The sequence below is a fragment of the Larkinella rosea genome (assembly GCF_003858635.1).
GTDB lineage: Bacteria > Bacteroidota > Bacteroidia > Cytophagales > Spirosomataceae > Larkinella > Larkinella rosea.
The window spans coordinates 461,372-519,042 of record NZ_RQJO01000010.1 but is presented as its reverse complement, the minus strand read 5'-3'; the positions used below and the strand labels follow the sequence as shown (position 1 = coordinate 519,042).

The 57,671-nt window shown below is 51.4% G+C and carries 47 protein-coding genes (2 of these 47 running past the window's edge); 26 read left to right on the top strand and 21 right to left on the bottom strand.

Annotation, left to right across the window (positions count from 1 at the left end; all coding sequences use genetic code 11):
* Together EHT25_RS23015 and EHT25_RS23010 are read left to right on the top strand one after the other, a co-directional pair.
* On the top strand, nt 1-2,737 hold the 3' portion of the coding sequence (locus EHT25_RS23015) for a PVC-type heme-binding CxxCH protein (protein WP_124877510.1). Its footprint begins 374 nt before the window's first position; only the last 2,737 of its 3,111 coding nucleotides appear in the window; the start codon falls outside the window, past its left edge; the stop codon is at nt 2,735-2,737.
* A 17-nt stretch (nt 2,738-2,754) separates the two neighbouring features.
* Complete coding sequence (locus EHT25_RS23010; protein WP_124877745.1) at nt 2,755-3,690, top strand: hydroxypyruvate isomerase family protein; 936 nt, start codon at nt 2,755-2,757, stop codon at nt 3,688-3,690.
* 100 nt (nt 3,691-3,790) lie between these two features.
* On the opposite strand, the gene EHT25_RS23005 is transcribed toward EHT25_RS23010, so the two are convergent.
* The 4 genes from EHT25_RS23005 to EHT25_RS22990 all read right to left on the bottom strand — a co-directional run bounded on the left by EHT25_RS23005 (nt 3,791) and on the right by EHT25_RS22990 (nt 8,748).
* Entirely contained in the window at nt 3,791-5,083 is a 1,293-nt protein-coding gene (locus EHT25_RS23005) for a porin family protein (RefSeq protein WP_124877509.1), read from the bottom strand.
* A gap of 312 nt (nt 5,084-5,395) precedes the next feature.
* Nucleotides 5,396-5,707 (bottom strand): isoamylase early set domain-containing protein, encoded by a 312-nt coding sequence (locus EHT25_RS23000; protein ID WP_124877508.1) that lies wholly within the window; start codon nt 5,705-5,707, stop codon nt 5,396-5,398.
* A 253-nt stretch (nt 5,708-5,960) separates the two neighbouring features.
* Complete coding sequence (locus EHT25_RS22995; RefSeq protein ID WP_185731459.1) at nt 5,961-8,255, bottom strand: TonB-dependent receptor; 2,295 nt, start codon at nt 8,253-8,255, stop codon at nt 5,961-5,963.
* A gap of 127 nt (nt 8,256-8,382) precedes the next feature.
* Nucleotides 8,383-8,748: a DUF8478 family putative metalloprotein gene (locus tag EHT25_RS22990; protein ID WP_124877507.1), complete on the bottom strand. Its 366-nt coding sequence runs from the start codon at nt 8,746-8,748 to the stop codon at nt 8,383-8,385.
* 195 nt (nt 8,749-8,943) lie between these two features.
* On the opposite strand from EHT25_RS22990, the gene EHT25_RS22985 reads away from it, so the two are divergent.
* Nucleotides 8,944-10,137: a Gfo/Idh/MocA family protein gene (locus tag EHT25_RS22985; RefSeq protein WP_124877506.1), complete on the top strand. Its 1,194-nt coding sequence runs from the start codon at nt 8,944-8,946 to the stop codon at nt 10,135-10,137.
* A gap of 27 nt (nt 10,138-10,164) precedes the next feature.
* The gene (locus tag EHT25_RS22980) at nt 10,165-11,820 is read left to right on the top strand and encodes a sensor histidine kinase (RefSeq protein ID WP_124877505.1); all 1,656 of its coding nucleotides are present in this window, start codon (nt 10,165-10,167) and stop codon (nt 11,818-11,820) included.
* 2 nt (nt 11,821-11,822) lie between these two features.
* Here EHT25_RS22980 and EHT25_RS22975 read toward each other — a convergent pair whose 3' ends face one another.
* On the bottom strand, nt 11,823-12,554 hold the full coding sequence (locus tag EHT25_RS22975; RefSeq protein ID WP_124877504.1) for a GntR family transcriptional regulator: 732 nt from the start codon (nt 12,552-12,554) through the stop codon (nt 11,823-11,825).
* A 130-nt stretch (nt 12,555-12,684) separates the two neighbouring features.
* Here EHT25_RS22975 and EHT25_RS22970 point away from each other — a divergent pair, with 130 nt between their 5' ends.
* From EHT25_RS22970 to EHT25_RS22930, 9 genes are all read left to right on the top strand, one after another.
* A complete protein-coding gene (locus EHT25_RS22970; RefSeq protein WP_124877503.1) occupies nt 12,685-13,476 on the top strand; it encodes an SDR family NAD(P)-dependent oxidoreductase in 792 nt (263 codons plus the stop codon).
* Nucleotides 13,477-13,560: 84 nt separating this feature from the next.
* Nucleotides 13,561-14,451 carry an ROK family protein gene (locus tag EHT25_RS22965; RefSeq protein WP_124877502.1) on the top strand — a complete coding sequence of 297 codons (891 nt, stop codon included), beginning with the start codon at nt 13,561-13,563 and terminating at the stop codon, nt 14,449-14,451.
* Between the two features lie 9 nt (nt 14,452-14,460).
* A complete protein-coding gene (locus EHT25_RS22960; protein WP_124877501.1) occupies nt 14,461-15,252 on the top strand; it encodes a sugar isomerase domain-containing protein in 792 nt (263 codons plus the stop codon).
* 3 nt (nt 15,253-15,255) lie between these two features.
* Nucleotides 15,256-16,605 (top strand): FAD-dependent oxidoreductase, encoded by a 1,350-nt coding sequence (locus EHT25_RS22955; RefSeq protein WP_124877500.1) that lies wholly within the window; start codon nt 15,256-15,258, stop codon nt 16,603-16,605.
* Nucleotides 16,606-16,735: 130 nt separating this feature from the next.
* A complete protein-coding gene (locus tag EHT25_RS22950; protein WP_124877499.1) occupies nt 16,736-17,734 on the top strand; it encodes a phosphotriesterase family protein in 999 nt (332 codons plus the stop codon).
* Nucleotides 17,674-18,699 carry a methionine synthase gene (locus EHT25_RS22945; RefSeq protein ID WP_124877498.1) on the top strand — a complete coding sequence of 342 codons (1,026 nt, stop codon included), beginning with the start codon at nt 17,674-17,676 and terminating at the stop codon, nt 18,697-18,699. Before EHT25_RS22950 ends, EHT25_RS22945 begins: the two co-directional genes overlap by 61 nt.
* Nucleotides 18,700-18,715: 16 nt before the next feature.
* On the top strand, nt 18,716-19,591 hold the full coding sequence (locus EHT25_RS22940) for an MBL fold metallo-hydrolase (protein WP_124877497.1): 876 nt from the start codon (nt 18,716-18,718) through the stop codon (nt 19,589-19,591).
* A 57-nt stretch (nt 19,592-19,648) separates the two neighbouring features.
* The gene (locus EHT25_RS22935; protein WP_124877496.1) at nt 19,649-20,833 is read left to right on the top strand and encodes an FG-GAP repeat domain-containing protein; all 1,185 of its coding nucleotides are present in this window, start codon (nt 19,649-19,651) and stop codon (nt 20,831-20,833) included.
* A 169-nt stretch (nt 20,834-21,002) separates the two neighbouring features.
* A complete protein-coding gene (locus EHT25_RS22930; protein ID WP_124877495.1) occupies nt 21,003-21,947 on the top strand; it encodes a bifunctional helix-turn-helix transcriptional regulator/GNAT family N-acetyltransferase in 945 nt (314 codons plus the stop codon).
* A gap of 7 nt (nt 21,948-21,954) precedes the next feature.
* Here EHT25_RS22930 and EHT25_RS22925 read toward each other — a convergent pair whose 3' ends face one another.
* Nucleotides 21,955-22,320: a hypothetical protein gene (locus EHT25_RS22925; RefSeq protein ID WP_124877494.1), complete on the bottom strand. Its 366-nt coding sequence runs from the start codon at nt 22,318-22,320 to the stop codon at nt 21,955-21,957.
* An 86-nt stretch (nt 22,321-22,406) separates the two neighbouring features.
* On the opposite strand from EHT25_RS22925, the gene arfB reads away from it, so the two are divergent.
* The 4 genes from arfB to EHT25_RS22905 all read left to right on the top strand — a co-directional run bounded on the left by arfB (nt 22,407) and on the right by EHT25_RS22905 (nt 24,805).
* Nucleotides 22,407-22,811 carry an alternative ribosome rescue aminoacyl-tRNA hydrolase ArfB gene (gene arfB / locus EHT25_RS22920; RefSeq protein ID WP_124877493.1) on the top strand — a complete coding sequence of 135 codons (405 nt, stop codon included), beginning with the start codon at nt 22,407-22,409 and terminating at the stop codon, nt 22,809-22,811.
* A gap of 6 nt (nt 22,812-22,817) precedes the next feature.
* Nucleotides 22,818-24,209, top strand: coding sequence for an FAD-binding oxidoreductase (locus tag EHT25_RS22915; RefSeq protein ID WP_124877492.1), 1,392 nt, complete (start codon nt 22,818-22,820; stop codon nt 24,207-24,209).
* A gap of 72 nt (nt 24,210-24,281) precedes the next feature.
* On the top strand, nt 24,282-24,494 hold the full coding sequence (locus EHT25_RS22910; protein ID WP_124877491.1) for a type II toxin-antitoxin system HicB family antitoxin: 213 nt from the start codon (nt 24,282-24,284) through the stop codon (nt 24,492-24,494).
* A 68-nt stretch (nt 24,495-24,562) separates the two neighbouring features.
* On the top strand, nt 24,563-24,805 hold the full coding sequence (locus tag EHT25_RS22905; RefSeq protein WP_124877490.1) for a type II toxin-antitoxin system HicA family toxin: 243 nt from the start codon (nt 24,563-24,565) through the stop codon (nt 24,803-24,805).
* A 10-nt stretch (nt 24,806-24,815) separates the two neighbouring features.
* Here the strand turns inward: EHT25_RS22905 and EHT25_RS22900 are convergent, their stop codons facing one another.
* The 3 genes from EHT25_RS22900 to EHT25_RS22890 form a co-directional block, all read right to left on the bottom strand.
* The gene (locus tag EHT25_RS22900) at nt 24,816-25,847 is read right to left on the bottom strand and encodes a DUF3500 domain-containing protein (protein ID WP_229311753.1); all 1,032 of its coding nucleotides are present in this window, start codon (nt 25,845-25,847) and stop codon (nt 24,816-24,818) included.
* Nucleotides 25,848-26,060: 213 nt separating this feature from the next.
* On the bottom strand, nt 26,061-26,759 hold the full coding sequence (locus EHT25_RS22895; protein WP_124877489.1) for a 3-keto-disaccharide hydrolase: 699 nt from the start codon (nt 26,757-26,759) through the stop codon (nt 26,061-26,063).
* 147 nt (nt 26,760-26,906) lie between these two features.
* The gene (locus EHT25_RS22890; protein ID WP_124877488.1) at nt 26,907-28,310 is read right to left on the bottom strand and encodes a Gfo/Idh/MocA family protein; all 1,404 of its coding nucleotides are present in this window, start codon (nt 28,308-28,310) and stop codon (nt 26,907-26,909) included.
* A 251-nt stretch (nt 28,311-28,561) separates the two neighbouring features.
* Here EHT25_RS22890 and EHT25_RS22885 point away from each other — a divergent pair, with 251 nt between their 5' ends.
* Together EHT25_RS22885 and EHT25_RS22880 are read left to right on the top strand one after the other, a co-directional pair.
* Nucleotides 28,562-29,833 carry a Gfo/Idh/MocA family oxidoreductase gene (locus tag EHT25_RS22885; protein ID WP_124877487.1) on the top strand — a complete coding sequence of 424 codons (1,272 nt, stop codon included), beginning with the start codon at nt 28,562-28,564 and terminating at the stop codon, nt 29,831-29,833.
* Nucleotides 29,834-29,870: 37 nt separating this feature from the next.
* Nucleotides 29,871-33,260: a DUF1080 domain-containing protein gene (locus tag EHT25_RS22880; protein ID WP_124877486.1), complete on the top strand. Its 3,390-nt coding sequence runs from the start codon at nt 29,871-29,873 to the stop codon at nt 33,258-33,260.
* Between the two features lie 52 nt (nt 33,261-33,312).
* On the opposite strand, the gene EHT25_RS22875 is transcribed toward EHT25_RS22880, so the two are convergent.
* The 9 genes from EHT25_RS22875 to EHT25_RS22835 all read right to left on the bottom strand — a co-directional run bounded on the left by EHT25_RS22875 (nt 33,313) and on the right by EHT25_RS22835 (nt 46,009).
* On the bottom strand, nt 33,313-33,849 hold the full coding sequence (locus tag EHT25_RS22875) for a pyridoxamine 5'-phosphate oxidase family protein (RefSeq protein WP_124877485.1): 537 nt from the start codon (nt 33,847-33,849) through the stop codon (nt 33,313-33,315).
* Nucleotides 33,850-34,051: 202 nt separating this feature from the next.
* Nucleotides 34,052-34,978, bottom strand: coding sequence for a hypothetical protein (locus EHT25_RS22870; RefSeq protein WP_124877484.1), 927 nt, complete (start codon nt 34,976-34,978; stop codon nt 34,052-34,054).
* Between the two features lie 113 nt (nt 34,979-35,091).
* A complete protein-coding gene (locus EHT25_RS22865) occupies nt 35,092-35,514 on the bottom strand; it encodes a response regulator (protein ID WP_124877483.1) in 423 nt (140 codons plus the stop codon).
* 51 nt (nt 35,515-35,565) lie between these two features.
* Nucleotides 35,566-36,039, bottom strand: a complete 474-nt coding sequence (locus tag EHT25_RS22860) for a response regulator (protein WP_124877482.1) — start codon at nt 36,037-36,039, stop codon at nt 35,566-35,568.
* 109 nt (nt 36,040-36,148) lie between these two features.
* A complete protein-coding gene (locus tag EHT25_RS22855; protein ID WP_124877481.1) occupies nt 36,149-36,718 on the bottom strand; it encodes a hypothetical protein in 570 nt (189 codons plus the stop codon).
* Nucleotides 36,719-37,026: 308 nt separating this feature from the next.
* Nucleotides 37,027-39,501, bottom strand: a complete 2,475-nt coding sequence (locus EHT25_RS22850) for a hypothetical protein (protein WP_124877480.1) — start codon at nt 39,499-39,501, stop codon at nt 37,027-37,029.
* A 120-nt stretch (nt 39,502-39,621) separates the two neighbouring features.
* Complete coding sequence (locus tag EHT25_RS22845; protein ID WP_124877479.1) at nt 39,622-41,307, bottom strand: RagB/SusD family nutrient uptake outer membrane protein; 1,686 nt, start codon at nt 41,305-41,307, stop codon at nt 39,622-39,624.
* An 11-nt stretch (nt 41,308-41,318) separates the two neighbouring features.
* Complete coding sequence (locus EHT25_RS22840; RefSeq protein WP_221622322.1) at nt 41,319-44,762, bottom strand: TonB-dependent receptor; 3,444 nt, start codon at nt 44,760-44,762, stop codon at nt 41,319-41,321.
* A gap of 179 nt (nt 44,763-44,941) precedes the next feature.
* Nucleotides 44,942-46,009, bottom strand: a complete 1,068-nt coding sequence (locus tag EHT25_RS22835) for a FecR family protein (protein WP_124877478.1) — start codon at nt 46,007-46,009, stop codon at nt 44,942-44,944.
* A gap of 227 nt (nt 46,010-46,236) precedes the next feature.
* On the opposite strand from EHT25_RS22835, the gene EHT25_RS22830 reads away from it, so the two are divergent.
* Genes EHT25_RS22830 through EHT25_RS22820 form a run of 3 tightly spaced genes read left to right on the top strand, consistent with a single transcriptional unit; the run spans nt 46,237 to nt 47,544 of the window.
* Nucleotides 46,237-46,839, top strand: a complete 603-nt coding sequence (locus EHT25_RS22830; RefSeq protein WP_124877477.1) for an RNA polymerase sigma-70 factor — start codon at nt 46,237-46,239, stop codon at nt 46,837-46,839.
* 31 nt (nt 46,840-46,870) lie between these two features.
* Entirely contained in the window at nt 46,871-47,137 is a 267-nt protein-coding gene (locus EHT25_RS22825; RefSeq protein ID WP_124877476.1) for a hypothetical protein, read from the top strand.
* Nucleotides 47,137-47,544: a putative toxin-antitoxin system toxin component, PIN family gene (locus tag EHT25_RS22820; RefSeq protein WP_124877475.1), complete on the top strand. Its 408-nt coding sequence runs from the start codon at nt 47,137-47,139 to the stop codon at nt 47,542-47,544. The genes EHT25_RS22825 and EHT25_RS22820 overlap by 1 nt, the downstream gene beginning before the upstream one ends.
* A gap of 7 nt (nt 47,545-47,551) precedes the next feature.
* Here EHT25_RS22820 and EHT25_RS22815 read toward each other — a convergent pair whose 3' ends face one another.
* Nucleotides 47,552-48,421 (bottom strand): ChaN family lipoprotein, encoded by an 870-nt coding sequence (locus EHT25_RS22815; protein ID WP_124877474.1) that lies wholly within the window; start codon nt 48,419-48,421, stop codon nt 47,552-47,554.
* 178 nt (nt 48,422-48,599) lie between these two features.
* Entirely contained in the window at nt 48,600-49,391 is a 792-nt protein-coding gene (locus EHT25_RS22810; RefSeq protein ID WP_124877473.1) for a 3-keto-disaccharide hydrolase, read from the bottom strand.
* A gap of 265 nt (nt 49,392-49,656) precedes the next feature.
* Here EHT25_RS22810 and EHT25_RS22805 point away from each other — a divergent pair, with 265 nt between their 5' ends.
* The 3 genes from EHT25_RS22805 to EHT25_RS22795 all read left to right on the top strand — a co-directional run bounded on the left by EHT25_RS22805 (nt 49,657) and on the right by EHT25_RS22795 (nt 56,178).
* On the top strand, nt 49,657-51,528 hold the full coding sequence (locus EHT25_RS22805; RefSeq protein WP_124877472.1) for a 3-keto-disaccharide hydrolase: 1,872 nt from the start codon (nt 49,657-49,659) through the stop codon (nt 51,526-51,528).
* Between the two features lie 5 nt (nt 51,529-51,533).
* Nucleotides 51,534-53,546, top strand: a complete 2,013-nt coding sequence (locus tag EHT25_RS22800) for a hypothetical protein (protein WP_124877471.1) — start codon at nt 51,534-51,536, stop codon at nt 53,544-53,546.
* Between the two features lie 220 nt (nt 53,547-53,766).
* A complete protein-coding gene (locus EHT25_RS22795; RefSeq protein WP_124877470.1) occupies nt 53,767-56,178 on the top strand; it encodes a TonB-dependent receptor domain-containing protein in 2,412 nt (803 codons plus the stop codon).
* A 64-nt stretch (nt 56,179-56,242) separates the two neighbouring features.
* Here the strand turns inward: EHT25_RS22795 and EHT25_RS22790 are convergent, their stop codons facing one another.
* A complete protein-coding gene (locus tag EHT25_RS22790; protein ID WP_124877469.1) occupies nt 56,243-56,785 on the bottom strand; it encodes a DUF2911 domain-containing protein in 543 nt (180 codons plus the stop codon).
* A gap of 242 nt (nt 56,786-57,027) precedes the next feature.
* Here EHT25_RS22790 and EHT25_RS22785 point away from each other — a divergent pair, with 242 nt between their 5' ends.
* Nucleotides 57,028-57,671, top strand: the 5' portion of a protein-coding gene (locus tag EHT25_RS22785; RefSeq protein ID WP_124877468.1) for a YheT family hydrolase. 358 nt of this gene lie beyond the right edge of the window; only the first 644 of its 1,002 coding nucleotides appear in the window; its start codon is at nt 57,028-57,030; the stop codon falls past the right edge of the window.

The following is a 57,671-nucleotide window of genomic DNA, read 5'->3' as shown; positions in this document are numbered from 1 at the left end:
GATTCTGGAAGACAACAACGGCGATGGAAAAGCCGACATCAGCAAGGTATTTTACCAGGGGCCCGAACTGGTTTCACCGCTCGGCGTCTGGGTGCAGGGCAACAAGGTGATTGTGTCGGATAGCCCGAACGTGTACGTTTTTACGGATGAAAACGGCGACGATAAAGCCGATAAAAAAGAGCTGTTATTTACGGGGATCAGCGGAGCGGACCACGATCACGGTCTCCACTCTTTTCTGTTTGGACCGGATGGAAAGTGGTATTTCAACTTTGGAAACGAAGGCAAGCAAATCAGGGACAAAGATGGCAAAGCCATTTTCGACCGCAATACCGGTAAGGAAATTGACCTGAAAAACTACCGGCAGGGCATGGTTTTTCGGTGTAATCCCGACGGCAGCGAGATGGAAGTGCTCGGTCAGAATTTCCGGAACAACTACGAAGTTGCGCTGGATTCGTACGGAACCATGTGGCAGTCGGACAACGACGATGATGGCAACAAGGGCGTGCGGATCAACTACGTGATGGAGTACGGCAACTACGGGTATACCGACGAAATGACCGGCGCGGGCTGGCGCGTCAACCGGACCAACCTGGAACCCACCATTCCGCTGCAACACTGGCACCTGAACGACCCCGGCGTGGTGCCGAATCTGTTGCAAACCGGCGCGGGTTCGCCCACGGGTATTATTCTTTACGAAGGAAAATTATTGCCGCAAGTGTTTCAGGGACAGATTATTCACTGCGATGCGGGTCCGAATATTGTTCGGTCGTATCCCGTAACGAACGACGGCGCGGGCTATAAAGCGACGATTGTGCCGCTGCTGGAAGGTGCTCGTGACCAGTGGTTCCGGCCTTCGGATGTGTGCGTCGCACCCGACGGTTCGCTCATTATTTCCGACTGGTACGATCCCGGAGTGGGTGGGCACCAGGCTGGCGATTTGAACCGGGGCCGGGTCTATCGCGTCGCTCCACCAAATACGCCGTATAAAATTCCGAAGGTCGATCTGGCAACCACCGCCGGAGCGATTGAAGCCCTGCAAAGCCCGAACATGGCGATCCGGTCGGCGGCCTGGAACAAACTGCACGATCTGGGTGCCAAAGCCGAAAAAGACCTGGCGAAATTGTATGCCACTTCCCCCGATCCGCGCATGAAAGCCCGCGCCCTCTGGCTGTTGAGCAAGCTGGACGGGAAAGGGAAAAAATACATCGAAACCGCCCTGAAAGATGCGAATCCGAATCTGCGCATCACTGGTTTGCGGGCCGCCCGCGAACTGAAAACCGACGTTATTCCGTACGTGAAGCAATTGATAAACGATACTGATCCGCAGGTGCGTCGGGAATGCGCCATTGCTCTGCGCCGGAATAAATCGCCGGAAGCACCGGATTTGTGGGCGCAACTGGCCGCCAAACACGATGGCAAAGATCGCTGGTATCTGGAGGCTCTGGGTATTGGGGCCGACGGTCAGTGGGATTCGTATTACAGCGCGTGGCTGAAACGGGCCGGAGCGAATCCGACGGCGACCGATGCCGGAAAAGACATTGTTTGGCGGGCGCGTACCAAAGAATCCGTACCGCTGCTGGCCAGTCTGGCGGGCGATTCAAAAACCGATCTGACGGGGCGTCTGCGGTATTTCCGGGCGTTCGATTTCAACCCCGGCTTGACCGAAAAATCGAGTGCGCTACTGACTTTGTTAAAAAACAACCCGAACGACGTTCAGATCACGAAACTGGCGTTGCGCCACCTCGATCAGGATTTTGTGAAGAAAACGCCGGAAGCGATGGCGGCTTTGACCAAATTACTGGACGAAACCTACGGCAAACCCGAATACATGGAAATGGTGATGCGGTATGAACCCGTTGCCGAAAACCAGCGGTTGCTCGAATTGAGTAAAAAACAACCGAACGATCTGATCGGCCGCGATGCCACCCGGCAATTGCTGAAGCAGGGTGGTGGCAAGATGGTTTGGGAAATCGTCAACGGTAGCAATCAGGATGCCGCTCTCGGAATGATCTCGGCGTTGCGTTGGGTGGGCAGTAAAGAATCGCTCGATATGCTGCAAACCGTGGCCCTCGACGAAAACCGCCCGGCCCTGCTGCGGAAAGAAGCCACCCGCGCCATTGGTGGCAGCAACGACGGCGAGACCCTGATTCTGACCTTGTTGCGGGAAGGCAAGATTAAGCCGGAATACAAAACCGCAGCCGTGCAGGGCGTTAGCACCACCTGGCGGAAAAAGGTCCGGATGGAAGCCGCCAGTTACCTCGATGGCGCGAAAGGAGCCGAAGGCAAGAAATTACCGGCCATTCCCGACCTGCTGGCCATGACCGGCGACGCCAGCCGGGGTGTGGCGCTTTTCAAAACGAACTGTTCAATTTGTCACCAGATCAACGGCGAAGGCATGGATTTTGGGCCCAAGCTTTCCGAAATTGGTAGCAAATTGCCGAAAGAAGGCCAGTATTTGTCGATTCTCTACCCGGATGCCGGGATCAGCTTCGGGTACGAAGGCTTCGAGGTGAAACTCAAGGATGGCAGCACGGTTTCGGGAATCATTTCCAGCAAAACGGAAACCGACCTGCAAATGAAGTTTCCGGGTGGCGTGGTCACGAACTACAAGATGAGCGACGTGGCCTCCATGAAGCAAATGGATGCGTCGATGATGCCTTCCGGTTTGCAGGAAAACATGTCGACGCAGGAACTGGTGGATTTAGTGGATTACTTATCAAGTTTAAAAAGAAAATAGAAACCTTCCCTATTATGATTCAACGTCGCGATTTTGTTAAATCAACGTTAGGTCTTGCCGGTGCCGCATTGACCGGTAAGGCAATGGCCGGAAACGAGTCTTCACAACCCCGGACAGTGGCTAAAAACCAGTTCAAATTGCTGTATGCGCCCCACTTCGGCATGTTTACCAACAGCGCCGGAAAAGACGTGATCGATCAGCTCAAGTTCATGGCTGACAACGGTTTTCAGGCGATCGAGGACAACGGGATGATGGGCCGACCGGTTGAGGAGCAGGAAAAAATTGCGAAGGAAATGGCGCGCCTGAATATGAAAATGGGCGTTTTTGTGGTCGATAAAGGCGGGAACGGACAAAACACCCTCGCGGCAGGTAACAAAGATTACGTCGATATTTTTCTGAACGGCTGCAAGCGGGCGGTGGATGTAGCCAAGCGTGTGAATACAAAAGTGATGACGGTCGTTCCCGGTGATTTTCAGCGCAATCTGCCCATCGGTATCCAAACCGGCCACGTCATCGACGCCTTGCGTCGGGGGGCTGATATTCTGGCTCCGCACGGATTGACGATGGTGCTGGAACCGCTGAGCGATACCCCCAACCTGTTTCTGCGTACCTCCGATCAGACGTACGAAATCTGCCGCGCGGTGAACAGTCCGGCCTGTAAAATTCTGTTTGATGTGTACCACATGCAGAAAAACGAAGGCCACGTGATTCCGCACATCGACTGGTGCTGGAGCGAAATCGGTTATTTCCAGATTGGCGACAATCCGGGCCGGAAGGAGCCAACGACGGGCGAAATCAATTACAAGAACATTTTTAAGCACTGTTACGAAAAAGCCAAAGCCGATAACAAGGAGTTTATCTGGGGCATGGAACACGGGAATTCCCAGCCGGGTAAAGAAGGAGAAATCGCGCTGATCAAAGCCTACGTCGAATCCGATAACTTTACGGTCTAGCGTACCCACGGACTTTAGTCCGTGAAATTTCCTGATTTGATTTCATAAAAGCGACCCGGTTTTAAGGCCATTTGAGGCAAAACCGGGTCGCTTTTATACTTTAGTTTTTTGAAAAACCGCCCTGGTTTAGCCGATAAGCTACCAGAAAACTTGCCGTTTTGACGCCTGAACGCAGTTCAGTGTATGCCGACATGCCATTGCTCAGTTCATAGCGTAACTCACCGGTGAAGCGTTTCCAGGCCAGGCCAAAGCCAATAGCAAGACCTTGCTCATACGCTCTGAAATCGTCAATTGCTTTAACGTGTTCAATCGTTGTCGTGCTGAAAAGACGCGATTCGACGGTTTTGTTGTTTTTTGCACGGACATTCAGTGAGTTTACGATTCCCGCATTCACGAAGGCCCGCAGCCCTGCCAGACCAAACCGATAGCGGAACATGGTAACCAGACTGACGTAATTCAAATCGAATGAGATCGAGCTTTTTGTGTATCGTTCGCTGGATTCAACTTCCTCGTAATTGGCCGTTGCCTGATATGATCTCCACCTTAATTCGTTGTAAATGGCCCATTTGTCGTGATTTCGGGGCAAATCGAGATCGAATCCGACACCAAACGTAACGTTGGTGGACTGGCTGAATTTGGGAGTAGTTAAACTAACCGGCATCTTTCCAGTGAATTTTAATCCCGTGTGGGAAACCCCCGCCAGGGCATTAAGACTAAGTCGAAACTTCTCCGGCGCAACCTGGTAAGTGATCGTTTCGTTGATCCGGCATTGGTAATACCGGCTGATTAATCGCTGCATCGATTGGGGGGTATATGCCGTTTTCTGAATGCTGGCTTTCAATTGCGGGCAATCGGCCAGATAATCTTCCAGTTGTGTTTTGTATTTTTCTTCGGTCGCCAGCACCCTGGTTCCCTGCTTTTCGACTATTGCCCGTTTTAAAATCAATTCCTGTGGCGATTGGTTACCACGTTGTACGAAAAAATGGATTTTTTCCATTTCGTCTTTTAAATAGTAAAGGCTCAAGAGTCCTTTTACATAAACGGTCAGGAAAACCGTATCTTCTACCGTGGAGTTGGCGGTAGACTCCACCATGTCGGCAATAATTGTGGGTGATTTGTCGATTAATACGGCGTGACTTTCGTACCGTTCCCCGCCGGTGATACCAAATGCTTTTAGCTGGTTGGCCGTATAGGTCTGCAACTCATCCTCCAGCCGTTTTTTAAACTGAATCTGAACAGGGTTTTTATTCCAGTTTTTATCGTCGATGAACCCCGGAATGGTATCGGTAGACTGGATTAAAATGTAACCTGGCGCTACGCTTTTTTGGGCAAAAAGTGGAAAGCTGAAAAGAAAGAAAGAGAAAATAGAAAAGACAGTTGTAGAAATTTGCATAACACTTTTTAGTACCCAATTAGCAGGTTATTGGCGTCATTACAAATAGCGCTCCGCAATTTTTTTTGCATCGATACGAATTGAGGCCGTGTGAAGATCAATTGAATAAGCGGGCAACCGAAAGGGCTATTTTCGGTTAAACTCCGGGCCTGATTGAAAACCGCATGGCTGCGGCTGTATAATAGAAAAAAGCTTTCTGTTTTGCAGTTTTAAACCACAAAAAACAGAAAGCCTGGTATTCTCAGATTTCCTTTGTATCAGGAAAATCCTTGTCTTTTTGCAGCAAAACGTACTGCATTGACAGATTGCTTCTTACAAAACAACCACCGAATTTTCGTCCGCTGAAACGCCACTGGTAACATATTTATCAGCCTCCTGGTCGTTCAACCAGGTTTCGCCGTCGATCAGGTACCGGAATTGGCTTTCCTGACCCACCGGTAGTTCAACCGTCGTTTTATAAGAACCGTCTTTTTGTTTCTTAAGAGCAGTAGCTGAAGAATCCCAGCCGTTAAAATCACCCACCAGAGCAACCGCTGTAGCACCGTTAACGGCGTCAGCAGGCAGCGTAAACGTTACTTTGCAAATTGTAGGCTTGCTTTTTACATATTGTTTTGCAAGTGCCATATGGAGTAGTTTGTTTGATTTACGGTTGCAAATTTATATGGAAAAATTAGTAATGTAATGGTTATCAAATCATTAAAACCGATGATTCTTGCAATTGTTCTATTCTTCGGTGCAATAATTTAAAAAACCGGATTACAAAAACTGACTTTTGCAATAAACCGGGTTGCCGGATGAAATGTTTAAGTGAGCTGTTTTAACTCCCTGATTTCATGGACAGCGTTTGTCGGACAACCGTTGCACGACTTGCTTTTCCTTATCGCACCGTATACCGAACACCTAGAAAACCGCGGATCCCCTGATTGGGCGCAAAGACATAATTCGGGTCGAACGTAAGTCGATACGGATTGTCGGGCGTGGCAACCACCTGCCCCTGCTGGTCGAAACTAACGCGTTTGTCGAATGGATCATTGGCGCGGGCAATGCTGTTGGCGGGGGGCGTGAAATTCAGCAGGTTTTTGATACCCCCGTAAATCTCAAAACCGTTGTCGAATTTCTTGGTCACCTGAATATTCTGAATACTCCAGGTCGGTGAATACGGTGCGCGCGGATCGTCAGAACTCAGCCGGGGCAGGCGCATCGGGCCGTACAGGTTGCCGGTGTAGTCGGCCGAAAAACCGCGTCCGAACTCATAGGAGGCCGTCCAGGTACCGGTGATGCGTTCGGTCAGCAGCTGGCGCGTCCGGACGTCCTGCCCGTCGGCACCGGTTTCCACTTTATACACATCCATGAGCGTAAAACCGGTGTTGATTTTTAGCGGGAACGTAAAGCTGGCTTCCAGGTTCACACTCACCCCCTTCGAGGTCGAATGCCCTTTCAGGTTATCAAAGAAGATTTTGTTCGGGTCGGTGTCGTAGTCGGCAATAATCCGGTTGGTAAAATAGGTATAAAACACCGACGCATCGACATTCAGAAAACCGCCCCCGTAAATAATCTGTTTCGTGTAATTGACATTCACGTTCCAGCTTCGTTCGGGTTTCAGCTCATCCTTCACAATCACTTGCCGGGCGCCGGTCAAAGCCGCGTGGTCTTCGGTAAAAAGATTCACTACCCGATACCCCGTTCCGGCGTTCAGACGCACCACATTGTCTTTGTTAGGTGCCCATTTATACGAAAACCGGGGTGTCAGGATGTTGCCGTGCCGCGAATTGTAGTCGTAGCGCAACCCCAGCAATAACTTGTGTTTCGGGTTGAACGTAAACTCGGGCTGGGCGAAAACGCCGGGCAGCACGGTACGATCGGGCTGGTTAACCGGTACGGCATCGTTGGATCGGGTGGCGGGTGTGCTGTCGTCATAAAACGTGTAGCGAAACGGCGTTCCCACTAGTAAACTGAAGTGACGATTAAATTCCTTGTTCCACAGCAGCTGCGCGAAGAAAATCCGCTGCGTCGCAATGAAGGCCGTCGTGCCGTAATAGGAGTTCTGGTGGTGGCTGTTGAACGACGACTGGAGGGTAATGTTTTCCGTGGTCGGCAACTGGTACGAACCAATCAGTTCGATCCGTTTGGTGTAAATACTTTCCGCATACAGGCTATCGGTTCCGCGAAATTGGGGAGTCCAGTTGGTTTGACCACCCCAGCGATCTTCGTAGAAATACCGGCCAGCGATGCTGGCCTGGCGGTTTTCTTTCCGTTGAAATTGCCATTTATTGAAAAGCGAAATCCGGTGTTGCAGCGTTACATCCGTAAAACCGTCGCCGTTTTTATCGTACGGATGCTGAAAATTATAGTAGTTGATTCCGACCAGAGAATTGGCATTACCGGCGCGAAACTTGACGCCGAGATCGGCATTGTATTCCTGCCAGCTGGTGCCGAAAACATCCGCCGTCACGGTGGGCGCTTTCAGGGGATTTTTTGTAATGATGTTGATCAAACCGGCCACGGCTTCTGATCCGTAGAGCGTCGAAGCCGGACCTTTCACCACCTCGACCCGCTCGACCAGCGAGTTTGGAATTCCGGAAAGGCCATAAACCGTTGATAATGAGCTGACAATGGGCATGCCGTCGAGCAACACCATCGTGTAGGGACCTTCGAGCCCGTTGATGTGGATATCGCCGGTGTTGCAGACGTTGCAATTCAATTGGGGGCGGACACCATTGATGTTTTGCAGGGCGTCGTAAATGTTGGGCGTCGGATTTTTCTGGAAAAATTTCGGGGTATAAATCTCCACCGGCACCGGACTTTCCAGCTTCGAAACCTCCTTCATCGTGCCCGTAATCACGACTTCGCCCAGGGTATTGGCGGCTTCTTTTAGATCGACGTTCTGCGTCAGTGTCTGGCCAGCCGTCAGCGTTACGGTTCGTTGGTACGTATCAAATCCAACCTGCGAAACAACGAACTGGTAGCGGCCCGCCGGAATACCAGTCAATTTAAAAACGCCCGCGCTGTCGCTCAAGGTGCCGAAACGCGTTCCTTTTAACGCAACGGTCGATAACTCAAGCGGTTTTTGTTTTGAAATAACTTTCCCAATAAGGGTAGCAGTCGATTGGGCATTGGCAAATAGGGTACTGCCAAGCATCAGCAGAACCGACAAGTATATCGTTTTGAACATGGTTGTGTCGAAAGGAAGAAAGAAAATCACTCGCTGCCGAAAATACACGAAGAGGCATTCGGTGCTGTACCGCACGCATCCAGGTCAGTGGCAATAGCGCATCAAACGGGAATGGATCAGGAAGAAATTATCCGACAACCGGCGGACCCCGTTGGGAGAAATAAGGAAAGAAGTGGGTGCTAACGCGCTGATAAAGCGTTAGAAAGCCCAATTGGCGTGGTATAGCCAGAACAGCGCAGACAAACACAAACGGGGCCAGGCCATCGTAAAGGGCGTTGGTAAAATTATCGAGCCAGAATAACTCGCCGTAGGTGTGGGTATTGGGTTGGTAAGGACTGTCACCGACGGGTTTGAACGGGTGTGCGTGAACGATGATACGCCCGCTGGCAAGCCGGTGAGCATGCCGGAAAATGACCGAATTGACCATCATCAAGCTGAATAAAATCAGCAGGAAGCGGGCGATTTTCCGTCGATAAACCGGCAACCAATGCATGGCTCCTAATAATAAGTTGTGAAACGAGGGGTAGTCTGTTTTAGCAAATATAGAAACTAAATTTAGACTTGTCTAAATTTAGTTAATTATCTGATTCATTTGCTCGATATTTTAATCTTTTTCCTTGGAAAACGGTTCAAGAGACTATATTTGACAGTCAAGAAATGATGAATCCTTAACTTTCCTTTACCCTTTATGCGAAAAATTGCAATGTTGGGTTCCGGTTTCATTGGCCGGTTCTACGCCGAATCCATCCACGGTCAACGGGGCCGTGACCGCGTGGTAGCTATTTACGCCCGCCGGGAAGAAAGCGCTCAAAAATTTGCCGCCGACTACGGTTGTTCCATCTGGGGAACGAATATGGAAGCCGTGATTGCCAACCCGGAAGTCGACATGGTTTGTATTGCCTTACCCAACAACCTCCACGAGGCTGCCGTCTTGCTCTGTGCCAAACATAAAAAAGCCGTCGTGAGCACCAAACCGCTGGGCCGCAATGGTGAGGAAGCGTTGCGCATGATGAAGGCGGTCGAGGAAGCCGGAATTTTTGCCGGATATCTCGAAGATCTATGCTATACCCCCAAGTTTTTGAAAGCCCTGGAAAGTGTTAAAAACGGTGCGTTGGGTCGGATTTTGTGGGCCAAATCGCGCGAAACCCATCCGGGGCCGCACAGCGACTGGTTCTGGGACAAGGAGCAGGCCGGTGGCGGCTGCATGCTCGACCTGGGTTGTCATTGTGTCGAAATTTCCCGAAATTTCATCGGAAAAGACGTAAAACCGGTCGAGGTGATGTGCTGGGCGGCCACGCAGGTGAAACCCATCGACGCCGAAGATCACGCCATTGCGCTCGTGAAATACGAAAACGGCGCCATCGGTCAGTTTGAAGTAAGCTGGACGTTCCGGGGCGGAATGGACCTGCGCGACGAGGTGATGGGAACCGAAGGAACGATCTGGATCAATAACTTCCTGCGCACCGGTTTTGAAATGTATACCAGCGGAAAAGGGGCCGACTACGTAGCCGAAAAAGCCGAAAGTACGTCGGGCTGGCTGTTTCCGGTTGGCGATGAGGTGAATGATCTGGGGTATAACCACATGTTTACGGATATGTTCAATGCCGCCGATGAAGGACACGAACCCGCTGAAACGTTTTACGACGGCTACGTGGTCAATGCCGTGCTGGATGCGGCATACCGTTCGGCCGAAACCAAACAATGGGAATCGGTTCATCTGCCGGTCTGGCGGGGTCGTGAAGGCTTGACGCAGGAATCGACGCTGGTCGATTACGACGAGGATTTTTACCTGATTAAGGAAGAAGTAACGCACGACGGGCGGCACAAAGTCATTCTGAAAGACAAGCAAACCGGCCGGATTCTGGAACGCGATTTGACATAGGCAACCGAACGTTTAAATGCCACTCCCTTGTCGGCCACTTCCACCAACCCGGACACCGGTTCCGGCGAACTAGCGCTGGTTTATTTGCCCGCTTACGCCCAATTTCTCCTGGATAACCACCTGGAGGAATTGGCCGCTGAGTTCATTCGCCTGTTCCGCGAAGTTGACCTTCCAATGCTGGCTTTTTTTAAGTCTCTTTCGGACGAGCAACTGCTGGAAATGTCAAAGGAAACCACGATTAAACTGTTGGTCGCTTTCGTCGAAAACCGGTCGGTTGAAAATATTATCGCAACCGTCAACCGCTGGTCGCAGGATCAACTGCCCACGATTGGCCGGAACCAGATCGCCACGAACGATATTGGGTCGATCAGCTACGTCAGGAAACAGGCTCTGACCACGTTTTTAACGCGCTATTCAACAGATCCGCTGGTTTTTATTCCGATTATCCGGGAAATCGACCGGTATATTCTCGAATTGCAAAACCGCATGATTGCGCAGTATATCAGTGTATTGAACGAGCATTTAAACCAGCAGCTGCATTTCACTGAGAAAATAACGGATACTGCCCCGGCGATCATTGCCACCTTCAACATTCACACGGGGAAGTATTTATTCATGAGTCAGGGATTTGAGGTATTGCTCGGTTTTTCGCCAGAGCGCGTACTGGAAGAAGGAATTGGTTTTTTGATGAACCTGATTCATCCCGATGATCTGACCAAACTGATGGACGAAAATGCCCGGGAGCTGGAGAAGGCGAATCGGCTGCCGGTGGGTGCTGACGAGGTGCAGGTATCGGAGTTCAGATACCGGATTCGCCATCAGGACGGAAATTACCGGTGGTTTCAAACGTATGGTACTGTTTTCGACCGCAACCATGCCGGGAAAGTAGAACACATCCTGAACATTTCGCTGGACATTACCGATCAGGTCGATGCGGAACAACATGCTCAGGAAAAAAAACGGCAATTGGAGCAATCGAACGCCAGTCTGCAGGAATTTGCCTACATCGCCAGCCACGATCTGAAAGAGCCGTTACGGAAAATAACGACCTTCGGTGATCGGTTGCGGTTGAGTCAGCAAGGCAGCATCGACGCGGAAGGGCAGGTATATCTGTCGAAAATTGTGGACGCGGCCCAGCGGATGCACACCCTGATCGGTGATATTTTGTCGGTTTCACTCATCTCGTCCAATCAAACCTTCGAGAAACATGATCTAAAACTGATCCTGAATGAGGTGTTGCAGGCACTTGAACACAAAATTGAACAGGTGAATGCGGAGATTTACGCCGATCAACTGCCGGTGGTGCCCGTTGTTGCCTCCCAGTTCCGGCAGCTTTTCCAGAATCTGCTGACCAACGCCTTCAAATTTTCCCGAAAAGGCTTCCCGCCGATTGTCCGGATTTCTCACCGGTTTTTGACGCCGGGCGAAGCCAGCCAGCCCGGTTTAATCACCGCCCGACGTTACCTGGAACTGAAAATTACCGACAACGGCATTGGATTCGACAACCGGTATGCCAACAAAATCTTCGCGATTTTCCAGCGATTGCACGCCAAAAAAGAATTTGAAGGTACCGGAATCGGTCTGGCCATTTGCCGGAAAATCGTTGAAAATCACGGTGGTATCATTACGGCCAGCGGCATCCCAAACCAGGGTGCTACGTTTACCATCGTTATTCCCGGCTGATGTCAGAATCGTCCGTGCAGGATGTAACTGTCGGTTTTAGCATACAGCGAGGAATAGAAACTGAAATCGGGGCGGTTGGTGTCGAGCCGTTTGTCGAGTCGGAGCAACGGGCTGCCGATGGATACATTCAACTGCTTCGACAACTCCCCGTCGGCTGTGACGGCCAGCACTTTTTGTTCTCCGCCTTTCACCAGCAAACCGTATTTGGCGCGCAGCAAATCGAACAGCGACCGGTTTTCGAGCCGCTGCCGGGAAAAGCCGGTCAGGTACCGGTTGGGTAAAATAATTTTTTCGTAAAAAACCGGTTCGTCTTCCATCGCCCGGAGTCGCTCAATGTAGTAGAAACCGACTTTGCTGTCTTCTTCAGTTGGCGTAAACAAAAAATCGTCCGGGTAGGGATGCAGCCGGGGTTTGGTCAGAATGGTGGTCGTCATCCGTTCGGCCCGGGTCGTATTGGCGGTATTGGCCAGCCGGCCGACAATCGACATGACGCCCAATCCAATCGGTAGAGGTTGCACAATACTGCCTTTACCCTGATGTTTGCGGATGTATCCGTCCTGCACCAAAAGTCCCAGTGCCTGCCGGATCGTCGGTTGGGTCAGCCGAAACTGGTTCTGAAGGTCTTTTTCGGACGGTAACAAATCGCCCGACTTAAAGTCGCCACGGATAATTTGCTGGCGCAGTGATTCATACAAATACTGATACTGGGGAATGCGGGTTGGACGTTCGTTCATAGAGAATAGAGGTTGGTGAGCAAGTATACGAAAATCTGTCCGATCTGAAACTTATTATAATAAGTTATAGGAATACTGAAATTGCCTTTATACCTTCGTTACCTCTAATTCATTCTACTTTTTTTATAAAATGGATCAACTTTGGTTGGCCAATAAGCGGATTGTGATTGTTGGCGGAACGACCGGTTTGGGCCTGTCGGCGGCTCATGCCTTTGTTGGGCAGGGCGCACGGGTGGTGGTGGTCGGTCGAAATGAAGAAAGTTGCAAAGCGGCTGAAGCGCAGCTGGGCGGTTACGGTATTGCCCTCAACGGCGACGCCACCGATCCGGCCACGGCAGTTTCGGCCATTGCCATTTGCCAGGGCGAGTTTGGCGGTTTTGATGGCTTGTATCATGTGGCAGGTGGCAGTGGTCGGCGGTTTGGCGATGGCCCGTTGCACCAACTAACGCTGGAAGGCTGGAATAAAACGTTTGAACTGAACCTGACGTCGCTGATGTTATCGAACCAGGCGGCTGTTCATGCGTTTCAGGAGCAGAATACGGGCGGATCGATCCTGAACATGGGCTCGGTCCTGGGTTATTCGCCCTCGCCAACGTATTTTGCGACGCACGCATACGCGGCAACCAAGGCCGCAATCATCGGTTTTACGAAATCCATTGCCGCGTATTACGCCCATAATGACATTCGAGTCAACGTATTAGCGCCCGGGTTAGTGGAAACGCCAATGGCACAGCGCGCGGCAAACGACGAAACCATTCTGAATTTTATTGCTACCAAACAACCGTTGGACCGTGGTCGCATTGGTCAATCCAACGATCTGGACGGGGCTGCCGTGTATTTTATGTCCGATTATTCCCGGTTTACCACCGGACAAATTCTGGCCGTCGACGGCGGCTGGTCGGTGAGCGAGGGACAATATTAGTATTCGGTATACAGTATTCGGTATTCGGTCGCTGACGCGTTTTTTGTGTGCGTCAGTAACCGAATACCGTAAACCGTTAAAGAAATGAACGCAATTGGCATCGACATTGGCGGCACCCGGATCAAAGGCGTCCTGATCGAAACCGAAACCGGTACGGTTTTGCACCGGGTCGTCTGTCCGACCAATGACGGGCAGGACGGACAATGGAAACAGGCGGTTGCCGAAACGTTTCAGCAACTTAAAATTGCGGCCAACGGATTGGAATTGAGCGTTGGTTTATCGGCACCGGGTCTGCCAACGCCCGCCAACGATGCCATTGCCTGCATGCCGGGCCGATTGCCGGGGCTGGAAGGTTTCATCTGGTCGGACTATTTGAACACGCCGGTTCGGGTTTTGAACGATGCGCATGCCGCTCTGATGGCCGAAGCCCGGTACGGAGCCGCCAAAGGTATTCGAAATGCCCTGATGCTTACGCTCGGAACCGGCGTTGGCGGAGGGCTGCTGGTCGATGGAAAGCTGCATCAGGGCTATTTCCAGATGGCGGGTCATTTGGGTCATGTAACGGTCGATTCGGGGAGCAATCAGTTGGGAATCACGAACATGCCCGGTAATCTGGAAGATGCCATTGGTAATGCAACGGTTTTACGGCGGTCGTATGGTCGGTACCAAACCACGCAGGAATTGGTCGATGCGTACCGGAAAAACGAGCCGCTGGCCACACTGGTCTGGCTGACCTCGGTTCGGCAACTGGCCGTGACAATTGCCGGTTTTGCCAATGCTTTTTCGCCGGAAGTAGTGGTGTTGGGTGGAGGAATTATGCAGGCTGGCGATGCTTTATTCGGACCGCTGGAAGCCTATCTGGACATGTTTGAATGGCGTCCGGCGGGTAAGAAAACCGCAATTCGGAAGGCCCATTTTGAGGACTGGGCCGGAGCTATTGGTGCTGCCGGTTTTGTCGGGGATGAAATGTATTAATATAACCCTATGATAAATAGCTATTTAGAAAAATGCCGCCAGCTCATTGACACGGTTGAACGGCAAACGACGCAATTGCAGCAAGCCGCCCAATGGTTTGCCGATACGATCCTGGCGGGCCGGATGGTTCACGTTTTCGGATCAGGACACAGCCGGATTATGGTGGAAGAAATGTGGCCGCGCTACGGTTCGTTCCCCGGTTTCAACCCGATTGTCGAACTGTCGCTGACCTTTCACAATCTGGTGGTGGGAGCCAACGGCCAACGTCAGGCGATGTTTCTGGAGAACGTCTCCGGATTGGCCGAACGAATCCTCCGCAACTATGATCTTTCAGATCAGGATACCGCCCTGGTCATTTCGTCAAGCGGCTGCAACGTCGTGCCGATCGAAATGGCGGAGGAGTTTCAGAAACGGGGCGTAAAAGTGGTCGCTTTAATTACGAAAGAACACTCGGACCCAAGTACCAGCAAACGAAAGGACGGCTTGAAACTGAGCGACTTTGCCGATCTGATTCTGGATACCGGCGCTCCCGTTGGCGACGCAATGGTATCAGTCCCGGGACTGGACACGCCGGTTGCGCCCGGCAGCACGGTCGGCGGGGCATTGATTATCAATAGCATCAAAGCCGAACTGGCCCGGCTGCTTACCGAAGCCGGGCATCCGCCCAAAGTTCTGACGGCGGGTGTCGTCGTTGGCTCCGAACGCGCTACGGAACTGTTCGAAGCGGCCTATGACGAACACGCCCACCGCCTGGCCAACCTGTACGCGCAGGTTGGAAAATCGACCCTTGTCCGTGGGTAAGCTATGCTGAACCACCTCCACATACCGCTCATTGCAGAAACCGATATTCTGGTCATTGGGGCCGGGTCGGCGGGGTGCGTGGCGGCTCTGGCGGCTGCCAATCAGCAACGGTTTTCGGTGATGCTGGTGGAACGATACGGTTTTCCGGGTGGAACGTCTACGCAGATGCTGGATACGTTTTACGGTTTTTTCACCCCCGGTGCCAGCCCGCGCAAAGTCGTTGGCGGCTGGCCCGATCGCGTGGTGAACGAACTTCGCAAAACCGGAGACCTGTTTCTGCGTCCCAACACCTACGGCGCAGGAACCGGCGTCAACTACAATCCGGAACGGTTGAAACGGGTGTGGGATCAGCTGATTCTGCAAGGCGGTATTCGGTATTTGCTGCACACTACGCTGGTCGATGTGGATCAGGACGGGGAGCGGTTTGTCGGTATTTTCTGGAATAAAGGCGGTTTTGGTAAGGTCATCGCCCGCCGGGTCATTGATGCCTCGGGCGACGCCGATTTCTGTCACCTGGCCGGTTTTGCCTACGAAACGGCCGGTGAGTACGAACCTGCCCAAAGCATGACGACAACCTTTCGGATGAGTAACGTCGATCTGGATGTCTATGAGCGCGAAGGCGGTAAGAAAATGCTGGCCGAGAAAATGCGGATTGCCGTCGAAACCGGGAAGCACGCACTGCCCCGCAAGGAAGGTTCGGCGCACAAAATGAACGCAAAAGGTTGTGTGTCGACGGTTGCCGTAAAAGTAACTGGTTTTTCAGCACTCGATGCCGAAGACTTGACGTTGGCCGAAGTGGAAGGCCGTCGGCAAGCCTTTGTTTACGAAGCGTTTTTCCGCGATGCAGTTCCCGGTTTTTCCCAATCGAACATCATTGGGTTATCGCACCAGATTGGCGTTCGCGAAACCCGGCGCGTCTACGGTGAACATCGCTTGACGAAAGAAGAATGCCTGTCGGGCAAGCTGCCGACGGACCGGATTTTTCTCTGCGGAGCGCCGATCGAAGATCATCGGCAAGGGCAGAATGGCGAAGACGAAACGCATTGGGAATATATTCCGGGCGCGGGTGTTTACGGAGTTCCGTATGGCACCATTGTTCCGAAAGGCAGCCAGACGGTTTGGGTTGTCGGGCGGTGTTTTTCGGCGACGCACGACGCTCACGCATCGTGCCGGTCGATGGCCCAGACCATGTCGATGGGCCAGGCTGCGGGGCTGGCGGCTGTGCAATCGCTCGTAAATGACGAAGCATCTAATCAATTAAATGTGAGTGTATTACAAGGTGATTTGTGCCGAATCGGGGCGGTTTTGGACGTGCCGGAATCCGGGGACTATGAGTACGGGGATTGGCAATGATTGACGGTGATTACAGTGATAAAATGATTCGATCAACTGAGATCTCTCATCCTCACTTTCACCTTTTCATAAACAATCACCGCAGGTCAATCGCTGTAATCAAACGGAATCACCGCAATCATAGTCAGGGATGAGTTTTGTCAGAACAGTTTTAGGTGACATCGACCCGGAGCAAATGGGAGTTACCTATTCGCACGAGCATATTGTGATCGAAGAAAGCTTTCCGACGCGCAGCAACCCGGATTTTTTGCTGAATGATGTCGTTAAAATTTCGAAAGAGCTGCAGCGGGTTTATGACGCGGGTGGCCGGACGATGGTCGATACCATGCCCGCCAATTGTGGCCGGAACGTGCTGAAACTGGCGGAGGTGTCGCGGAAAACCGGTATTCAGATTCTGGCACCAACGGGCATTCACCTGGAAAAATATTACCCGCCCGATCATTGGCGGTTTCGGTATTCGGAAGACCAGTTGACGAGGCTGTTCATGGCTGATATTGAAGAGGGAATTGACCGATTCGATTATAGCGGCCCGATTGTCGAACGCACACCGTGTAAGGCCGGTCTGATCAAGTTGGCGACCGGCGACGAACCGTTCACGGAACATCAGAAAACGGTTTTTCGAGCGGTTGTGAACGCGCATCGGGCCACTGGAATCCCGATTCTGACGCATACCAACGAAGGGCGGTTTGCGCTGGAACAGGCCGAACTTTTCGATCGACTCGGTGCGGATTTGTCGCACGTTGTGATTTCGCACGTTGATCGGAATCAGGACATGGACTACCATCGGGCGGTTTTAAAAACCGGTGTTCGGGTCGAGTACGACAGCGGTTTTCGCTGGAAAGCGGGCGAACTCAATGGAACGTATCGACTCCTGGAAGCACTGTTGCCCGAGTTCCCGGATCAGATTACCGTAGGCATGGACGCGGCTCGCCATACATATTGGCAGTCGTACGGCGGAAAACCGGGTTTAACGTGGCTGCTGACCACGTTCTGCGACGATCTCAGGCGACTGGATTTAGCAAATTATGTTCAAAACGTATTCATTGATACACCAAAACGACTCTATACATGCAACCGACCCCCATCCGCACGACCGTCATGGGAAGTTACCCCTTCCCAGGCTGGTTAGAATTTGCGTCCCAGAACCTCGATAAATTTGGCGCGGCCGACATTGAGGAAATGATTAACGACGCCGTCATAACGGCCATTCACGACCAGACGGAGGCCGGTTTGGACGTTATTACGGACGGTGAACAAACCCGGCTGGACTTCAATCTGTCGTTTTACGGCTACATCAAAGGATTGAAACCCAATCATTCTGAAACCCGCAAATTTGGTCCACCCGCCCACGATCAGCGCGGTAAGCATTCGATCGCAGAGGAGTTGACGGCTCCAAACGGTTTAGGCGTGGTCAACGAATACGAGCGGCTGAAACGGCTGGCTCCGGCGGGCCCGGTCCTGAAAGCATCCGTTCCCGGCCCGTATACGCTGAGTGGCCGGATGTTGCCCAACGACCGCTACCAGGATCGGTACGACATTACGGAAGCTCTCCTGCCGATTGTGCGGCAAGAACTGGAGGATCTGGTGGCGGCTGGCTGCACCGAAATTACCGTCGATGAGCCCTCAATGTCGTGTTATGCGTACAAGGAAGATACGAAGCGGTTTGTCGATATTTTCAATCGAACGGTCGCGCCGGTGGTTGGCAAATGCCGACTGTCCACGCACCTTTGTTTCGGGAATTTCAAAGGCCGTCCGGTCGGCTACCGAAAAATTCACCCGATGCTGCCGGATTTCCTCGATTTGTCGGTCGACGAAGTGCACGTTGAAATGGCTAACCGGGAATTTGACGAAATTGAGCTCATTGCGGAATTTGCGCGGAAAATGGACGTCGCAGTCGGCATTATTGACGTAAAAAATTATTACATCGAAACTGTCAAAGACGTCATTGAGCGGATCGAAACGTGCCTGAAATACATCCCCGCCGAAAAACTGGCTGTGGCACCCGATTGCGGGTTAAGTCAAACCGCCCGCTGGGCCGCCCGCCAGAAGTTGATCAATATGGTGGCCGGAGCAAAGAAAGTGAGAGGAAATTGAAAAAGACGCCCGTTTTATGAAGGAATTAATTCCGGCATTTCAAAAAGATGAAACGTTTCTGGCTGACCTGGAAACCGCTCGCTCCCGGCCCGACCAGCTTCACGTCTGGTGGTTGGGACAGAGCGGTTTTTTGGTTCAATGGCAGGAGCGATATTTGTTGTTCGATCCATATCTATCTGATTCACTTTCGGTTAAATACGAAACTACGGATAAGCCGCATGTACGGATGTCGGAGTTGGTTATCGATCCGTCGCGGCTGACGATGATCGATGTGGTCACGTCGAGCCATAATCATACTGACCACCTCGACGCCGAAACCCTGATTCCGCTGTTCATGGCCAGCCCGAACGTGCAGTTCGTGATCCCCGAAGCTAACCGGTTTTTCGTGGCGGATCGCGTGAAACGCGATGCGGTTTTTCCGATTGGATTGAACGATGGCGAAACCGTTGAGGTGGCCGGATTTAGGGTTCACGGCGTTCCGGCGGCCCACAATGCACTTGAACGCGACGACCAGGGCCGTTGTAAGTTCATGGGGTTTGTCGTGCAGGCCGGGCCATGGACAATCTACCACAGTGGCGATACACTGTGGTACGACGGCATGGTGGAAATTCTGAAACCGTTTAACATTGACATTGCCTTTTTGCCGATCAACGGAAATAAACCGGAACGGCGCGTGGCCGGAAATCTGAATCCCGAAGAAGCCGCCCGGCTGGGGAGAGAAATCGGCGCACGACTGGTTATTCCGCATCATTATCATTTGTTTGAATTCAATACCGAAGATCCCGCCAATTTTGTCCGCGAAGCCCGGCGGTATGGAACGCCCAGCCAGGTGCTGCGATTGGGGGAACGCTGGAGCGGAAAAAAGGATTTGGATCGAACTATTGAAAATTGAATCGCGAATGCCGAATATTGAAGAAAGGTCCTGTTCCGAACCCATCCTTTCTTCTTTATGAAAAAAATAGCCGCGTTTTTTCTACTTGCTGGACCGCTCTGCGCCCAAAATCCCAACTTTAAACTTCAGGTCGTTGATAATCAGATCGCAATTGGCTACGGGTTGGCCATTGGTGATGTCGATGGGGACAAAAAACCGGATATTCTGATGGCCGACCAGAAAGCCATTGTCTGGTATCGGAATCCGGGAAAACCGGGCGATGCCTGGCAACGGCACGTTATGGCGCAGGACTTGACTCCACAGGATAATGTCTGCATTGCCGCCCGTGACATCGACGGCGACGGCAAAGTGGAAGTGGCAGTCGGCGCGGGCTGGAACCCTTCCGAAACGAACGATACCACGAAATCCGGGGCGGTTTTTTACCTGATTCGTCCCACGGATCCCACGCGGAAATGGGAATCCGTACGACTTCACCACGAAATAACGACGCACCGGATGCGCTGGGCGCGGATTGCACCAAACCGCTACCAACTTGTGGTAGTGCCATTACACGGTTTGGGTAACAAAAACGGCGAAGGTCGGGGTGTGCGTATCCTGGGGTATGAAAAACCGAAAGATCCGCGAAGCCCGTGGCCGATGCAACTGGTCGATTCGACGATGCATATGACGCATAATTTTGAAATCTGGGAAGATGGCCCCGAAACCCAGGTGCTGATTGGCAGCAAAGAAGGCGGGAAAACGCTGGCTTATCGAAACGGGAAGTGGACGTCGATTGACCGCTGGATTGGGGCCGGAAACGGAATGGGAGAGGTGCGTCGCGGTTTTCAGGGTGGCAGCGTTCCGTTCCTGGCGGCTGTTGAACCCATGCACGGTAACAAACTGGTCGTGTATAAAAACGGCCCGATTTCGGATGCATCAAACAAGCTGATGTACGGCGTTCAGCAAACGCTGAGCGAGCAACTAAACCAGGGGCACGCGCTCGCTTGCGGGGATTTTCTGAAACTCGGTTACGACCAGATTGCCGTCGGCTGGCGAAACCCGAACGCCGAAAAGAAAGTGGGCGTACGTCTTTTTGTGCCGGACAAAACCCTGCAAACCTGGAAAGAACATTCGCTCGACGATAGCGTGATGATGGCGACCGAAGACCTGCAAGCCGCCGATCTGGACGGCGACGGCGATCTCGATTTGATCGCTTCCGGCCGGGCAACGCTGAATGTGCTGATCTACTGGAATGTAAAATAGGAACACGGATCGGACGGATTAAAACTGATTTTATCCGTACAAATCCGTTACATCCGTCCAATCCGTGTTCCTATCCATTTAAAATTTCTCGCTCGATTTGCTAGTTAACGTATCAATTTTGATATTTGTGTAATCGATTACGTAAATTAAAACACAACTAATTACGCATATGGATTTGATGGCGCAACTCGGCCCATTGGCGTTTGGAAGCCGCCTGAGACGGCTCAGTGATTTGATTTCCAGGCAGGCATCGGCGGTTTACCAATCGTTTGGCATTGACTTCGATCCGAAGTGGTTTACCCTGTTTTACCTGCTTTCCCGAAAACCGCCCCTGAGCGTGACCGAAATCGCGGATGAGTTGGGTTTCTCCCATCCGGCCATCATCCAATTGGCGAAGGAACTGGAACTGGCCGGTTTAATCAGTTCCGAAAAATCCGGGAAAGATAGCCGAAAGCGGTTACTGTCACTCAGCGACAAAGGCCGGGAATTGCTGCCGGAGCTGGAGAAAATCTGGCAGGCGATTAATGAATTGAACACGAAACTCATTAACAAACAGCGCCATAACCTTATTTTCGCGATGGAAGAGATGGAAGAAACGCTGGCGGAGGAACATTATCTCAGTCGTTTTAAAACCTATTTCAAGATGAAACAGCTCGACGAAATTGAAATAATGGATTTTGATCCGACCTACCGGGAGCATTTCAAACGGTTGAATCTGGCCTGGATCGAGAAGTATTTTAAAGTGGAAGAACCGGATATTCGGGCGTTGAGTAATCCCGAAGGATACATCGTTGAAAAAGGCGGTCGCGTTTTTTTTGCGCGGTATAACAACGAAATCGTGGGGACTTGCGCCTTATTGAAAGTAAACAGCAGCGTTTATGAATTAGGGAAAATGGCAGTTTCGCCGGAAGCCCAGGGGAAACAGATCGGCAAGAAGCTGTGCCTGCATGCCCTGGAAATCGCCCGGCAGTTGGGAGCCCGGCAGGTTTACCTCGAATCGAACACCAGCCTGACGCCCGCGCTGGAGTTATACAAAAAAGTCGGCTTCTATAAAGTAGAATCCAGTCCTTCTCCCTACCAACGGTCGAACATCAAGATGCAGATTGATCTGTAAAACCGGTCTACGAAAGCTGAACACCCAGGTTGCGCAAGGCAGCCGCGAGTCCTTCCAGTTGAGCAGGCAGTTCGCCTTCAGGACCAACCTTTGCGCCAAACTCTTCCGTGGCGTCGGCAATTTCGTTGAGTAACCGCTGAATAGTGGTCGTATCGGGCGATTCTGTTGTCAACACGTTGTTCAGTTCCGACAATTTACGGCCCAAGGGTTGGGTGTTTTCCGTTTGATTCAACACGTCGATCCACTTCTGAAGCAGGTTGGTATCGGGTGCTTCCGATTCCAGATCGACGCCGTTGGTGAGCGTATCGAGCGTATTGTCAAGCAGTTCGTTGGTTTCGGGAAGGTTTTCTAAAAAATCGTTTGGGGTATCCATTTTTGGTCAATTCTTGGGCTTATTACTATAAAACCGAACCGTTCGAATGCGGGAATGTTTGTAGCTTTGTCAAGTTTTCGCCCGATATGGACCCAACGCAGCTTTTCCCCGAATTACAATTCCAGTTTGCCCGCAGTGGCGGCAAAGGTGGTCAGAACGTCAACAAGGTAGCAACAAAAGCCGAATTATACTTCGATATTCCCAATTCAGCGGTTTTGACGGCGGAAGAAAAGGCGGTTTTGCTGGAAAAACTGGTCAATAAAATTACCACTGAAGGCATATTGGTCTTGTACCACCAAACCGAGCGAACCCAGCTGGGCAACCGTGATAAAGTCACTGAGAAATTCTACCAGCTCATTCGGAAAGCCTTCGAAAAAGCCAAGCCCCGGAAAGCAACCCGCCCAACGAAAGCGTCGCGGGAGGAAAAACGGACCGAAAAAAAGAAACGGGGCGAGGTGAAAGAACGAAGAAAAAAGGTTGATTTTGACTGAACCCCAATGGATGCATTGCTCAAAAACCGTATTTCGCTGGAACTGAAAAAGTTGCTGGGCGAGCGGGTATCGGATCAAATCGAGGTCCGAAAGGAACACGGCGCCGGTTTTAGTTACCACGCCTGCATGCCACCGGACTGGGTGGTTTCCCCACTCTCAACGGAAGAAATTGTCGCGATCGTTTCGATTTGCACTACCTATCAACTTCCCATTATTCCGTTTGGCGCCGGTACGTCGATTGAAGGCCACATTCTGGCCTTGAACGGGGGTGTTTGCGTCGATTTGCGGTTGATGAATCAGGTGCTGGAAATTGATACGGCGAATATGTGCGCGACGATTCAGGCGGGTGTAACGCGAAATCAACTGGATGAAACGCTGGAAGGCAGTGGTTTTTTCTTTCCAATCGGTCCCGGTGTTAATGCAACTTTGGGCGGCATGGCCAGCACCCGGGCGTCGGGGACAAACGCGGTGCGTTACGGCACCATGAAGGACAATGTGTTGTCGCTGAAGGCGGTTTTGCCGAATGGACAACTCATCAAAACCGCCAGCAAAGCCCGGAAATCGTCTTCCGGGTACGACTTGACCCGCTTACTGATCGGTTCGGAAGGAACGCTGGGCATTATCACCGAATTAACAATTAAACTACATAGCTACCCGGAAGCGATTTATGCAGCGGTTTGCTCATTTCCGAATGTTGAAGCAGCCGTAAATACCGCCATCAAAACGATTCAGAGTGGTGTCGCGATCGCTAAAATCGAGTTGCTCGACGCGTTGCTGATGAACGCCGTCAACCGGTTTTCCGGGCTCAATTATCCCGAAAAACCGACTTTATTTCTGGAATTTCATGGTTCATCCGCTGAAATAGAAGGGCAGATCTCGAAAGTACAGGCGATTGCACGAGCGTTTGGCGGGGATGACTTTTGCTGGGAAACAGACGAAACTGCCCGGTTGCGGTTATGGCGCGCCCGAACCGATGCCGCCCCGTCGGCTCAGGCGATGGTACCCGGTTCCAAAATCATGTCAACCGATGTTTGTGTACCGATTTCCCGTCTCGCCAAATGCATTGTCGATACCCAAACCGATATTGCCGAAACCGGTCTTTTTGCCCCCATTCTCGGGCACGTAGGCGACGGGAATTTTCACCTGACTATCCCCATCGACCCCGCAGATCCAAGCCAGTTGGAAAAGGCTAAAGCGTTGAATGAACGGTTAGTACAACGAGCGTTGGCATTGGAAGGGACCTGCTCGGGTGAACACGGAATTGGTGTTGGAAAACTGGTGTATATGAACCAAGAACACGGTGAAGCGGTGGAAGTGATGCGGGCCATCAAGACCGCCATCGACCCGGGCAATCTGATGAATCCCGGAAAACTGCTGCCTCAGGTGGGCTACGTTTGATGGAAAAACCGGTCGGTAGGAATGAAGGGATTGGTGAAAGAAAGTTGTATTTTTACATAAACGATAGGCCTTATGAAAGAATTGATTTTCGTTGTTGAGGAAGATCCAGAGGGGGGCTATACGGCAAAGGCGCTGGGAGAAAATATTTTTACACAGGGAGAAACCGTTGACGAACTCAAGCAGATGATTCGTGATGCCATTGACTGTCATTTTGATGATGCCAGCCAATGGCCTCAAATTGTTCGACTTCACTTTGTGAAAGATGAAGTTTTTGCGTTACAGTAAACCGGTTTTCATGGTTGCATTTTGTTACCGACCATTCAAGTGAGGTAAATTCCTCTTACGTTTGGCGCATGAAAATTCCACGTGATTTAACTGGCATAGAACTGATTCATCTTCTAAAACCGCTTGGTTATCGAATAATTCGCCAATCGGGTAGTCATATTCGTATCGAGACCGAACAGAATGGGTCTCACCATGAAACAATTCCCCGCCATAATCCGCTCAAAGTTGGGACATTAAATGCGATTTTGAATAACATTGCCAACCACTTCGGAATTACCAAAGAAGAATTAGTCCGACGGGTATTTGGTTGACATACAGCTATTAATGCTGCGATTTGTAATGCTCCGCCAGCACATCCTCGCCGAAATCATTTGTTAAATCCCGAACGACCGTGTGCGTATGGTTGGCCTGGTTTTGCGCGTTGTCGTATTCAATCAAAAACGTGGGGCCGTGGATGCGGTAATATTGTCCCTTGCCGGGGCCAAAACCGGGCTCCCGATCACCCGCCCAGGCAAATACCAGTTTATCCAGTCCCACTTTTTTCAGCTTGTCCATCTGCTGATTTTTCAGCGTCACATGGTAGTTGTTCAGGTAAAGGTCCAGCAAAGACAGAAAGGTTTTCTGCTGACTTTCCGTCAGTTTGGTAAACGGAATCCCCTCCATTTTTTCGATGGATGCCTTCCGAACATTGGTCGTGATGATCTCCTGCGGAGAGGTTTCGCTGATGAGCGCCAGCTTCATTTGATCACTGTTCAGCGAATTGACCAGTGCGAAGCCCAGTTCGGCTTCCTTTTTCAGAATTTGCTTGCCTTTCTGGGGTACATCGACCCGGACGATATCCGGATTACTGCCGAGGAACGTCGGCGTCATCCCCGAAATTTTGCCCGTCAGCGACGAAAACTGCCACAGCAAATGGTGACCGTTGAGCCGCCAGCCCCAGGGTTCTTTGCCATTCGGTTCACCAAAAAACGTAAAAAAATAGTTGATCGGATCGCGGTGCGTATCGTTTGGCGGGCGGTTTTCCTGCACGCGCAATACGTTTTCCATGTCCATGATGGCCGTCGTTTTTTCGTACCCTTGCTCGCTCATCGCGAGTTTTACCAACGCCATGGCGGCTTTTTGCTGCTCAGGATTCATTTTTTTCATCGACAATCCTTTGCGCGGAACCGGGGTGTAAAACCAGACAAACCGCTCGTCGTCGCTAAACGGATAGAGCGCCAGTTTGCGCTGTTCCTCGTCGAGGGTTTTGATGAAGGCGGTCACGGCGGATGCCATTTCCTTCCCGAGTGGTTCGCGGGTAGGGGGCGTGAAGGCCAGTAAAAAACCGGCCAGGAGAATCAGGTATTTTTTCATAAGGTTTTAGGAATTTGGGGTAGAGACGCGATAAATCGCGTCTCTGTCTAATCAATTTCCGAATCTGATGGTCTTGAATCAGATGCGATTCATCGCGTCTCTGTCTAATCAATTTCCGAATCTGGTGGTCTTGAATCAGGTGCGATTTATCGCGTCTCCATATTTACTTTCCGAATCTGGATGATCGTAAATCAGACGCGATGAATCGCGTCTCTACAGTTCCCGAATGCGGATGTTTTTATACCAGACCACCTCTTTCGGACTGTGGTTTTGCAGGGCAATTTTGCCTTTGGCGTGCGGTTTTACGTAAGCCCAGTTTTTGAACTTGCTGGCATCAGCCATCTTTTGCCATTCGGGGCCGCCATAGTGGTATTCGACCACTTTTTTGCCGTTCAGGTAATGCTCGACGTGGTTATTGTTGACCACAATCCGGCCTTTGTTCCATTCGCCGGCGGGTTTGTTCACGGTCAGATCGTTGGGAGCGATCAGGTCGTAGTTGGCTCCGGTTAACTGGTTACCTTTCAATTTGTTACCATCACTCAACTGATACCCCTTGTCGTCGATCACCTGGTATTCGGGGCCTGACCAGTAGGTCGATTTGTTCGCCGGATCTTCGATTACTTTGTAAACCACTCCGCTGTTGCTCTTGGCGGGCAATTTGAACTCGAATTCCAGGTCAAAATTTTCGTATTCTTTGTCGGTAACGAGGTCGCCACCGGTTCCGTCGGGTGTCAGGGCGCCGTCCTCGATGTTCCAGCCAATGGCTTTGTCTTTCAGGTAACTGTGCCAGCCTTTCGTCGTTTTTCCGTCGAACAACGACACCCATTTGCCCGGTTTTGAGCTAAAAGGGGATAAACTCATCAATGTAATCAAAGAGGCCAGCAGGCCAATGGCGAAGGTTGCTTTTTTCATGGTTTAGTTGTAAGGAGTTATAAATTATCGTTTTCGGTATACGGTTTTCCGTTTACGGAAGCTGACGCATTCTAGCTGCCGCGTTAATTTCTTGCACTACCCAAGCATGCGTCAGCCACCGTAAACGGAAAACCGTATACCGAAAACCTAGACTGCATTCATTATTTTCATGGCATTTGGATCCCAGTTCACGATTTGCTTCTTGAACAGGCTCATGTTTCCACACTGAGTGGGTCCGCAAGCCCGCAGGCCAAACGTCGCATCTTCAACGACCGGTTTCTGATTGCGAACCGAATCAAAGAAATTGACAAAATGTTCGTAACGGTCGCCTTTGTAATCTTTCGGGGTTTTGTACACCATTTCGCGCGGGCCTTCCATTTCGGGGCGCTCGGGATACATTTTTTTGTATTCCTTCAGGTACGCTTCCTGCTGGTCTTTCGGGAAATTGCTGATCGATAAACCGGGCGCTTTCGGCAGTTTGTGGTGCCGAACCGTCAGGCTGTCCCATCCGATCGACAAATCTCCTTCCGTACCCACCAGACGGACCAGGTAACCGCCACCGCCACCATCGACAAAATTGCTCCGCGTAGTCAGGTTAAATTCGGGATGCTCTGGTGTCGCCGGATAGTCGAAGATCGCGAGGTGAATATCCGGCACATCGCGACCGTCTTTCCAGAACCGCAGACCACCGCTGGCGTAGACCCGATTCGGGCCTTTGGAACCGGTAATCGTGTGGAGCGTCGTCAGCAAGTGAACGTAAAGATCACCCGCAACGCCCGTTCCGTAATCCTGGTAATTCCGCCATCTGAAAAACCGCTTGGGGTCCCACTCGCGCTTTTTGGCAGTCCCCAAATAGGTATCCCAATCCACGGTTTGGGGTGACGCATCCGGCGGAATGGAGTATTGCCAGGCGCCCATCGCACTGTGCCGGTCGTACTGCGCTTCCGCAAAAACCAGCTCGCCGATGTCACCGGCTTTCAATAATTCTTTGGCTTTGGCAATAATGATCGAGCTGGCAAACTGGCTGCCGACCTGAAACACCTTACCGGTTTCTTTCTGGACTTTGATCAGCGTATGGCCGTCTTCGACTTTCTGCACCATCGGTTTTTCGCAGTAGACGTGTTTGCCCTTGCGCATGGCGTCGGTCGAAATTTTCTCGTGCCAGTGGTCGGTCGTGCCGTTGATGATGATATCGACATCCGGGCGTTCGAGAATCTGGCGGTAATCTTTCGTGGTAAATAAACCGTCGCCCCACAGTTCTTTGGCCCGGCGCAAACGACCGTCGTAGAGGTCACAGGCGGCCACCATCTCGGTGCCTTCCACCATCAGGGCGGTTTCGGTGTCGCCGATGCCCATGCCACCTGTTCCGATCAGCCCGATGCGGACTTTGTCGTTGGCGGCTGTGCTGCTGTGACTTTTCACTAGATTCAGATACGTCGCTGACGTTCCGGCGTTGGCAAGCGTTGAGGGAACTGCCGCGGCTGCGGTTCCGGCCAATCCCAACGTTTTCAGAAAGGACCTGCGAGAAGGAACCTGTTCAGGGTTTTCCATACAATAAAAAAGAAAGTTTACGGGAGCACGTAATTTACGAGATTTTATAATAGGTATGGAAAAAGAGTGTTCGAAATCGGGTGATTTGGTGATTGGTGGTCTTATTCGCTAGAAAAGTAGTAGTATTGTAAAGGCTCTTTATCTGGCATTCAACCTCCCTTGTTCAACCTTAGCGGGTACGTCGTTCCATTGTGAATAACGCATGTTGAATACCAGATCACGAGGTAACTAAACCGCTTAACCGAACAAGTATGCAATTAAAAACGATACCCTCCCGTAGAACCTTTCTGAAACAGTCGCTGGGCACGCTGGCGGCTTTTACCATTGTCCCCCGGCACGTGTTGGGGAAAGGTTTTCTGGCGCCCAGCGATCAGCTTTCCAAAGGAATTATCGGCGTTGGCGGCATGGGGCGGGGACATATTCCGTACGCGGGTACGCGCGTGGCCGCCATTTGCGATGTCGATACCCGGCATATTGAACTGGCCAAAGGAATCATCAAAGATCCGGCGCTTAAAACCTTTGCCGATTACCGGGAATTGATTCAGTTGCCGGAGGTTGATATTGTTCACATTGCCACTCCTCCGCACTGGCACGGCATTATGGCCGCCGAAGCCGCCCGCGCGGGCAAAGACATCTGGTGTGAAAAACCGATGACGACCACCATCGGCGAAGGCAAACGCGTAATGGAAGCCGTTCAGCAACACGGCCGGATTTTCCGGCTCAACACCTGGTTCCGGTTCGAGGATAATTTCTACGGCATGGGTACGCCCGTGAAACCGATCAAGAAACTGGTGGACAGCGGTTTATTGGGCTGGCCGCTGAAAGTGACCGTTAGCAAACACACCGGTTTTGACTGGAAATTTTACTGGGTCGGCAAAACCAATCTGGAGCCGATGCCCGTTCCACCCGAACTGGATTACGAGCGCTGGCTGGGACCGGCACCGTATAAACCGTATAATCCGCACCGGGTCCACAACACCTTCCGGGGTTATTGGGATTATGATGGGGGCGGTTTGGGCGACATGGGCCAGCATTATTTAGACCCCATTCAGTATTTTCTGGGAAAAGACGACACCAGCCCGGTTTCGGTGGAAATCGACGCGCCCCAGCAACACCCGGATGCGGTCGGAACCTGGCGACGGATTGAATATACCTACGCTGATGGTTGCAAAATTATCCTGGATGGCGAAGGAAAGGACGTAAATATGCCCTACATCGAAGGGCCGAAAGGAAAACTGTACCCCGGTTTCAAGTCGGATATTCCGGAGCTGGAAAAGAAACTGGCGGCTTTTCCCGAACCTCTCCCGCAGCAGATCGACTTCGTGGACGCCGTTCGCGGACGGAAACGGTTTGCGCTGAACGAAGCCAACGGATATCGTTCCTGTACCCTGATCAACATGGGGAAAGTGGCGCTCCAATTGGGTCGCTCGCTGAAATTTGATCCGGTCAATCAGGTGTTCGTCAACGACGAAGGGGCCAATGGACTGATCGACCAACCGATGCGTTCGCCGTGGACCATTTGATGCCTATCCGCTATTTCTTTACTTTCTTATTCCCGATATGAAACTACACCTATTTGCCTTCGCGGGCGTCATGCTGCTCCATAACGCCGGTTGGGCGCAACCCAAACCCGATCAACACCCGTTGGAAAACCGGGTAGCCGATAACCTGGCTCAGATGCCAGCGTTCGATGGCAAACAATTGATAACCAACATGGAAGCCATTGCTGCGCTGGGTTCAACCGGTATTCAGGAAATGGTGTCGATGCTGGCGGCACCCGGCAAAGGCGACAACACATCCATCGAATATGCCCTGGGCGGTTTTTCCTATTACGTGACCAAACCGGGCAAAGAAGTGCAGCGTGCGATGGCGGTTCGGGCGTATGGGCAGGCGCTGGAAAAACTCAGCGATCCGGAAAGCAAAGCATTTGTCATCAGTCAGTTGCAGATTGTTGGCAAAGATGATGCGGTTGTTTACCTAAAACCCTACCTGAACGACGAGCGGCTTTGTGCCCCGGCGGTTCGGGCGTTGGTGAAAATCAATACGCCGTCGGCGGAAAAAGCGGTTTTACAAGCCTTAAAAGAATCGCAGGGAACCACTCAGCTTTCATTGGTGAAGGCCCTGGGCGACAGTCGGTATCAACCGGCTGCTTCGGCCTTGATTCCGTTGGTGGGAGAGAGCGATAAAAAAGTGAGCAAAGTAGCCATGTATGCGCTGGCCCGACTGGCCGCCCCAGCCGCCGGACCGGTTTTGGCGAAAGCCGCGCAGGAGAGCGGTTATACCTATGACGTAACGGAAGCCACGGCCAGTTACCTGGATTACCTCCATCAATTGGCGGTTTCGGGGAAAAAACCACAGGCCGACGCGCTGGCCCGAAAACTGTTGCAGGAGAGCGTGGGCGATAAACAGGTGCATACCCGCACGGCTGCGTTACGATTGCTGGTTGATTTTAATAAAGAGAAAAGCCTGCCCCTGCTAACGGCAGCGGTTGCTGATCCATCGGCTCAATACCGGGTAGCGGCTTTGAAACTGGCAACGGGTTTAAAGAATAAAGCGGTTAACGCACAGCTGGCCAAATTGATCGAAAAAAATACGGGTGCGATTCAGGCGGATTTGATCACGCAATTAGGTGCTACCGGCGATCCCGCTCTGACATCAGCTTTGGGGACGGGATTGAAAAGTGCCGATCAGGCGGTTCGACTGGCGGCCATTTCCGCCGTGGCTCAAACGGGTCAGCAAACCGCTTTACCGGCTTTGCTGGAACTGATGAAACGCGGTTCATCGGCAGATATTACGGCGGTCAAAGATGCCATTCTGACCATTAAAGGCCCACAGGTAGTGGCGCAGGTGACGCATAGCCTGACCAGTATGCCCGCCGAAGCCCGGGCGGCTTTATTGTCGATTCTGGGTGCGCGCGCTGCCGAGTCGAGCGTGCAACAGGTCATGGCTCAGGCGCAGGAAAAGGATTCAGCCATTAGTCTGGCGGCTGCTGCAGCTTTGCCATCGCTGGTTACAAAAGAACAACTGCCGCAACTGGTGACTTTGCTGACCAACGCCACGCAGCCCAAAGCCATTCGTTCGCTGCAACAGGCGATTGTGGCCGCAACGGTTTCGGCGGGCGATTCCAGTCAGCGGACGGATTTGCTGGTGGAAACGATGCAGCAGGCGCCAACCGCTGCTCAGGCGCGTTTTTTGGGAACGCTGGCGGGCGTCGGTGGACCCAAAGCCTTACAGATTGTACAGCAATCGTTTGATAAAGGAGACGGAATGGTGCAACCGGCGGCCGTTGCGGCTTTGGCGGACTGGACGACGCCCGATGCGGCTCCGGCTTTGCTGGCAATTGCGCGGCAAAATAGTGTAGCTGCGGAGTCGGCTTTGAATGGGTATATTGCCATGATCAATCGCTTGTCGTTTCCCGCCGACCAGCGGTTATTGCTGCTTCGGGATGCGATGGACGTTGCCCGGACTCCGCAACAGAAAGTTGAAATTCTAAAAGGCGTGAGCCGCTGCCGGACGTTTTTAGCGCTCGTTTTTGCGGGGCAATACCTCGACGACCCGGCGTTGCAGCAGCAGGCTGCGGTTACGGTTTGGGCGGTTGCTGCACCAAACCGGGATTTTACGGGCAAAACCGTGCGGACGCTGCTGGAAAAAACCGGTAAACTCCTGAACGGTCCCGAAAGCGAATCCCAGCGGCAGGCTATTCAAAACCGCTTGCTGGCTCTGCCGCCGGGCGACGGTTTTGTGGCGTTGTTCAACGGAAAAGACCTGACGGGCTGGAAAGGACTGGTTGCCAATCCGATCAAACGGAGTAAAATGAGTGCCGATTCACTGGCGCTGAAACAGCAAAAAGCGGATGAGATCATGCGCAGTGGCTGGTCGGTGAAAGACGGTTTGCTGGTTTTTGGCGGGCACGGCGACAACATCTGTACGGAAAAACAGTACAAGGACTTTGAAATGCTGGTCGACTGGAAAATTACCAAAGATGGCGATGCCGGTGTTTACCTGAGAGGAACTCCGCAGGTGCAGATTTGGGACCCGGCCCGCACAAATGTGGGCGCGCAGGTGGGGTCGGGTGGCTTGTATAACAACCAGAAATTCGAAAGCAAACCGCTGAAAAAAGCCGACAATCCGGTGGGCGAGTGGAATACGTTCCGCATCATCATGAAAGGCGAGCGGGTGACAGTTTATCTGAACGGCGTTCTGGTAACGGACAACACGGTTCTGGAAAACTACTGGGATCGTAGCCTGCCCATTTTTCCGTCGGAACAGCTTGAATTACAGGCGCACGGCACGTACGTCGCGTACCGGAATATTTACGTCAAGGAATTGCCGCAGCCCAAACCGTATGCCTTGACCGAGGCCGAAAAGAAAGACGGCTTTGAGTTGCTTTTTGACGGTACGGATTTCAGTAAATGGACCGGTAATACCAAAGATTATGTCGCCGAAGATGGCGATATGGTCTGGTACAACAATGGTGGCAAAGGCAATCTGTATACGCAGAAAGAGTACAGCGATTTCGTGTTCCGGTTTGAGTTTCAATTAACACCCGGCGCAAACAATGGACTCGGAATCCGCGCCCCGCTGACGGGCGACGCGGCTTATGCGGGGATGGAATTGCAGATTCTGGACAACGACGCCGAGATCTACAAAAAACTGGAGCCGTATCAGTACCACGGTTCGGTTTACGGGGTGATTCCGGCCAAACGCGGGGCGCTGAAACCGCTGGGTGAATGGAATTACGAAGAAGTAACCGTGAAAGGCAATCAGGTAAAAGTTGTACTGAATGGCACTCAGATTTTGAATGGCGACATTGCTGAAGCCAGCAAAAACGGTACGATGGATCACAAAGAACACCCCGGTTTACTACGCAAATCGGGCTACATCGGATTTCTGGGCCACGGTTCGGTGTTGCGGTTTCGGAATATTCGCGTGAAGGAGCTGTCAAAATAAAATGACCAAACTGGGTTGGGGCACGGTTTGTACACCGTGCCCCGTTCCGTTCTTAAACCGTTAGATTTCCTTCAATCGAGTCGTCGAGGGTTTTACCCAGTATAGCCCCGGCCGCTATTTTGACAAAGGCCACCGCATTGCCGTGTTTGTTGTCCCAATAATAGCCTTCCTGCGTTTTAACGTGAATAACTGTAATTCGCGGGTCATCAATTCCTTCAGTAAACCACGTTTTTAAGAGCGACCCCCATAGCTCTTTGATCAGTTGTTTATCTTTGGAGATAGTCGCCACGCCGTAAATGCTCAGAAAATCAGAATAGTCGGAACCCTGAAACAGGAGTTGAACCTGCTGGTCGACCTGAATTTCGGCATTTTTATGGCTGTCATCGGCACTTAAAAACCAGAAATTGCCCGCATCATCGACCTTTTGTACCGACATGGGCCGGGTTGTCAGCGGTTTCCCGGTCGTGATCTTGGTGCAGAAATAACACGTATTGCTTTTTCCAACCAGTTCTTTAATCTTTTTGCCGGCTTCCGTTCCGGCCAGATCCTGGTGATTTTCTTCGGGTTGCTGCTGATTAATGCTGTCCATAACGTTTTCTATCGAATGATTTTTACCTCAGCTTTAACAAACCGTTTAACCCACGTTCCTGAAAACAATGGAGAAAACCGCACTTCCTTATTTAATGGCTTCGGCTAAACGGGAATCGGGTAATCCGTTGTAAGACAAAAACGACCCCACCACGCAGGCAGGGCCGTTTTGTTATTTTACCAGAAGTATGAATCAAAGGGAGTTAGATCACGTCTTCCCGTGCTGCGTCGGAATCATTGTATTTCCGATCGAGTTGATCGGTCGATTTCATTTCAGAAGCGGGTGTTGCTGTGTTTTCCTGCATCGGCTGTTTTTTGATGGCGCTTTCGTCCAGCGTTTCCCTCGGTTGTTCCAGCATCTGGGCGGTTTCCTGCGGGCGTTCACCCTCCTGATGGGGTTCCCGATCCTTGTCGTTTACATCATACGGATGTTCGGATGAGCCGGTATCCGGTTTTTCCGTCATGCCTTCGTCGGTTTTCGGCTTGCTATAGTTATCGGGTCCCGGGCCGTCTGGGTGCTGTCTTCCATAGGTTCCTAAAAACTCCGGTAGTTCCTCGTTTTTGGCGGGGTCCTGGCTCTGCGTCGGCACATCTGCGCCCGGCATTGTATCCGCGATAGCGCTGGTTGGCGTATCTCGCGCCGAATCCTGGTGGGAAATCTGGTTGTCCGAATGGCCCGAATTGTTCACTTCGTGTGACCGACCCGGTTCACTTGGTTCCGTAATTTCGGGTTTATTGGGATGGGGCGTTGACGGTAAATCCGGAATTTCGGGACCCGGCGTATGGGGCACCGGCGGATTGGGCGAATCCGGTGAGGGCGGTATCGGATTACTCGGGTCGGGCGTTGATGGCAATTCCGGGATCATATCGGCCTGCGGATGATCGGATTTGATGTCTACAATGTCGAACGTCCGTTGGTTTGGCGAATTCAAACCTCGTTCGACATCATCCGCGTACCGGTCGCTTAAATCGTCCGTGACTTCCGTTTCCAGATGGGCAGTAGAAACGAGTTTCCCATCCACCAATTTGACCATATGCGTATCGGCCTGATCCTGGCCATATTTTGTATCAGCGTTTTCGTTGGATACTAAATCCGCTTGTTGCGAATCATGAAATACATTCGATTCCATACCGTTTGTTACGAGTTAATGAATAGATACCACTACTAACTACGAGCAGGAGAAAAGGTTTTTGGAATGAAAGCTGATAAATGGAAAACCACTTCCGGTTATGGGTACTCCTGCTAAATCCGACTGGATGGCGTTGAGGCAATGTTCAGCCAGAAATTGCAGAGATCTTCGACCACCGATTGATATTCGTGAAACGAAACCGGTTTTTTCACATACGAATTTGCGCCCAGTTCATACGCCCGATCAATGTCGGGTTGTGCGCTGGAGGTACTGAAAATCAGGACGGGCATCAGGTTATACCGGGAGTCAGCCCGGAGTTTTCCCAATACCTCAAAACCGCTCATCAGCGGCATATTCAGGTCTAGTAGTAAAAACGAAGGTAAAATAGGTAACGTTTCAAGCCGTGCCAGCAGATCCTGTCCGCTGTTCGCCAATATCACTTTCTCCTCTTTCAAACACGCTTTAAAGGCTTCCTGTATCAAAAATAGATCATCTTCGTCATCGTCTACGACAGCTATAATTGGTCTGTTTTTCATACGTTGTGTAAAACCGCATCCGACTCTTCGCTAATTGCCGGAAAAAAAGCGTTAATGTCGCTTACGGTTGCTCTGATTAGGGTATGGGTTGGTTGCTAAAATGTCTTCCACTTTGATGGCTGGCAGCGCGACGCGCTTTTTCCAGTAGGAACAGAAATGAGGCATGGAGGTATCCCAGCTTTCGGGTTTGGGCAGGTAGCAGGTGGCCCCAAGTCGATAGGCCAGGTGAACCCGTTCCGGGTCGTTTCCCTGGCCGTAAATAATTACCGGAATGCGTCGAAGGACGGAATGGTGCTTCAATAAGCTTAAAACAGGCTCCGGATCGCAGGTGTCCATGTCCAGCATAATCAGCGTCGGAACAAATAAGGCATCCGCCAAACCCTTCTGGAAATAGGCATCCATCGCACCGTCTTCCCCGGCCGACAAATGCCGGTGTGACACGCCAAATTTGCGGAACGATTTGCCCAACGCCTGAAGTTCAGGGTTGGGCGTGCCTACAAGGAGTACTGCTAATGGGCCGGTCATCTCGTCAAAAATTGATTAGAAACAAATACCAGTTATCAAAAAGAAAACGATCCTGTGGTAGAAAAGTTAGATAACGCTGGTAAAAATCCAATCATTTATGAACGTTTGATTAACCTAATCTTCTAATAATTAAACTATTGACCAGTTCGAAAAAAGCGGCCGGTTTCAGCGTCCGCCAGTTATCGATTTCATCGAGCGTCCCGCCAAAATTCAGGTAATAATCGAGCCGGTACCGTTTCAATTCACTCTCCACAAAATCGCGAAAATTGACGCACGCAATCCAGCCGTCTTCCACTTCTTCAAACCACTCTTCGTAATAACTGTCGTCGGAACCGTGGAAATTCAGGATGTTTTCGCCCATCAGAATGAACTTATTGATGTTCTCATTCACCAGCGGATCGATCACCTGCCGTTTCAGGTACATGATATCATTGTGCAGGGTATCATTCCACTCCCCAAACAGTTCGATGACCACAAACCGGCGGTCGTAATCGGCAAAGAGAATCTTGCAATACAACGTCTCCGACCCGATTTCGTCCCAAAGGGGGTGAATATAATAGCCATAAATCGTATTGGTGTACTGATTCATGTTGTACTCGCGGCCGAAAAAAGGCGAATTCGGATCGTCCGTCGAGCTATACCACTTCTCCCAGTTATAAAAAGGTTCAATGTCTTGCATAGAAATCCGGTTGATTAAAGAAAACCGGCTATGACAAAGATAACAAAAGATATCGCCTTGACAGTGCACAAACCGGCACATCCGGAAACGAAAAAGTCCAGTAGCTGAGCCTCTGGACTTTCTGTCGGAAACGTGTATGGCTGATGAAGCGTACTACCTCCATAGAACTCTTCACCGCGTTATAAATACGTACGAACGGTCCCGGTTTTTAGATTGCGCGGTTTTAAAAAATGTTGAAAAAATTATTCTGTACCTCATTATTTTTTCGTAATCTATTGATGGTGAGGTATTTAAAAATTACTTTTTTTCTACCTGTACTGCAAAAAAGTTGTAGCCTCGCAATCTTTATTGCTTTTGAACCGAATCCAGCGGGCCTGAAATCCTTTCGGAAAAACGTAACTGAACGTCTGGCCGGGCGCGACCGTCACTTCTTTGTACGTCATCCACGGACCGTTGCCCACCGGATCGGCTTCGATGGTGAACGTGACGGGCGAGCTGGCTTTGTGGGAGAGTTGCAGCGTCCGCTGGTCGTAGAAACCGATCAGGTACGGGTCGGAGGGTTCGTTGGCCTGCACCTTCGAATTTTTCCAGGGGCCGCCGTGTCCGGTGGGTTTGCCCAGCTTCCAGAGGTCGTCGATGGCACCGGCCCAGACGGCCGCTTTCTGATCGTCTGAAACGACAATGTGATCGTTGTTCGTCGCCAGTTTCGGATCAAGACCGGTCATAATCAGCAAGCCCCGGTACGACGCGTAATCGTTGATGCGGAGGTTGTGCGACGAAACCGGCCGGATTTTGGCGTACCCATCGGCATTTTCGGCGGGCAACTCATAAAATGTGCCGTGGGCATTGAACAGATCGCGCTCGGTGGCCACCTCCCGGCAAATCCGCAAAGCCGCCTGATTGGTCAAACCGGTATAAGCGTCGTTGCCCAGCGGTAGCCGCCAGCGTCGGCCCTTGTCATCGACCACGAGCACCGACGATTCATCGATCGTGACGGCTTTTTGCGGGATCGCAAATTTGCTTTTGATAAATGAAACCGCTTTCTCATCCTCTTTCCGAACCAGCTTCATGTTTCCATCCAGTTCGTAATAACCGACTTCAGTCGCCTGTCCAGCCGAATAATCCAGAGCCGCCATGCCCAGCACGCGCCGGTTTTCGCCCAAACCGTAGATCAAACCGCCGGATGTTTTGGACGATGTAACCGAACTCAATCCGTTAAAAATGGAGTTGGGCGTTGTTGCCCGGGTATCGTTGGTGGTGTAGAAAAACTGGGCCGATGCGTTGGTCGACTGACTCGGTTTGATCCGAATCCATTCGCCGGGAGCATCGGCGGCAAATTCCACGTTGACTGCTTTTTTGGCACCAACCGACACGGTTTTCAGGGTTGCCCAATTTCCGTTACCGGTTTTGTCCACTTCAAACGTAAAGCTGACCGCGCCATCGCCGTTGTTCTGAATCCAGGCAGAGCGGTTGGGCCAGCCCGCAAACAGAAACGGTTCCGAGGTTTCGGCGGCTTTAACCGTTTCATTCAGCCAGACGGCTCCTTCGGCGGTGTTCGGCCCCAGTTGATCCGGCTGATTCAGCGAGGTAAACCACAAATTCGAATTCGATTGGCCCGGCCCTTCGATATTGCCTTTCGCCTTCCGTTTGTTCAGGAATTCTTTCTGCGCTGAATCGTCGCAGCCGAAAACCAGTTGGTCGTTCCAGCGGGTGTAATCGCCAATTACTTTCAGGTACGCCGAGCGCGGCCGGATCCCTGCCGCGTTTTTGGCGGAAAACTGGCCCGGAAACCGCCAGAACAAACCGTGCATGGTCATCAGGTAATCCGGTTTTTGGGCGGTGCCGACATCGCGGATGCGGGGCCATTCGGTGTTCCAGCCGTGGGCGCCGTCGTAGCTGTGACTGGCTTTGGGTAAGCGATAAAATTGCCAGCTTCCGGCACCGCGAACACCCAGTAAAACCGACTTATGATCCCAGCCCGTGGCCCAGATCGGATCGGTTTCCGGGTTTTTGTTGCCGTAAATACCGCCGGGGCCGGTTACTTCCACAAACTGGTTTCGCCGGACCACCTTCCAGTCTTTGCCGTTCCATTCCGACAGCGAACCGGATTCAATATCGAACTGCTTAAGCGCCTGCGGACCGGGTTCGCCGTTGTTGGAATACACCAGCACGCCCTGGCCGGAATAGAGTCCTTTGCCGTGCGCACCGGGCAGCAATTCGCCCGCGTGGTTATTCGATTCATCGGCCCCTTTTTTGGTTTTTACATTGCCGTCTTCGTACAACAATTTCGGTTCAAGGGTTTTAACATCCACTTCGTAAAATCCTTCTTCCATCGTTCCGTAATAGATTTTTCCTTGCGGATCGGTCAAATGACGGGCGTTACCGGTATGGCGCCCCGGCATGGTTTTATACGGGATCACCCGAACTTTTCCCTGCGCGTCGATGGCGTACGGTCCGATGAAAAGCTGGTTGCTTTCCGGGTGAATCATCCGGTTGGCGGGCGTTCCTCCGGTGCTTTCGGTGTAGACAATCTGTTTTAGATCCGGCGTGATTTCATACAGTTTATCCGACGAGCCAAAGGGCAAATGTGGGCCGTACGTGACTGCCCAGAGCTTACCGGCCCAGGGCACCACCGCGCCCGTACCGCACTCACCCTCATTGTTATACATTGCCAGATGCGGATAAATCCCGCTGTAGGACTTTCCGGTTTTGGATTGAGCAAGTGCCTGATAGCCGGCGAATAAGCTGCCGATGAGGCAGGCGGAAAGAATCGTTTTTCTCATCCTTAAAGTAGAAAATAAATTTAAATTTAGGATGGGAACGCGGATTTAACGGATGGATCGGATTTACACAGATTAAATTAAAATCCGTTTTTGATCGGTTACATCCGTGTTCCTATCAGATCAATAACCGGGATTCTGGACCAAACCGCTCGTCAATACTTCTTTTGAAGGAATGGGCCAGAGGTATTGCCGGGTCGCGTCGAATTTCCGGATCGTTAATTGTTTGATCAGTCCGGCGGTGAACATGGGCGTAAAATCCGCCACGCCGTCGTCGTCGATTTCCGGTTTCTGCGGGAAAAACCACAAACCGGTTTTCACTACTTTGGTGCGCAGGTCGGCTGGATCGAGCAGGCCGAAATTGAGTTTGTTCAGCACTTTTTCAGCGAGTTTCCAGCGGATAATGTCCATGTAACGAATGCCTTCCAGCGCGAATTCCATCCGCCGTTCGGTGCGCAATGTTTTGCGTAAAACCGCCTGTGATCCGGTTTTTACAGTCGGATAGGTGGTGGCCGATACCGCCACGCCATAGGCCCGCGCCCGAACCGTATTGATGGCATCCAGCACCGATTGGTCGATTTCGTTGAGCTCGATTTTCGCTTCAGCATACATCAGCAGCACGTCGGCGTAGCGTATCAGGATTTTGTCGGGTTCGGCGGTCCAGGAATTCAGCAGCCAGTCGGCGTCGACGCCCTTTTTCCAGATCAGTCCGTTGAACGAGGCAAACTGGGCAACGGATCGGGTGTCGTTGTTGTTGACCCGCGTATTGTTGCTGGTTCTGAGTACCTGAACCGAATCCGGATGCGGCTGGAAAATGAATCCGACGTGCGATGTCTGGAATTCGACGATGGTGGCCGTACAACGCGGATCGCGGTTTTTGAACGGTTCGCGCGGGTTGAACAGGGGGGATTCATCAATCGGCAGACCATCTTTGCACAGAAACGCACAGAACAAATCCCAGGAAGGATCTTTAGCCGCGTAGCCGCCCGCATTTCGGGGAACGTAATCCTGCAGTCCGCCCAGCGTCACTTTCAGGGCCACGGAACGGGGAAGGGCAAAAATCGTTTCCACCGAGTTTTTGGTTTTCGACAAAAACAGGTTGCCGAAATCGGTGTGCAGACTGTATGCTTTCAGGTCCATGCAGGCTTTGGCCGCGTCGCGGGCGGTTTTCCAGTCGCTCATTTGCAACGCAATCCGGGCTTTCATGGCGTAAGCGGCTCCGGCCGTCACCCGCTTCAATTCCGAGCTGCTGTAAGTGGTTTTCAGTTTGGATGCCGCAAAATCAAAATCTGCGTAGATTTTTTGCAAAACCGTCTCTTTCGGCGTCTGTTTCAAGGTTAGTGCTTCTTCGATGGTCAGGGCGGTTTCGGTGTACACAATGTTGCCGAAGTGAGAAAGCAAACGGGAATACTGGCAGGCCCGGATAAACCGCGCTTCGGCGGCATACCGGTCGATTTGATCCTTGGATAAAACCGCTCCCGCCCGGTCGACGCTCTGAATCACGTTGTTGGCGCGGGCGATGGCCTTGTAAGTATTTGTCCACCAGGTGATGACAAAGTCGGTTTCACCGTTGATGGTGGCTCCCGTGATGGGTGTAGTGGCGTCGCGGTACGTCCAGTCGTCGGTCCATTCGTCCAGATCCTGCATCCAGAACGCGTCTTTATACAAACCGTTCAGCGACATTTCGATTTCTTCGGCGTTCGAGTTCCAGGTTTCGCCCGAGCCGTCGGACAATGGATTGAGGTCCAGACTGCCGCAGGCCGTCATGAAAAACAGGCCGGAAAGGAAGATAGCTATTTTCAGTTTCATGGAAAATCGAGTTAGAATTTAACAGAAGCGCCGAGGACAAATGAGGTAGTAATCGGGTAACCCAGACCGCCCATTTCGGGGTCCCAGCCTTTCGGAAACTTGCTGATTGACAGCAGATCCGTAACGGAGCCGTAAACGCGGAGATTCTGCATTCTCAGCTTCGTGGCAACCAGTTTGGGAATGTTGTAGCCCAGGCTGATGTTTTTCAGCCGGAAATAACCGCCGTTGATCAGCCAGAAATCGGACAGGGCGTAGTTGTTACCGGCCGACGTGTTTGTGTAGCGCGGGTATTTCGCCTGTAAATTCTGCTCGGGCGTGTTGTAGGTGCTCCAGGTATTGCCATCCAGAATGGCCGGGAAGGTTCCGAAGTTTTCGCGCAGCGGCTGAACGATGTCCGCACCCAGCCGGGAATTCTGTTTGGCAACGCCCTGAATGACCAGCGCGAAATCCCAGTTTTTGTAGCCGAGATTGAAATTGCCCCCAAACGAAAGCCGGGGCAGGGAACCGCCCAGCAGAACGCGGTCGTATTCGGGTGAGATCTTGCCGTCGGGCACGCCGTTGGGGCCGCTGATGTCTTTATACCGCACGTCGCCCGGTTTTACGTTCGCGTTCAGCTTGGGCGAGTTGGCCACTTCGTCGGCGGTTTGGTAAATTCCTTCGGAAACGTAACCGTACCATTCCTTGAACTGGCTGCCTTCCCGGATAATCTGGTCACCGGTGAAAACCGTCCCGCCCAAGTCCCCCATACTGGATTTGAAATCGGAGAGGTTTAAGGAGGCACTGTACCGCAAATCGCCGTGATTGTCGTTCCAGGTAGCCTGCATTTCCCAACCCGACGTGTGCATTTTTCCGGTATTCTGGTACGGATTGTCGAAACCCACATAATCGGGAATTTCGAGTTCCAGCAGAATGTCCCGGGTGGTTTTTTTGTAGTAATCACCCGTTAGCCGGAGTCGTTCGCGGAAGAAATTGACGTCCAGACCAACGTTAACTGAACTGGTCGTTTCCCAGGAAATGTCGCGGATCACATACTGGAACTGGGCCGCCGACTGGGCCGAAACCGCCGTGTTGCCCTGGTAAAAGAGGGCATTGTTTTCAAAACTCAGGATGGCCTGATACGGATAAAAATTGTTCCCGATCCGATCATTACCCAGCGATCCCCACGACGCCCGGAGTTTCAGAAAAGGCAGCCACGATGCGCTCGATTTCATAAACGGCTCCTCCGAAATGACCCAACCCGCCGAAACCGACGGAAACGAACCCCAGCGGTAGGCCGACGCAAACCGCGAAGAGGCATCGTAGCGAATGTTGGCCTGGAGCAGGTACTTATCTTTGTAACCGTACATCACCCGCCCAAACCACGAGCGATACGCGTTTTCGTTGGCGCTCCCGCTGTTGTCCCGAAAGTCCAGCGGGCCGAGGTTCAGGTACGGATAGGAATTCAGAATGTATTGCCCGCGCGACGCCCCCAGCGATTCGTTGAACGCGTAGAAATATTCATAACCGCCCAGCAGATTCAGGTGGTGGCTGCCGAATGAGCGGTCGTAGTTGGCCAAGGCCTGCGTCGTGTACCGGTAACTGTCGTTGCGGCTTTCCTCCAGTTTGGTTTGCGACTGCCCTTCAATGTATCCGGCAACGGTGTTGGGGCTGTTCCACAAGGTATACGGGACCTTTTTCGTAAATACTTTGATCTTATCAAAATTGAAAAACGGCGAGAGTACGCCGGTGATTTTCAGTCCTTTGATCGGTGTGAAATCGATGCTGATTTTCCCGCCCACCTGATTGTACCAGGCGTTGTTAAAACCGCCGTATTTCAGTTTGGCGTAGATGTTGGCCCCGTCTTTGCCCGAACCAATGCGGCCATCCGAGAATTCGGCGGCATACACCGGGGGCATGATGCCCATTTTATAGAAAGGAAACGAACCATTCCGGTCGTCGGTGATGGGTTGGGGCGAAAAGGCCCGCCGGAAATTAATATCAACGCTGGCTGACAGGAATTTGGTGATGGTGAGGTCGTTGTTGACGCGGGCCGTAATCCGTTCGTAGCTCCGGCCTTCGTAGAGCGCATCGGTTTTGTCGTAGCCCAGCGAAACCCGCGACCGCAGGGATTTGCCGGAACCCGAAATGCTGAGCATGTGGCTGCGCCGGGGCGCAAAATCTTTCAGCATCATACTGCGCCAGTCGGTATTCGGGTACTGATCGGGGTCCTGCGCGTGCAGGTTGTCGTAATTGTCGATCAGATCTTTGGCGTAGGTAGGGTACTGGTTGGCGTTGTTGCCGTTATCATTCCAGCGCAGCTCATTGGTGAGTTGCATGTACCGTTTGGCGTTCACGTAATCCGGCAATCGCGTGGCCCGTTCCAGGCCGTATTCTGCTGTATAATCGAGACTCAACTGACCGGTTTTGGCGCGTTTGGTGGTCACCAGAATGACACCGGCAGCCGCCCGCGATCCGTAGATGGAAGCCGAAGCGGCATCTTTCAGGACCGAAATGTTATCGACATCGTTGGGATTGATGGAATTGATGTCGTCAATGGGAACACCATCCAGAATAATAAGTGGATTGGCCCCCGCATCATTAATGGTCGTGATACCTCGAATCCGGATGGTTCCGGTGGCACCCGGTGCGCTGTTACCCCGGGTGACGGTAACGCCCGGCATGGCGCCCTGCAGCGCCTGCGAAATCTGGGTGGTTTTGCGCGTCGTAATGGCATCGCCCTGAATGGAAGCCACGGCCCCGGTCAGGTCCTTTTTCTGCATGGTTCCGTAGCCAACCACAACCACTTCTTCCAGCGTTTTCAGATCAGCGAGCAGCTGGACCTTGAAATTGGTTTGGTTGCCAATGGTAACTTCCTGATTTACATAGCCTACAAAAGAAAAGACCAGCGTTGTGGAAGGATCATCGGGAATCGATAGCCGAAATTTGCCATCCATGTCCGTCGAAGTGCCTCGTGTCGTATTTTTAATCACCACACTGACGCCCGGCATTCCTTCGTCGTTTTCGGCAGTAACCTGTCCCGTGATCGTTCGGTCGGCGGCATCGGGGGCGGTTTCGAGGAAAGCATTCGACTCATTGACGGACGATTGCGGTGCGGGCGGCAACTGGATCACAATTTGCCCGCTGATCACCTGATAGGTTAGGCCGAGCGGTTTCAGCAGCGTTTCCAGCACCGACGACAGCTTCTGATTCTGGGCATTGAGCGTCACTTTCCGGGCCGTGGGAATGGCGTTCGGGCTATACACGAAATCGACATTGGCGATTCGTTCCAGGCGGGTCAGGATTTGCTTCAGGGCTACCTCATCCGCTTTGATCGAAATCGGTCGCTGGAGCATATCCTGCGCCTTACCGTCGTACGCCAACGACGATCCGGCCAGCACCAGGCTTAGAAAAATTGGGAAAAACGAGATTTTCATGACGGTTAGAAGGGTCAAACCGAGCATTCGACAAAATTTCATACTTTTGTATGTTTTGTTGGAAAAAATGGAAGCATTTGACAAAACAAGCCCCGCTCATCCTGGCAGATGAGTTATGATGCGCATCAGGGGGTACATTCCGGGCCGAAAGTGTAGCCGCACTTTCGGCTTTTTCTTGAGTAATTGCTTAAATCATAGGCGTTTGTGGGTTTTAAGTCTGGTTAAGGGTTACAACCGGTTCCGTTGATCAGAATACGCGTTCCCTGCACTTCGTACCGGGCATTGATCGACTGGCAAATCAGTTCCAGTTTGGTGTAGAGGGGTTGTCTGGTAATGTTCCCCGTAAACCGGCATTCGGTCAGCACCTCGTTCCCGATTTCCATCTCAATCCCGTATTGGCTTTCGAGCTGTTTCAGCACTTCTGGCAAAGGGCTGTCGTCAAACACGAAAGTCGCCGGTTCGGGCCGGACGGGATTCCGGATTGGTTCGGGTTGGTCGATTAAACCTCGGGTCACGCGGTTTTCGTCAATAAAAAAGGTTACTTTCTGATTCGGCGTCAGCACAACGCCGGTCTTATCCGTCACTTCAACTTCTTCCGGTTTTACCATCGATTGCCGGTCTTTCTTGAAAACCGCTACTTTGCCAGTATGTACCGCCACTTCCACCGTTGGGGCATTGGTGTTGGCGGTGATCCAGAAACTGGTTCCCAGAACCCGGGTCACAATATTGCTGCTGTAGACCAGAAACGGGCGGCTGGCATCTTTCTGCACCCGAAAAAAAGCCTTGCCGTTAAGCCAGATTTCCCGTTTTTGGGGAAGTGGTTGAGTGGCATACCGAATCGTACTTTGTGGTTGCAGGTGAACGATACTGCCGTCGTTGAGTGTAATGAGCTGAGCCTGACTGGTGGTGTTTGTTCGCTCTTCAAATCCGGTTTCCGATCCGGTTTTTCCAAGAACCCTTTCCAAAGGATTCGACGGATTTTGGTAGAAGAACAGGGTTCCAAAGCCGATCAGGACCGCCACAGCGGCAGCTGTAAACCACTGTCGGAACACGGGCCGACGGAGCGGTTTTTCAGCCGGTTGCGCAGTGGTTTCGGTTTCTTCGGTAGTTTGTAAATCAATTTTCTGCCAAAGCCTTTTTTTGAGCCTCTGCCGCTCTTCGTCGCTCAATGCGAATGCACTGTCGGCACCCAATTGGTCATACCAACGATCAATGAGCCGGATTTCGGCGTCAGTGCATTGGCCTTGATTGTACTTGGTCAGTAGACGGACGAATTCTTCTTTTTGCATGAGCCGATAAACCGTTCCTTCAGTGTGGAAGTCGAAGAAGTCCCCCGATTGCCCTAAATGGTTTTATAAAAGATAAGATTATTCATATAAATTGGTCGGTTTTTGAAGAATATTATTCGTTTTGTTCAATCATAAAATTGTCAATCCGGTTATCTGTATCGATTCAGTGGCACTATTTTGTAAAATAATTGTAATTTGGTGTTTATTTAGTCGACAACGGGTGAATCATGTCGGAAGACGTACGGCTTTCTGCACTGAAGGATTGGGAGGATGAACGGGTACTGCGGGCCTTGTCCGACGGGAACCGGCTGGCGCTGGCGGAACTCTACGAACGGTATTGGTATCCGCTGTACCGGGTTGCTTTTCAGAAGACCAAATCGCAGGAAATTGCCGAGGAGTTAGTGCAGGATTTGTTCGTTCAACTTTGGCAAAAGCGGGCATCGCTGTCCGTTCGCCGAACCGATCAGTACTTGTTCGGAGCCTTAAAATATTCAGTGATCGATTACATCAGGGGCCAGATCGTTCACGAAAAATTTCAGGAATACCAGCAGATTTTTACCTCCCAGGCCGATTTCTCGACCGAAGACCAACTGGCCTACAGCGATCTGGTCGGTACCATTGAAACCGAACTCCGGAAACTGCCCCCCAAAACGCAGGAAGTTTTCCGCCTGAGCCGTTTCGAAGGCCAGACCATTCCGGAAATTTCGCAGAAACTCGACCTCACCGACAAAACCGTCGAATACCACCTGTCAAAAGCCCTCAAATTACTGCGTGCGCAACTGCGGGATTATAGTTTTTTGTGGTTGATGCTGCTGCTGGCGGAGCGGTAAACCTTATCTGGTTGATTATTTTTGAGTATATTTGAAAAAAGGCTGGAACATTATGACACTGTTGTTGGACATACCAGAACAGAAAATTCGTCAGGCCGAAGCGGTTGCCCGGGCAGAAGGTAAGACACTTCAGCAAATTCTGGAGGAGTATGTAGATGAGCTAGCTCAACAAAAACCTGTGTCTGCTTGGCAGCATCTTTCGGAAATACTGCCGGACATTCCTGATCTAACAGAAAATGAAATTGACGCTGAAATAAAGAAAGCACGGATTGAACGCAGAAACCGGACCAGAGCGTGATGCGAATCATTCTGGATACGAATATTTACGTTAGTGCTCTCATTAGTAAAAATTTTCGGCAACGCTTAAGCCGGATTTTTGATGACTTATCTATCCATATTCTTACGGATTCGCTTCTGATGGCAGAAATCGAAGAAGTCATCACTCGACCTAAAATCAGTAAGTATCTGACTCCAACGGATCGGGATTCTTTTGTTACTTATTTGAAAAACCGATGCGAACTAGTGGATGTCACCTCACTGGTTTCGATAAGCCCCGATCCGGATGATGACTTTTTACTGGCCTTGTCGAAAGATGGGCAGGCTAATTATTTAATAACCGGGAACAAAAGGGATCTGCTTGATTTGAAGCAATTTGAAGATACCCGGATTGTTACGTTAACCGAATTGTTATCGCTACTAGGCTAACTATTTCTCAATACGTCTTCGTCATATCCGCCGGGATGTGCAGAATAAAATGGGCCAGATTCTGATTGGCTTTATCCGGTTTTTCCACGTCCGGCACTTCAACCGAGGCAATGGTCACAATCTTCAAATCCGGCTGTTTCTGGCGCAGATACCAGCTGATTCCTTCGAAATTATTGGAGTGATACGAACCGTTGTAATGCAGAAAGGTCGTGCCAGGTTTGCGGTTCTGGAGGATAAAATGCGCCATCGTGGCATCTTTGATGGCCTGGGCGCGGGCAAAGTTCGCACCCTGTTCCGGATCGGGTTTCGAACCGCTGCCGTGCATCATGTCCAGCATGGCTTTGTAACCGGGCAGCGTCAGATCGACCGTGATGGGCAGGGGCGCAATCCAGGCTTTCTGAGCCGCCGGAACCGTGTCGAGCGACGCAAATCCCTGCCGCGAAACCGCACTCGCATACCGCCGGGGCACGTTGGTGGCTATCATGGAAAGTTTGTGCTCCCGCGCGAAATCGACCAGCGGACGGTAATCGGTTTTGTAGTTGTTCCAGAGCCGGGCCTGTTTCGGAAATTCCTTGTCCGTGGTTTTTCCGGAAACGTAATCCGATAAAGCCGTCTGGTTGTCGGCTTCAAACATCTCGGCGCCTAGAATCAACTGCTCTTTTTTCGCTTCATACAAATCCTTCGTCAATTGCAGCTCCAGCCAGTGGCAAATCGGATTGTTGTGCAGTTCGCCAAAAAAGACGACATCGGCCTCGGCGGCTTCTTTCAGAACTTTCTGATACTGAACGGTTTTTAATTTCTGGGAATAAAACCGGTAAGCCGGTTTATCACTGGTGAACGCAAAGCATCCGAGTACTAGCAAAAGCAGGTATTTCATGGAATATTGGTTATTTAGACGCAATATAAACAAGGGTTTTGAGGATGCGGCAATGAAAAAGGGTTATTTCGCGGAGTTGAGCGGAGTTTAAAAAGAGTTCAGCAGAGTTTTTTCCCCGCTTACCTTCTCTAACTCCGCTCAACTCCGCGAAATAACCCCTTACGAAACCGTTAAATTCTTACAACTCCCGAATCCAGATATTCCGGTAGCCCACCGGATTGCCGTGATCCTGCAGCAGCAGCGGGCCTTTGCCGTGGGCCTGAACTTTCGGATAACCGATGTATTCCGTCGTTCCTTTGATGTTGAAGTTATTCAGAACCAGTACGCCGTTCAGCAAAACCGTCACTTTGCCCATCTCGGCCATCATTCCGTCCTTATTGAATTTCGGTGCGTAATAGATGATGTCGTAGGTCTGCCATTCGCCCGGTTTCCGGCTTGGATTGACCAGCGGAATCGCCTGTTTGTAGATTGAACCCACCATTCCGTTCGAATACGTTGGGTTGTTGTAGCCGTCGAGCACCTGCAACTCGTAGCGGCCCTGGAGGAAAATACCGCTGTTCCCGCGACCCTGCCCGTTGCCCTCTACTTTGTCCGGCGTCCGGAACTCGATGTGAAGCTGAAAATCCTGAAATTCCTGCTTGGTGCGCAGCGACGCTCCTTTGGCCGAAAACATGGCGCCGTCGCGAACCGGCCAGGGGTTCGATCCTTCCGTTACACCACCCCAGGCGTCCGGGCTGTAGCCTTTCACCGATACCCACTTGCTGCCGTCTTTACCGTCAAACAGAACGATGGCGTCGGACGGGGCTGTGGTGCCGGATGCCGTACCGGGCGACAACTCGCCCGGTGTAACCACCCGCGGAACGGGCTCCCAGATTTCGGATGATTCCGGATTTTGCTTTGGCTTATCCTGGGCAATCGCCAGTTGAGCCAGACCTAAAACGAGGGCAAGGGCTAAAGTACTTTTTTTCATTTGTCAGAATAGGATTGGGTAAACAATGATTTGCACGAAAAACCGTCTTCAAATATAGGCGAAATGTCAACGCCATGGTCGCACTACCTGGGCAGACTTCGTTTTTTTAATCCATTCCGGAACATAGCGATTGCTTTTTGCGCGCCGTGTTGTCTTGGAATTATAAAATCGGGTGTAGAAATAGTACAGTTGAACGGGAGAACTGCAATCAATTTCATAAAAATTTTTAAAAAAGAGGTAACTTCCCGACTTCAACTAAAATCCAATGAAGTCAACCTCTATGAACACGACGTTCGCCCGTTTGGTGTTTGGTGTCGGGTGGGTCTTTAGCGCCGGACTGGCCAGTGCCCAGCCCAAAACGGACCAGCCCGCGGCTCTGCCACTAAACGATTTAAGTGCTTTCCAAAAACCGGGTAACAACTGGCGTATAGTCGGTGACGTTTCCGGTGATCTGAACCAGAAAGACGTCCTGAAAAGTACACCCGGAACCGGAATTCTGGCCAATTTGCCCGCGAAAGACGGGAACATCGATCTGGTTTCGAACTTTCAGCACGGTGACGTCGATCTCGATCTGGACTTTTTGATTGCAAAAGGATCAAATTCCGGGGTCTATCTACAGGGTCGCTACGAAATTCAATTGCTCGATAGCTGGGGAACCAAAAATCCCAAAGCGGGCGATAATGGGGGGATTTACGAACGTTGGGACGACAGCCGCCCTGATGGCCAGAAAGGCTACGACGGCCATCCGCCCCGCCAGAATGCCAGCCGGGCACCCGGTTTGTGGCAGCACCTGAAGATTTCATTTCAGGCACCACGTTTCGATGCCAGCGGCAAGAAAATCGAAAATGCCCGGATGTTGCTCGTTGAACTGAACGGCGTAGCGATTCACGAAAACGTCGAACTGGCGGGACCCACCCGGGGTGCGTTGGGCAAAGACGAAGTGGCCAGTGGCCCGCTCCGGATTCAGGGCGATCACGGGCCGGTTGCTATCCGGAACATCATCATTAAAAACTACGACAAACCGCGCCCGGAACTGATGAACCTGAAGTACGCGGTTTATAAAGGCCGATTTGACAAAGAACCGGATTTCAGCAAACTGCCGCCGGAAGCCGAAGGTTCGTCGGTGATTCTGACGGCCAACGTAACCCGCATTCCGAACGACTTTCTGATCCGCTATACAGGTACACTTCGCGTGAAAGAAGCCGGTGATTATGCCTTTAATCTCGGTGCTGCGGGCGGTGGCGGCATGATGAAAATCAACAACAAAACCGTCATTACCCCGGGAGACCGTCGTCAGCGCGGAAGCATCACTCTGGCTGCGGGCGATGTGCCGTTTGAACTGTTGTACGCCAAAATGGAAGACTGGGCCAAACCGTCGATCGGTCTGGCCGTAACCGGTCCCGGTATTCGCGAATACATCATTAGCGACGCCAGCGGAGCCATGAACGGTGATCCGACCGACCCGATTCTGGTCGATGCATCGACGAATACCATTCTGCGGAGTTTTATGGATATGCCCGGTTACAAAAATGCGCAGGGCCGGACCTTACGGGTTGTTCATGCGGTTTCGGTGGGTAGCCCCGAGCAGGTGCATTACACCTATGACATGGACAACGGTGCGCTGGTGCAGGTTTGGCGGGGACAATTTTTAGATACGACACCCATGTGGCACGAACGGGGCGATGGTTCGTCGCGTCCGATGGGTATGGTGCAACGACTGGGTACCCCGGTTTTAGGACTTGCCAAATTGTCGGCTCCAACGGCGGCCTGGGCAACTGATACGACCGGCAGCGGTTTTCGTCCGCGCGGGTATGTGCTCGACGAAAGTGATCGTCCGACGTTCAAATACCAGACCTACGGAGCCACGGTTACGGATGCGACCCGCGTGCTGGAAAATGGTCAGGGCGTTCGGCGTGAAATTAACGTTCAAAACCCGGCGAGCGACTTGTTCGTCCGATTGGCGGAAGGCAGTACGATTGCGGCTTTGGAAAACGGCACGTACATCGTGGATGGAAAGGCCTATTATGTACGCATCGACGACGCGGGCGGTGCAACCCCTGCCGTGCGGAAAGTAGGTGACCGGCAGGAACTGATCGTTCCGGTGAAGGGAAAATTGGTTTACTCGATCTTGTTTTAACGATTATGAAACGAATAAATAGATCCATTCTTCGCCGGGCGGTGGTCGGTACCTTGTTGTCAGCCGCTGCATTTTCGGTGGGTTGGGCGCAGGAGTCGCCCAAGGAAGAAGATTTTTACAAAATCCTGAAGGTGTCCGCACCCGAAGGTACCTTGCTGGAAGTGGGCGGTTTGACCGTCCTGCCGAACGGCGATCTGGGCGTGGCAACCCGCCGGGGAGATATTTTTATCGTCGAAAACCCGACAAGCCGTCGTCCGTTTTTTCGCAAATTTGCGTCGGGGTTACACGAAGTGCTGGGGCTGGCCTACAAAGACGGTGCGCTGTATTGCGCCCAGCGTGGCGAGTTGACCAAACTGGTGGATTCGAACAAGGACGGAAAAGCCGATATCATCGAAACCGTAACCAATATTCCGGTTTCGGGACACTACCACGAGTATACGTTTGGGCCTAAAATTGCGCCCGATGGTTCCTATTTTATTTCGGGTAACGTAGCCTTTGGCGACGAAAAATGGTGGGCGGGCGAAAGTCGCGTCCCCTGGCGGGGCTGGATCATGCACATCACGAAAGACGGTCAGATCGAGCCCTGGGCAACGGGCGTTCGCTCGCCAGCCGGGTTGGGGATGATCAACGGCGAATTGTTTTATGCCGATAACCAGGGCGACTGGATTGGTTCCGGGGGCGTTTGGCACGTCAAAAAAGGCGCTTTCATGGGGCACCCGGCCGGTTTACGCTGGAGTGCCGATCCGAAATCACCGGTTAAACTGACGCAGGAGCAGTTGTACGCCAAAATCAACCCGCGCGATAACCGCGACGAACGGGGCCGGGCCATCAAACCGGAGAACGTGATCGACGAAAAATACTACACCTTGTTCGAAATGAAAAAGGAGTTTCCGGAAATCCAATTGCCGGTGGTTTGGTTGCCGCACGGTGTTCAGGGCATTTCCAACTCGGAAATTGTTCAGATTCCGGAAGGTTCATTCGGGCCATTTGCCGGGCAACTGCTGGTGGGCGATCAGGGACAAAGCAAAATTACCCGGGTTTTCATGGAGAAAGTGAAAGGCGAATACCAGGGTGCTTCGATCGATTTCCGCAGCGGTTTTCGCTCGGGCGTTTTGCGGATGGCGTGGGCCAAAGACGGCTCGCTGTTTGTCGGCGAAACCAACCGGGGCTGGGGGTCGGCGGGGGATGCCGACGAAGGGCTGCAACGCCTGACCTGGAACAACCAAATGCCGTTTGAAATGCGGGCGGTTCGCGCCATGCCGGACGGTTTTGAGGTGGAATTTACGACGCCTGTCGACCGGAAATCAGCCGAAGATTTGGCTTCGTATTCGGTCGAAAGTTTTATTTACAAATACCACCCGGTTTATGGCAGCCCGACAGTCAACAAGGAAGCGGGTGTTATAAAAGGCGTGAAAGTATCGGCCGACGGGTTGAAAGCCCGCGTGATTGTCGATAACCTGCGTCAGTTCTACATTCACAACCTGACACTCGACGGCGTTCGGGCGGCCCAGGGTTCGTATTCGCTGGTCCATCCAACGGCTTATTACACGCTGAACAACATTCCGGAAGGGCAGAAACTGGCGATGAATGAGGTCAGTACGTTTAACTCATCGGCGTCGAAAACCGCTCCGGCGAAGAAAGGTGTTTCGGCTAAACCGGGTGTAAAAACCGGTGCAAAAACAACGGCAACGGGTACAAAAACCGGGGTGCTGATTGCCAAAGCGCCGACGTTCGAGGAGGTAAAACCGTTGCTAAACCGGCATACCTGTTCGGCTTGTCACAATGCTGAAAAGCGGCAGGTCGGCCCGGCTTTTGTCGATGTTGCGAAAAAAGGTTATTCGAACGAGAAAATTCTGGAACTGATCTACAATCCAAAACCGCAAAACTGGCCGGATTATTCGACCGAAATGCCGCCGATGCCGCAGGTTCCCAAAGCCGACGCGCTGAAAATTGCCGCCTGGATCAATTCCCTGGCCGGTGGAAACACAGGAGCCGCTAAAAATGCGGATCAGCCGTAAGGAGTTAAGAATTAAAAGTTAAGAGTTAAGCATAAGGAGAGACTGGATCTTTCTTTAGGCTTGACTCTTTTTTTGTAACCTGCTGGGAGAGTTTAGATTACAAAAATTCTCCGTTTGTGAAAGCTTGCCTGCAACGTTTTCCTTTCATGCGTGTCTTTGGTGTACTTAAATTCCCCGGTGCACATCCTGACAAATACACGTTCGACCAACAACAAATGCAATGAAGTTTTTACTACTTACCCTGATCGCATTCGCGTTCGGCACCGGTTTTTTATGGGCTCAGCACGCGAGCGTTTCCGGTTTTCTGCTCGATTCAACCGCCAACAAACCGGTTGAGTTTGCCACGGTTGCGCTGCTAAAAGAAGGCAAAATCATTGAGGGTGTAACGGCCGATTCCAAAGGCCGGTTTTTATTTGCGAAGGTCGCTGTCGGAACGTATTCTCTGCAGATTTCATTTGTGGGCTATACCACAAAAACAGTCGAAAATATCCGTGTTTTGGATGGACAGGAGGTGGAAACAGGGACCATCAGACTCGCCCAGACGGTTCAGAAATTAGCTGAAGTAACCATTACGGAACAAAAGACGCTCTTTGAAGAAAAGTCGGACCGGATGGTATATAACGCGGAAAAAGACATCAGCGTCAAAGGCGGTGATGCGACCGATGTGCTGAAAAAAATCCCGTCCATTGCCGTTGATATTGAAGGAAATGTCCAGCTTCGTGGCAGTTCCAACATCAAGGTACTGATCAATAACAAACCGTCCAGCGTGGTGGCCCGCAGTATTTCGGACGCCTTAAAACAAATTCCGGCCGACATCATCAAACAGGTCGAGATCATCACCTCACCGTCGGCAAAATACGATGCGGAAGGAACCGCCGGTATCATCAATATCATCACGAAGAAAAACACGTTGCGGGGTACGAGTGGTTCGATCAGTCCCAATTTCAGCCGCTGGAACAACTGGCAGAATGCGAGTATTAACCACCGCATGAAAAACTTGGGTATTTCGGCCAATGGCGGGTATAGTGACTGGAAAAATAAACGCTATATTGAACTAAACCGGTCGTTTCTTACTGAAAATACGGTTACCAACCAGAATCAGCCGCAGTGGGTCAACGGGAACGGAAAAAATTTCTACGGAACCCTGAATGTCGATTGGGATATTGACTCACTGAACCGGCTGGGTGCCGGATTAAATTACTACGACGGGATCAACACCAACGGGTTTGATATTACTTTTGAAGAAAGCAGTCGGGGCGTTGTTAATCAGTATTTCCGTCGAGACATGAGTCGCACCTACGACTGGTCGGGCGCTACGCTTAATCTGGATTACACTCGCTTATTTAAGAAGCCCAAAAAAGAAATTAACTTCCTGATGATGTACTCGTTTGAGGGTGAAGACAGTGATTACATCTCTAATTTATTGAACCGGAGCGAAACCATTTATTACCGCGAAAAAAGTTATAACATCAGCAATAACAAAGAAGGTACCATTCAGCTCGATTTTACCAATCCGCTGGACAGCATCAGTACGCTCGAAATCGGTTCCAAAACCATTTTTCGGCAAATTCTGAGCGATTACCGAATCGCCAGTGCCACTGATGGGTCAACGCTTTTTACCGATATACCAGCCCAGGCGAACGTTTTTGACTATAACCAGCAGGTTGCGTCGGCGTATGTGGTTTACAGCCGAACGCCAAAAAACCGCTGGGGAATTAACGTGGGCGCCCGCTACGAACACACTTTTATTCAGGCCAATTTTCTGAACGGAACCGCTTCCATTTCAAATACGTACGGAAACTTTATTCCGAATCTGAGCCTGTCGCGCCGGTTAAAGAAAGAGCAGCAAATCCGGTTGAGTTATTCCCAACGCATTCAGCGGCCCCAGTTTTTTTACCTGAATCCCTACGTCAATCAGGCAGATTCTAAAAATCTCTACGGCGGCAATCCCTATTTGAAACCCGAATTAACCCATTCCGTCGAAGCGAATTACAGCATTTCAATCAAACAAACGAGCCTGAATGCGTCGTTCTTCTTGCGCCAGACCAACAACGCTATTGAGAGCATCAGTACGGTTGATAAGGAAGGCGTGTTGAAACAGATTTTTCAGAATGTAGCCCAGAATTCCGCTTACGGAGTTAACCTCAGTGCGAATACAAAACTTACGAAACAATGGTCGGTGAATGGCTCGCTCAATTTGTTTTATAATGTGCTGGAAAGTGCCGAGTTAAAAACCCGTAACGAAGACTGGATGTACCGGCTCAATCTCAATTCGAGCGTTGATTTTGGCAAAGGATTTAAAGCCCAGCTCTTCGGGTTTTATAATTCGGCGCGGGTCAATCTGCAGGGCAAAAGCGGCAGTTTTGCTTTCTACAATATCGTGGTGCAAAAAGAAATTCTGAAGAAAAAAGGCACCATCGGTTTCGGGTACGACAATCCGTTTAACGAGGTCATTCGCTGGCGGAACGATTTCGTCGGTCCCAACTTTGTGCAGACCCAGGATGTGGCGATGTACCGCCGGGGCTGGCGACTTAACCTGAAATACGAATTTGGCAGGATGAGCAGCAGCCAGCAGCGCCAGAAGAAACGGATCAGCAATGACGACAAAAAAGCCGGCGAAGGTTCGAATTAAGAATAAACTAAAAACCGCCCGGTCAATTTGGCCGGGCGGTTTTTAGTTTAAAAGCTGGTTTCATTCAGTTGGCACTACCAGCGGGCTTCACCGGAATGGCGATGGTCGCGTTGTCCCAGGCAATCGTTACGTCAGATTCCGTTGGGGTAATGGTTAGTTTCTCTACCGGCGTTGCATTGGTTTTAGCCGGAACCGTGAACTGAGCCACGTCTTTTTTCTTCAATTCAACGCCTTTCACCGGATCGATGTAGTCATAAGCGCCCCATTGACCCAATTTGCTGTTCAAAATAACCGTCCATTCTTTTTCATTCGGAATGGTAAAGAGCGTATACGTACCGGCTTTCACGGGTTTGCCACCAAATGTGACATCTTTGGCAAACGTAATTTCGGTCGCTTCATCCGCGCCGGTCCGCCAAACCGTACCGTATTTTTCCAAACCGGTTGGGCCAAAGATGACGCGTCCCCGTTTCGAAGGTTGCCCGTAAACGACTTTTACGCTTTTACCGGGGCTCTCAACTTTTAAGTGTGGACTTTTGGCCTGCGCAAAAACAAGGGTAGAGGTTGCCGTAACCAGCAGGGCAATCAATACTAACAATCCCTTTTTCATAGGTAATAGAAAGTTTTTAGTGAATGATTCGTCACAAAGAAAACAAAACTTAGAGCAAAAAGATACAGAACAGGTTTAATCGGACGATAAAATAAGTTGAATGGTTAATCGAAATAGTTCAATTGCTTACAAAAAATCTACCAAAAAAACCGGCCGTGACGAATCTCTTTTGTCTTTCCTCAAGTTTACCTTTCCGGTTGCCGCCGAACCGCTTACCTTTGTGTTTCTTCTGAGAATTCTTTATGCCGCTGATTACCTCTTCGGATTATCGCCCGCCCGCTCATTTGTGGAACGGGCACTTGCAAACCATCATCCCGGCTTTGTTCCGAAAAGTCAGCGTAGCCTACACCCGTGAGCGCATTGAAACCCCCGACGACGATTTTCTGGATCTGGACTGGAGCTTTTCGTCAGTTAAGAGTGAAAAAAACGAAACGGAACGCGCCAGCCAACGCTTAACTATTTTATCGCACGGATTGGAGGGCGATTCCCGGCGGCAGTATCTGGCGGGAATGGTGCGGCATCTGAACGCGGGCGGTTTTGATTGTTTAGCCTGGCATTACCGCAGTTGCAGTGGCGAAATGAATCGCCAGGTGCGGTTTTATCACCTCGGTGAAACCGGTGATCTGCAACTGGTTATCAATCATGCGGTGGCAAGAGGGTATCGGCACATCAATCTGGTGGGATTTAGTGCGGGCGGAAACGTGACGTTAAAATACCTCGGTGAGCGGGGAAAAACGATTCATCCGGCCATTGAAAAAGCGGTCGTATTTTCCGTACCCTTGCACCTGACATCAGCCTCGCGTCGGCTGGAAGCCTGGGACAGTCAGGTGTATAACAAACGGTTTAACCGGACGCTGAAACGCAAAGTTTTTGAAAAAGCCGCCAT

Coding starts and splice junctions, on each gene's coding strand:
- EHT25_RS23005 (WP_124877509.1), bottom strand. CDS start 5,083: ATGCAAATTTCTACAACTGTCTTTTCTATTTTCTCTTTCTTTCTTTTC.
- EHT25_RS23000 (WP_124877508.1), bottom strand. CDS start 5,707: ATGGCACTTGCAAAACAATATGTAAAAAGCAAGCCTACAATTTGCAAA.
- EHT25_RS22995 (WP_185731459.1), bottom strand. CDS start 8,255: ATGTTCAAAACGATATACTTGTCGGTTCTGCTGATGCTTGGCAGTACC.
- EHT25_RS22990 (WP_124877507.1), bottom strand. CDS start 8,748: ATGCATTGGTTGCCGGTTTATCGACGGAAAATCGCCCGCTTCCTGCTG.
- EHT25_RS22985 (WP_124877506.1), top strand. CDS start 8,944: ATGCGAAAAATTGCAATGTTGGGTTCCGGTTTCATTGGCCGGTTCTAC.
- EHT25_RS22975 (WP_124877504.1), bottom strand. CDS start 12,554: ATGAACGAACGTCCAACCCGCATTCCCCAGTATCAGTATTTGTATGAA.
- EHT25_RS22970 (WP_124877503.1), top strand. CDS start 12,685: ATGGATCAACTTTGGTTGGCCAATAAGCGGATTGTGATTGTTGGCGGA.
- EHT25_RS22965 (WP_124877502.1), top strand. CDS start 13,561: ATGAACGCAATTGGCATCGACATTGGCGGCACCCGGATCAAAGGCGTC.
- EHT25_RS22960 (WP_124877501.1), top strand. CDS start 14,461: ATGATAAATAGCTATTTAGAAAAATGCCGCCAGCTCATTGACACGGTT.
- EHT25_RS22955 (WP_124877500.1), top strand. CDS start 15,256: ATGCTGAACCACCTCCACATACCGCTCATTGCAGAAACCGATATTCTG.
- EHT25_RS22950 (WP_124877499.1), top strand. CDS start 16,736: ATGAGTTTTGTCAGAACAGTTTTAGGTGACATCGACCCGGAGCAAATG.
- EHT25_RS22945 (WP_124877498.1), top strand. CDS start 17,674: ATGCAACCGACCCCCATCCGCACGACCGTCATGGGAAGTTACCCCTTC.
- EHT25_RS22940 (WP_124877497.1), top strand. CDS start 18,716: ATGAAGGAATTAATTCCGGCATTTCAAAAAGATGAAACGTTTCTGGCT.
- EHT25_RS22935 (WP_124877496.1), top strand. CDS start 19,649: ATGAAAAAAATAGCCGCGTTTTTTCTACTTGCTGGACCGCTCTGCGCC.
- EHT25_RS22930 (WP_124877495.1), top strand. CDS start 21,003: ATGGATTTGATGGCGCAACTCGGCCCATTGGCGTTTGGAAGCCGCCTG.
- EHT25_RS22925 (WP_124877494.1), bottom strand. CDS start 22,320: ATGGATACCCCAAACGATTTTTTAGAAAACCTTCCCGAAACCAACGAA.
- arfB (WP_124877493.1), top strand. CDS start 22,407: ATGGACCCAACGCAGCTTTTCCCCGAATTACAATTCCAGTTTGCCCGC.
- EHT25_RS22915 (WP_124877492.1), top strand. CDS start 22,818: ATGGATGCATTGCTCAAAAACCGTATTTCGCTGGAACTGAAAAAGTTG.
- EHT25_RS22910 (WP_124877491.1), top strand. CDS start 24,282: ATGAAAGAATTGATTTTCGTTGTTGAGGAAGATCCAGAGGGGGGCTAT.
- EHT25_RS22905 (WP_124877490.1), top strand. CDS start 24,563: ATGAAAATTCCACGTGATTTAACTGGCATAGAACTGATTCATCTTCTA.
- EHT25_RS22900 (WP_229311753.1), bottom strand. CDS start 25,847: ATGAAAAAATACCTGATTCTCCTGGCCGGTTTTTTACTGGCCTTCACG.
- EHT25_RS22895 (WP_124877489.1), bottom strand. CDS start 26,759: ATGAAAAAAGCAACCTTCGCCATTGGCCTGCTGGCCTCTTTGATTACA.
- EHT25_RS22890 (WP_124877488.1), bottom strand. CDS start 28,310: ATGGAAAACCCTGAACAGGTTCCTTCTCGCAGGTCCTTTCTGAAAACG.
- EHT25_RS22885 (WP_124877487.1), top strand. CDS start 28,562: ATGCAATTAAAAACGATACCCTCCCGTAGAACCTTTCTGAAACAGTCG.
- EHT25_RS22880 (WP_124877486.1), top strand. CDS start 29,871: ATGAAACTACACCTATTTGCCTTCGCGGGCGTCATGCTGCTCCATAAC.
- EHT25_RS22875 (WP_124877485.1), bottom strand. CDS start 33,849: ATGGACAGCATTAATCAGCAGCAACCCGAAGAAAATCACCAGGATCTG.
- EHT25_RS22870 (WP_124877484.1), bottom strand. CDS start 34,978: ATGGAATCGAATGTATTTCATGATTCGCAACAAGCGGATTTAGTATCC.
- EHT25_RS22865 (WP_124877483.1), bottom strand. CDS start 35,514: ATGAAAAACAGACCAATTATAGCTGTCGTAGACGATGACGAAGATGAT.
- EHT25_RS22860 (WP_124877482.1), bottom strand. CDS start 36,039: ATGACCGGCCCATTAGCAGTACTCCTTGTAGGCACGCCCAACCCTGAA.
- EHT25_RS22855 (WP_124877481.1), bottom strand. CDS start 36,718: ATGCAAGACATTGAACCTTTTTATAACTGGGAGAAGTGGTATAGCTCG.
- EHT25_RS22850 (WP_124877480.1), bottom strand. CDS start 39,501: ATGAGAAAAACGATTCTTTCCGCCTGCCTCATCGGCAGCTTATTCGCC.
- EHT25_RS22845 (WP_124877479.1), bottom strand. CDS start 41,307: ATGAAACTGAAAATAGCTATCTTCCTTTCCGGCCTGTTTTTCATGACG.
- EHT25_RS22840 (WP_221622322.1), bottom strand. CDS start 44,762: ATGAAATTTTGTCGAATGCTCGGTTTGACCCTTCTAACCGTCATGAAA.
- EHT25_RS22835 (WP_124877478.1), bottom strand. CDS start 46,009: ATGCAAAAAGAAGAATTCGTCCGTCTACTGACCAAGTACAATCAAGGC.
- EHT25_RS22830 (WP_124877477.1), top strand. CDS start 46,237: ATGTCGGAAGACGTACGGCTTTCTGCACTGAAGGATTGGGAGGATGAA.
- EHT25_RS22820 (WP_124877475.1), top strand. CDS start 47,137: ATGCGAATCATTCTGGATACGAATATTTACGTTAGTGCTCTCATTAGT.
- EHT25_RS22815 (WP_124877474.1), bottom strand. CDS start 48,421: ATGAAATACCTGCTTTTGCTAGTACTCGGATGCTTTGCGTTCACCAGT.
- EHT25_RS22810 (WP_124877473.1), bottom strand. CDS start 49,391: ATGAAAAAAAGTACTTTAGCCCTTGCCCTCGTTTTAGGTCTGGCTCAA.
- EHT25_RS22805 (WP_124877472.1), top strand. CDS start 49,657: ATGAAGTCAACCTCTATGAACACGACGTTCGCCCGTTTGGTGTTTGGT.
- EHT25_RS22800 (WP_124877471.1), top strand. CDS start 51,534: ATGAAACGAATAAATAGATCCATTCTTCGCCGGGCGGTGGTCGGTACC.
- EHT25_RS22795 (WP_124877470.1), top strand. CDS start 53,767: ATGAAGTTTTTACTACTTACCCTGATCGCATTCGCGTTCGGCACCGGT.
- EHT25_RS22790 (WP_124877469.1), bottom strand. CDS start 56,785: ATGAAAAAGGGATTGTTAGTATTGATTGCCCTGCTGGTTACGGCAACC.